Origin of the sequence: Klebsiella sp. K5-306 (assembly GCF_051835185.1) — a bacterium.
GTDB lineage: Bacteria > Pseudomonadota > Gammaproteobacteria > Enterobacterales > Enterobacteriaceae > Klebsiella > Klebsiella oxytoca.
Genome location: NZ_JAIFJY010000003.1, coordinates 341771 through 399106, shown reverse-complemented (window position 1 = coordinate 399106; position 57336 = coordinate 341771). Strand labels below are relative to the sequence as shown.

Sequence of the window (57336 nt, the reverse complement as noted above, 5' to 3'; positions counted from 1 at the left end):
GCGCCAGACGCGGCTGCAGGGTCAGGGAATAATGCGTTTCGTCCCGGGAGGCGGAAAGGCGCTCAAACGCCGTCACCAAGCCCTGAATCGTGCGTACCGGCTGCCGGATTTTTACCCCGAAGCCCTGATCAACCGGGGCCTGCAGAGTGAAGGCGGCATCCTGCATCAGCATCTGCTGCGGCGTGAGGGTTTTGTCGGCGCTGGTGAATTCAATCTGGTAGCTGAACGGTTCGCTCAGGGCCTCATCGCCTTCAAAGGCCAGCACGTCCAGGAGGGCGCGGCAGCCGCGCACCGTTAACAGAGGATGGTTGTGGCTGAACTGCTGTGCCGGGATATCACTCATTCGCTCACCTCTTTCTCAAACGTCATCGCAGGCCGCTCCACTTTATTGCAGGCCGGAACCGGGCCCGTCTGCGCCGGCTGACAGTGCCCGGGCAGGATTTGCCCGTACGCCCGGGTCTGGCGCACTCCTTCTGCAGCACGGGTACAGACAGGATTAAGTTGGCGTTGCGGCATGACGGGGTTTTCACAGGAATCTCTCTTTATCGTTTGCGGGCACGCTACCGCCCGTCGCTGCTTACTTACCAAAGCGCATCAGGCCTGACAGGCTGATTGTGTGTTTTTGCCAGGTTCGCGCATTTCGTCAACTAACGCTTCTGACCACCCAGGGGCTTTTAAAATATTCCCAGGTTATTTCCTGAAAAGTAGCGTTATTAAGAAGCCAGCAATTAGAGCGGCGTCGCCAGCATGGCGCGATGTTACGATCTCTTCGACCAGCTATTTCCTGATTAAAGTCTTTAATACAGGCAACATTCAGCATCAACTTTTATTCCGAACCGTCCCTGCCAGCATATTTTGCACGCTGAAGATTATGTCCGGGCTAAATTAAAATAGCCCGACATTGAAATAATTTTTATTGATAATGATTTTTTCTCCTTCAGATAATAAACGGCTGCTGTATTACGACTGACAATCGCTGGTAGTTAGAAGTTTTAGTCGTAGATCGACACTTCACTATACGCCACCGATATACAGTCTTCAGGGTAAATTAATACGTTAACCCGGCTTTTATTCTGAGTCGTAGCGGCCATAGCAATCTCTTCCTTTGAGGGATCTTAGAGAAAAATAATGAATAGCCTGAATAAAACCATAGTAGAACAAAGTATTGTAACAGGTCAACCAGTAAGCCTCCCGCTTTTAACCAAGGTTTCAATTAAGAAATTCAACTCTCTGTAAAAAATACTAATAATTCATTCTGCGTAATGATTTAATTCATAACAGACGTATGAATAAACTTTGCATTCATATATAAATAAAACCATTTAATTGATATAAATCAATGCACGCAAGGGATAATAATTATTCCTGGAACTGAAAACACTCAGCACAATCAGTAGACGTTTAAATATTGTCATGCATACCCGCTGCAAGGGAATAATAATAGAGGGTATTAATATCGTGAAAATAATGGAAAGAGAATTTCATATAAAAGAGCTAAATAATACCTGGCAGTCTCAACGACTGATTACTCGTCCTGGCGAGCCGGACAGAGAAAGCGAGAACAAAAATAGCGCGACTCCATTCTGCCGGCGTGTTTAAAGTATGAGCAGAAATGATATCTCCCATCAATACCGCTCTTCTACACATCGCCGCAGCAGCTATGATTGTAAATTGTGGAGAAACTTCTATTATTTGACTGTACACGTCATTTTTCTGAAGGATTTACATGAGAGTTAATGGACTTACGAAGGGATTTTTCATCCTGATCGTGCTGATCGTCACCCTGGCTTTTTTCGACGTTCTCTCCCCCTATTATTCAGCCATTTTATGGGCGGCCATTCTGGCGGTGATCTTCCACCCGGTGAAAAACAAACTGCGCGATCGGCTCGGCGAGCGCAACGGCCTGGCGGCGCTGCTGACCATCGTCATTATCTGCCTGATTGTCTTTACCCCGCTGGCGATCATTCTTTCGTCGCTGGCCTTCGAGCTCAACGTGGTTTACACCAAACTGCAGCATAATGACACCCAGTTCCCGACCGTGGTAGCCAGCCTGTTTGCTCATCTGCCGGAATGGGCCAGGAGCTTCCTTTCTGAGCATAATCTCGATAGCGCGGAACAGATTCAGCGCCAGCTTTCAGACGTAGCGCTGAAAGGAGGCCAGTACCTGGCCGGTAGCGCATTCTTGATTGGGAAAGGGACCTTCGGCTTTACCGTCAGCTTCGGCATCATGCTTTATCTGCTGTTTTTCCTGCTCAAAGATGGCCCGTATCTGGTCAGACTGATCCTTGAATCCCTGCCGCTATCGAATCATGTGAAGCAGCATCTTTTCGCTAAATTTGCCGCCGTCTCCCGGGCGACGGTAAAAGGCACCGTCGCGGTGGCGCTTGCGCAGGGCGCGCTTGGGGGACTGGCGTTCTGGATCGTGGGGATTGATGGCAGCATCCTGTGGGGCGCCCTGATGGCGTTTCTGTCGCTAATCCCGGCGGTGGGCTCGGCGATTATCTGGGTTCCAGCGGCAATCTATCTCTTCGCGACCGGCCAGCTCTGGCAGGGCGCGTTTATCGTCGGTTTCTTTGTGATCATCGTAGGTCTGGTGGATAACATTCTGCGACCTTTACTGGTTGGTAAAGATACCAAAATGCCGGACTACCTGATCCTGATCACCACGATCGGCGGAATGGAAATTTACGGCATCAATGGTTTTGTTATCGGCCCGCTGATCGCCGCGCTGTTTATCGCCTGCTGGAACCTTCTCTCCGGACGCGATCACGCTGGAAACATTGATGAGCTTGATGAAGATTTCCTCGAAGAAGGTAAAAATCACGAAGAGTAGCAGCGCTGTATTGCAGCGCTTTACAGGTAAAATGCTGCCATCCCGTCAAGTGGCGATCGGCGTTTTATCTGAGCGGTAAATAAGTAAAAACAGCGCGGGACAGCAAAACGCAGGGGGGCACCCCCTGCTCGACTGCGATGAAACCCCGTTCTCAGCGCCCGTCTTAAACCGAGACGTTAAGCTTATGGGAAGTAGTTAACGACTACGCTCCCTCTCATAAACAGAATTTATAACTGCTATTTGTGAAAATTTTGGTAAATTGCACTTATCATTCAGCGGATAAATGCTACTCTTATGCCGTTGAGGATTGATAACAAAGGATTACCCACGTGAAAAAAATCACTACGTTTGCCGCTTCCATGCTGGCTCTTGCCTGCGTTTCCGCCAGCGCCGTTGCAGCTGAACAGCCGCTGGAAAAAATCGCTCCCTACCCTAAAGCGGAGCAAGGGATGAAGCGTCAGGTGATCCAGCTGCCGCAGCAGCAGGATGAGTCGACGTTAAAAGTGGAGCTGATGATTGGCCAAACGCTGGAAGTCGACTGCAATCGTCATCGTCTTGGCGGTCAACTGGAAAGCAAAACCCTTGAAGGCTGGGGCTACGACTACTACGTATTTGATAAAGTGACTTCCCCCGTCTCGACCATGATGGCCTGTCCGGATGGTAAAAAAGAGAAGCAGTTTGTGATGGCAGGTCTGGGCGATGCGGGAATGCTGCGTTACAACAGTAAGCTGCCAATCGTGGTTTATACCCCGGCCAACATCGATGTGAAATATCGTATCTGGAGAGCGGACGAAACCATCGGCACGGCCGTTGTGCGTTAATCCCTGTACGAGTGAATCCGGCGGCCTGAGCCGCCGGAGAAGAAGTTAGAGCGCAATATCAGCGACCGGTTTACCTTCCGGCAGCGGCTTCAGCTCCGCCTGCGGAACCTCATCAGCCACCGTAACCGGCTCGTAGTGCAGTTCCAGCACTTCGCTGGTCCACGCCAGCGCCTTTTCTATTTCCGCAGCGTTGCCGTCCAGACGCGTACCGTAGCTTGGTATAATCGCTTTCAGTTTCGCCTGCCACTCCGCTGAGTTGACCTTCTCTTTGAACACTTTTTCCATGAGCTGCAGCATAATCGGCGCCGCAGTGGACGCTCCCGGCGAGGCGCCCAGCAGCGCGGCTACGGTGCCTTCGTCATCGCTGACGACCTCGGTACCGAGGCGCAGAACGCCGCCCTTCTTCTCATCGCGCTTGATAATCTGCACGCGCTGGCCGGCCTGCCATAAGCGCCAGTCTTCTTTGCGCGCTTCCGGATAGTATTCACACAGCGCCGCGTGACGATCTTTGTCCTTTTGCAGCACCTGGCTAATCAAATACTTCACCAGATCGAAGTTATCCAGCCCCACGTTGAGCATCGGCATGATATTCGAGGTGTTGGTCGAGGCCAGCAGATCCCAAAGCGAACCGTTTTTCAGGAAGCGGGTCGAGAAGGTTGCGAACGGCCCAAACAGCACCACGCGCTTGCCGTCGATAATACGGGTGTCGATGTGCGGAACCGACATCGGCGGCGCGCCAACCTCGGCCTGACCGTAGACTTTGGCCAGATGGTGATTAACCACTTCCGGGTTCTCACACACCAGGAACTGTCCGCCGACCGGGAAGCCCGCGTACTCTTTAGCCTGCGGAATACCGGTTTCCTGCAGCAGGGTTAGCGCGGCGCCGCCGGCCCCGATAAAGATAAATTTAGCCTTGATAACCCGTTTCTGGTGACGGTTGATCGCATCCGCCAGCGTAACGGTCCAGCTTTTGTCGGCGTTGCGCTTAAAACGGCGCACCACGGTCCCCAGCTGGAGAGAGAAATTATCATGGGTTTGCAGCCCGGCGATCAGCTGACGGGTGATTTCGCCGTAATTCACGTCGGTACCCACCTCCGAGCGGGTCGCGGCCACCTTCTGCTGCGGATCGCGTCCTTCCATCACCAGCGGAGCCCACTCTTTTATTTGTTGATGATCTTCAGAGTAGCGGATACCGCGGAACAGCTCGCTTTGTTGTAAAGCCGCATATCGAGCGCGCAGGAAGTTAACATTGTCTTCGCCCCATACGAAGCTCATGTGCGGCACGCTGTTAATAAAGGATTTAGGCTTTTTCAGAATGCCCCGGGTCACCTGATGGGCCCAGAACTGACGAGAAATCTGGAAGGATTCGTTGATGTCGACCGCTTTATCGATGTTGATACCGTTAGCGGTTTGCGGCGTATAGTTCAGTTCCATCAACGCCGCGTGGCCGGTACCCGCGTTGTTCCATCCGTTCGAGCTCTCTTCCGCCACGCTGGACATCTGCTCGACCATGGTAATAGACCAATCCGGCTCCAGTTCCTGCAGCCAGGTTCCCAACGTGGCGCTCATGATGCCGCCGCCAATCAACAATACATCCGTCTCTTGCTCATGGCGGGTGTTGGTCCGAGTGTTATTGGAACCAACCGCCTGTGAGCTGGGTACGGCCATCTTTTTCTTCATCGGATTTGAGCCTTACTTTACTCGCTTTTTTATTTAGCGCAGGTGAAACGATTCTCGGCTTCAAAGGTAACACTGAAGAAAAAAAATTTAAATATTGTTTAAATTTTAAGTTGAGTTTTGAGATCTGTTATAAAAATGTTTAATAAATGTGTATCATAAATCACATTTTGTACTGGTATCAGAGGCGCTTCCGCGCTATTATCCTCGGTTTTGTGACCGACCGCACGTAACCAGCGACCGATCATGGCCCAAATTTTTTAAATTCTGCGAAATTTTTTTATGCCCCCTGTTTCTGATTCCGCTACCTCCAGCAACGCTGGCGCATTAGGCCAGATCCTGCGCTCGCCCGCGCTGCTGACGCGTGAAACGCTGGCGGGCGTACTCACCGCACTGGCGCTAATCCCCGAGGTCATCTCCTTCTCGGTTATCGCTGGCGTTGATCCGAAAGTCAGCCTGATTGCCTCCGTAGTGCTGTGCCTGGCGATGTCGGTTCTCGGCGGCAGACCAGCGATGGTCACCGCCGCCGCCGGTTCGGTAGCGCTGGTGATTGGTCCGATGGTGCATCAATATGGCGTCGGCTACATTCTCCCGGCGGTCATAATGGCCGGCGTTATTCAAATTTTGTTTGGCATTTGCGGCATGGCGCGCCTGATGCGCTTTATTCCGCAGCCGGTGATGACCGGTTTTGTTAACGCGCTGGGTATTCTCATCTTTTTTGCCCAGGTACCGCATTTCTGGAGCAAGCAGCCGCTGATTATCGGCCTGTTCGTGTTAACGCTGCTGATTGTGCTGTGGGCGCCGCGCTATATAAAGGCAATCCCTTCTCCGCTCATCGCTATCGTACTGCTGACGCTGTTTACCGTTTTCAGCGGCCAGCTGCTGCCGACCGTCGGCGATGAAGGCTCAATGAGCGGCGGACTACCGGGGTTAACCAGCCTGATAGTTCCTCTGAATTTAACCACGCTGCACATCATCTGGCCCTGCGCGCTGAGTATCGCTTTTGTCGGCCTGATGGAGTCGCTTCTGACGGCAAAGCTGGTGGATGATTTAACCCAAACGCCTTCCAGCAAAGCGCGCGAGAGCGCGGGTCTGGGCATCGCCAACATTCTCGCCGGGTTCTATGGCGGTATCGCCGGGTGCGCGATGATCGGCCAGACCATCGTTAATGTTGAAATGGGTAAAGCGCGCAGCCGCGTGTCGACCGTTGCCGCAGGCCTGGTGCTGCTCCTGCTGGTGACTGCCTTAAGCGAAGTGATGGCAAAAATCCCGATGGCCGTGCTCGCCGGGGTGATGGTGATTGTCGCGGTGAAGACCTTTAGCTGGCACAGTATTCGTCCGGCTGAGCTGGCGCGCAATCCGTGGCCGGAAACGCTGGTGATGCTGGTGACCGTCGGCGCAACCGTCGGCACCAGCAATCTGGCAATCGGCGTTCTGGCAGGGCTGATCTCAATGGCACTAATCCCCCGCCGTCTGCGGACTCAAGCGCAGGCTACATCAGAAAAAGCGTCGCCAGCCCAAGAAAAATAAAGAATCCGCCGGTGTCGGTAATCGCGGTAATCATTACGCTGGAGCCGACCGCCGGGTCGCGTCCCAGCTTGACCATCACCATTGGGATAATGACGCCCATCATTGCCGCCATCAGTAGATTGAGCATCATCGCCAACGTCATCACGCCGCCCAGTTGCGGATCGTCGTATAGCCACCAGGTGATAGCCCCCATAATCCCGCCCCAGACGATCCCATTGATCAGCGCAACGCCCATCTCGCGCAAGATCAGGAAGGTAAAACTTCCCGGCTGAATATGCTGTAACGCCATTGCCCGCACGATCATGGTGATCGTCTGGTTGCCCGTGTTGCCGCCAATCCCGGCGACAATCGGCATTAGCGACGCCAGCGCCACCAGTTGGGAAATAGTATGTTCGAAGCCATCGATCACGCGGGAAGCGATAAACGCGGTGCAAAGATTCACCGCCAGCCAGGCCCAGCGGGTCTTCACCGCTTTGCTCACCGGCGCAAACACGTCGTCATCGTTGCTCAGGCCGCCCATCCGGCGTAAATCGTTATCCGTCTCCTCATAGACCACGTCAACGATCTCATCAATGGTTAAACGTCCCATCAGCTTGCCGTCGGCATCAATCACCGCGGCGCTAAGTAAGTCATCACGTTCAAAGGTACGCGCCACTTTCTCCGCGTCTTCGTGCGGCTGGAAGGTCACCGGATCGCCTTCCATCACTTCCCCTACCCGCTTCTGCGCATCGTTAAGCAGAATGGTTTGCAGCTCGAGTTCGCCGAGCAGCAGCTTATTGCGGGTGGTCACAAACAGTTTATCGGTATTCTCCGGCATTTTACCTAGTCGCCGCAGATAGCGCTGCACCGCTGCGAGAGTCGCTTCCGGACGGACGGTAATGACCTCAAACTCCATGATCGCGCCGACGGTATTGTCGGCGTAGCGCATCATCTGGCGAATACGCGCGCGCTTATCCGCAGGCAGGGTGGCCAGTAAACGTCCGGTCAGATCGCGGGGCAAGTGCTGCAACAGGTAAACCTGTTCATCAATATCGAGATTTTGCAGCGCGAACAGCAGATCGTGATCGCTCATCTCTTCGATGAGGTCGCCCCAGACGCTTTCCGACGCCTCCAGCAGCACTTTGCCGCGCTTATCATCGGCGACCAGCCGCCAGAGCGCGTTGCGCGCATCATAGGGCAGCGCTTCGAGCGCATCGGCAAGATCCGGCGGCGGCAGGTGTGAAACCAGCATTTCCACTTCCGCCAGATCGTCGGCCAGGGTACTGTCATCGTAGCGTTCAGCGAGGGTTAATTTACCCAGCAGTGAAGATGTGACGGCTTTATCGGTGCTCAGGAGCCAAATGAGGCGGGCGCGCTCTTCATCGCGCAATCTGGCGCTTTTTTTGTGCAAAACGGACATCGGTCAGGCAATCCTTGTAAAAATATCTGTCAGACCAGCAGGCCGGAAGCCTTAAGCATAGCGCGAGGAGGCGGAAATAATAACCGCTATGAATTCGGTCGACGGAAAAAACAGCAGCCTGCAGATACCCCGGAGGTCGACTAACGCCTCCGGGACGGCGTAAACCGATCAGGCGGTACGGGCAACCGCATCGCGGGTCGCTAGTTCGCGCTCATTTCCGGTCAGCTCTGAGAGCTGGCCGCCGCGCATTTCCAGCAGCCTGTCGGCGTGCTGAAAGTAGTGATCGTCATGGCTGATGGCAAAGAGGGTTTTGCCCATCTCCTTCATCAGCGGCAGCAGCACCTGATAGAATTCGCGGCGGAAATGGGGGTCCTGATCTGCCGCCCATTCATCCAGCATGATGATATCTCTGTCTTCTGCTAACGCCAGCAGCAGCGCCACGCGCTTTTTCTGCCCTTTTGACAGCTTCAGGTCGAGAATTTTGCCATCGTCCAGCCGTAGCTTATGATTCATTTGCAGATAGCCCAGCCACTTCTCCACCAGCGCCGGATCCGCCGCCTTCCCTTCCGGTCCCAGCAGCCTGTCGAACAGCCAGACGTCGGTAAAGACCGCCGAGAAAAGCTTGCGGTAATCTTCCGGCTTATCCGCCGCCATCGGCTTCCCGTCAACCAGGATCTGTCCAGAAACCGGCTGATACAAACCGGTCAGCAGCATGGCCAGCGTCGATTTTCCGCTCCCGTTGCCGCCAATCAGGAATACCAGCTCGCCGCGCCTGAGAGTCAGATTAATCGGCCCAACCGCAAAGCTGTTGTCGGGATAATGGAAGGTAATATCGCGCAGCTCGAGCGTCTGCCAGTGGGGGTACACCTGCGCCTGCGGGAATTCAGCGCGGTAGGGCGCGAGCGAAAACTTATTCAGCTTATTGAATGCCACCTGAGCACTGAGCAGAGTCGGCAGCGCGCCAACCGCAGAGAGCAGCGGCGTGCGCAGGAAGAGCAGCGTCAACGAATAGGTGGCCGCCACCGCCGTATCGGCCCAGCCCAGGCTGTTAGCCATCCAGAAGACCAGGCCAATCGCGCCCAGCATCATAATATTCGACCAGTTGACCGCGCTCAGATGGAAGGTATCGGCGCGGACAATATGGTGGCGGTATTCGCGCGCGTCCGGGAGATAGAGCTGATTAAATACATATTCAGCGCGCTCGCGATTAAGGGTGAGCTCTTTGCGTCCTTCGAGAACCGTTTGATAATCGTGATACAGCTTATCTTCGGTTTCGCGCAGCGAGGCCATGTGCTTGTAGACCCGCGACACCAGCACAAATCCGCCCCAGATAGTCAACGCCAGCCACAGCGCGGTAACCAGCATCATTTTTCCTGACAGCCAGGCCAGATAAGCGGCGGAACCAAAGGTCAGAATAATCCCCTGTACCAGCTCCGGCAGACGCACGAAAGCAATGGTAATGTTGCGGATGTCGCTGGTTAACCCGGCCAGCAGCGACGCGCTGCCGATTTTCTCGATCTTCTCAATTTGCGTATCCAGAATGCGCTTAATAAATTCCCCGCGCAGGCGATAAACAAAATGGTGGCCGAGCGTAGTAAGCGCCAGCTGCGAGCCGAGGGTGACCGCCATCAGCAGCAATAATAGTCCCAGAAATTCCGGCAGTACCGTCAAGGAGGTATCGACGATAGTTATCAGGCGCAGGTTAATAAAGGCGATAAGCCCAATACCCAGCGCCGCGCTCAGCAGGCTCAGGGCTATAACGGAGATAAACGGCCAGCGGTACTGACGCCAGACAAGAAGAAGAAGTTCCATAACGCGTAATCCGGGCAAGCAAAAACAGCCAGCAGTTTAAACTGCTCGACGATGACAGCAAGAATAATTCTTATTTTTATTCTTTATTCCCTGCCAGGCGGAAAGTGAGATTGTAGCGACAGGAGCCGGTATCCGGATGAACCCCCTCTTTTAGCGGCTGAATGCCGTGGTAAAACAGCCGTGATTCGCCGCCCCAGACCACCACATCGCCGTGCTCCAGCAGCACCCGCTGTAGCGGATCGCTACGCCGCAGGCCGCCAAACTGGAATATCGCCGGCAACCCCAGCGAGACGGAGACGATCGGCGCCCGCAGGTCGCGCTCGTCTTTATCCTGATGCAGCGACAGCTTTGTGCCGGGCTGATAGCGATTAATAAGACACGCATCCGGGGTAAAGTGCGCATAGCCGCCCGCCGCCGCCGCCTCTGAGGCCAGCTCGCGGAAAAGCGGCGGCATCTGCGGCCAGCGCTTTTCCGTCAGCGGATCGTCGCTGGCATAGAGATAGCCGCGCGCGTTCGTGGTCCAGCCCAGCTCGCCACAGTTAGTCATCGCCACCGACATCGTATAGCCGCCGGGGGTAACCATCTGACGAAAAGGCGAACGATGGGCAATATCGGTGATTGCCTGCAAAAGCGCTGGCGCGCGTTCACGGGCGTAGCGGCGCAAAATTATCGCCCCCGGAGCCAGTTGCTCCTGCCAGGGCGGCGTATCGGCAAAAAGATCGAGCATTATGTCTCCTCGTATTGCGCTTCTCGCGCCAGCAGCAGCGCCTTACGCGCCGTTCCCCAACGATAGCCGGATAGCGCCCCACCCTCGCGAACCACACGATGACACGGGATAACCAGCGCCAGCTTATTGGCGGCACAGGCGCTGGCCACCGCCCTCACCGCGCGGGGACGCCCCATACTTTGCGCCACCTGGCGATAGCTGCGGGTCTCCCCCGCCGGGATCTGGCGCAGCGCCTGCCAGACCTGAAGCTGGAAAGCCGTGCCGCGCAGATCCAGCGGCAAAGAAAACGGCTGGCGATGATCGTTAAGATGAGAAAAGACCTGCGCAACCCGCAGGCGAAAGACTTCATCGCCTGGATGCAGTCGCGCATTGGGGAACAGGCTGGCTAATTGATCATACAGCGAGCTGTCGTTATCTCCCGGTAGCACGGCACAGATTCCCCGTTCGCTCTCAGCCACCAGGCAGCGCCCCAGCGGCCCGTCGCCGCATACCCAGGTAATGTCCATATTCTCACCGCCGCGGCGAAACTGACGGCCGGTCATCCCCAGCGCGGCGTCAGCCTGCTGATAGTAGCTGCTATTATCCGGGAAACCGGCGGATAGCGCCGCGTCGGTAATTTTCGCCCCCTGCCCTAACGCTTCGCGTAAACGGCGAGCGCGCCAGGCCTGTTGCCAGGCTTTGGGGGTCATACCGGTCACGGATTTAAAGAGGCGGTGAAAATGAAAGGGGCTAACCGCAAGCTGGCGTGCCAGTGCTTCCAGCGTGATCGGCGTCTCCTGCTCCAGCAGACGGCAGGCGGCAGCGACTTTCTCTACCTTCTGCTGCTGCGGATCGCTGTTTTCCGGCTGGCAGCGTTTGCACGGGCGAAAGCCTGCCGCCTGCGCGGTATCGACATCAGGATAGAAGCGAACATTTTCCCGCAGCGCGCGACGAGAGCGGCAGGACGGACGGCAGCAAACGCCGGTAGTCAGCACGGCAAAAACGAACTGACCATCGGCGCCGGTATCCCGTTCGCATACTGCCTGCCAGCGGCGCTCATCGGTATCAAACATTATCGGTTTCATCACGGACTCCTGCTGTAAGTGTAACTTCAGTCTGGGCCGAAGTCCGTTAGCAAAAACCCGAAATCTTGCGGTTTAATTTTTCTCGCCAACCAGGAAAGCGCGGAACTGCGGAGACATCCAGGTTTTAAACCCCTCCCCCTCTTTGACAATCATATAGACCGCCAGCCCCTGTTCACGCACCACCTCCTGCGCTTTTTCCGGCCCCAACACCATCAGCCCGGTATCCCAGCCATCGGCTTCCAGGGCCGTCGGAGCGATAACGGTCACCGAAACCAGCTTGTGATCGATTGGTCGCCCGGTTTGCGGATCGATGACGTGCGAGATGCGCTTGCCGTCCAGCTCATAGTAGTTGCGATAGCTGCCCGAGGTACTGATACCGTGGCCGTTAATATCGACGATCGCCTGTACCGCATTTTCGCGATCGGTCGGTTTCTGGATCGCTACCCGCCACGGTTGACCTTCGGCATTCATGCCCCGGCTCACCAGCGCCCCGCCCACCGAGACCAGGTAGCGCGAGATCCCCTCCTGTTCCATCAGGCGCGCCAGATGATCGGCAGCGTAGCCTTCACCGACGGTGGAGAGATCGACGAACAGATCCGCAATGTCTTTTTGCAGATACTGCCCGTCGGCCCGGTTGATCACCGTCAGATGCTGTAAGCCGCTACGCGCTTTGGCATCGGCAATCTGCTGCGGATCCGGCGTTTTTACCGGCTGTTTGTCCGGGCCAAAGCCCCATAAATTGACCAGCGGCCCGACGGTAATATCCATAGCGCCGTGAGTTTTAGCGCCAATTCGCAGGGACATCGTCACGATATCCGCCATCGCCTCGCTGACCGGCCAGGGCGATGTCTCCGGCGAATGGTTAAAGCGCATCAACGCTGAATCGTTCTTCCAGGTGGAAAGCAGACGATCGTCAGCATCCAGCTGAGCCTGAACTTTCTGACGCAGCGCCTCGGCCTTCGCCTGATCAAGGTCTATGACGCTGACCCGCCAGAATGTGCCCATGGTTTTACCGTCCAGTACGGTAGCGGCGGATTTTGGCGTCTGGGGAGAAGTGGCTGAATCACAACCTGAAAGTAATACCAGGGCCCCGAACAGGGCGGCGCGGAAAAATGTCATGTCCATAAAATTGGCTTCCTCTTGCTAAGGCCCAAAGAGTACACCAGCAAGGTTAAACCGGGCATAAAAAAAGGCGCCATCGGCGCCTTTTTTCAAACTTCAGCGTGCTTAGAACTGGTAAACCAGGCCCAGAGCAACGATGTCGTCGGTAGAGATACCGGCAGCACGGGTGAAGTTGTTTTCGTCCAGCAGGTTGATTTTGTAGTCAACGTAGGTGGACATGTTTTTGTTGAAGTAGTAGGTCGCGCCTACATCAACATATTTCAGCAGATCTTCGTCGCCGTAGCCACGTCCCAGGTCTTTACCTTTGGACTGCAGGTAAGCCACGGACGGACGCAGACCGAAGTCGAACTGGTACTGAGCAACCACTTCGAAGTTCTGCGCTTTGTTAGCAAAGCCCAGGGAACCGGCGCGAGTTGCGTTGTAGGTCTGGGTGTACTGAGACGCCAGATAGATGTTGTTGGCGTCATATTTCAGACCGCCGGTGTAGGTTTCAGCGTTGTCGCCGCGGCCCAGTGCTGCTTTGGTGTTCTGATCGCTAGTACGTTTAGAGTGAGAGTACGCAAAACCAGCGCTGATACCGTCATAGATATCATAGGTCAGAGAGGTGCCGTAGCCGTCGCCGTTCTGTTTATTCCAGTCACGACCATTGTTGGTGGAACCTTCACCGCTGGTGCTACCGTTTTTACCCTGGTACTGCAGAGCAAAGTTCAGACCGTCAACCAGACCGAAGAAGTCGGAGTTACGGTAGGTCGCCACGCCGTTAGCGCGAGACTGCAGGAAGTTATCAGAACCGTAGGTGTCGCCGCCGAATTCCGGCAGAACGTCGGTCCAGGAAGTCACGTCGTATACTACGCCGTAGTTACGACCGTAGTCGAAAGAACCCGCGTCGCCGAATTTCAGACCCGCAAATGCCAGACGAGTCCAGGACTGCTTGTCAGAACCTTCTACATTGTTCGCCTGAACGTTGTATTCCCACTGGCCGTAACCGGTCAGCTGGTCGTTGATCTGAGTTTCGCCTTTGATGCCCAGACGCATGTAGGTCTGGTCGCCATCGGAAGATTTGTCGTCAGAGAAATAGTGCAGACCGTCGATTTTACCGTACAGGTCTAATTTGTTGCCATCTTTGTTATAGACTTCAGCCGCATTCGCTGCGCCTGCTACCAGCAGAGCCGGTACCAGGAGGGACAGTACTTTAACTTTCATGTTATTAACCCTCTGTTTGTTATATGCCTTTTATTATTGCCACTGCTTACTGATTACCCTTCTAATCAGTCGGCTATTTCATTGTGCTGCAAAATGCAGAATAATCCAACAAGAATATGATACTAAAACTTCTAAGATGTTTCAAAATACCCACAAGATGTTTCAATTTGTAAATCCAAGGGAACTTTTTTTCTGCCACAAATGCGCAACTAAATAAGCACTAATAATCAAAAAATAAAAATTTTCAATCCCTGTCAATGAGTTACATGGTTACATCTCTATAGCACTGAATGGTAAAACAAAATTCTCGTCTGCGACTAAAATTAATCCCGCTATCATCATTAACTTTATTTATTACCGTCATTCAGTTCTGAATGTCTGTTTACCCCTATTTCAACCGGATGCCTCGCATCCGGTTTTTTTTACCCTTCTTTACACATCTTTAATTATTCCATGCTACTCGTGAAAAAAATAACGGTTATTAATCAAACAACTTACGTCTAAGCTCAACGCTATTTATATAATTTCTTGTTATTTAGTGCTATTTCCCTAAGGTAATCCGTCAATAATTGTACAAAAACAACTGCGGTGTACATCTTTGCTCGCATTACTGGTTTAAGATAAATCTCAAGGCAAAAAAGTCATTGTAGGGTATTCAGATGTATGGATTTTGGACGTTAACCTTTATACTGTTCGTAGCATCTGCGCTGCCCCCGGTTAACTTGGTGCAACAGTCCGTTTACACACACTGATGAGTCGTACTCTCACACGATGACCCCGAAAAAATTTTCCCTGATACCCGGCAACATTACCCGCTTCTTTATTCTCATGGTCATCGTCCTGCTGGCGGCGATGGGGGTCATGATCCAAAGCGCCGTTAACGCTTGGCTAAAAGATAAAAGCTACCAGGTTGTCGATGTCAGCTACGACTTGCATAAACGCATCGATACCTGGCGCTACGCCACCTGGCAAATCTATGACAACATCGCCGCAACCTCTGCCAGCTCAGCCTCCGAAACCGGGTTGCAGGAAACGCGTTTAAAGCAGGATGTTTACTATCTGGAGAAACCGCGGCGCAAAACCGAAGCGCTGATTTTTGGCTCTCATGACGGCTCAACGCTGGAAATGACGCAAAAAATCTCCAACTATCTCGATATCCTGTGGGGCGCCGAGACGATTCCCTGGTCAATGTATTATCTCAACGGCCTGGATAACAGCCTGATACTGGTTTCAACGCTGCCGTTAAAAGATCTCTCTTCCAGTTTCAAAGAATCGACGATCAGCAGCGTCGTTGAATCACGCCGGGCTGAGATGTTGCTGCAGGCCAATACCCTTGATGAACGCGAGACGTTTTCGTCGCTGCGCCACCTCGCCTGGCAAAACGGCTACTACTTCACCTTACGCACCACCTTTAACCAGCCCGGTCATCTGGCGACGGTAGTGGCCTTCGATCTGCCCATTAACGACCTCATTCCGCCGAGTATGTCTCTGGAGAGTTTCCGTCTGGAGCCCGATCCCTCGCAGAACGGAACCAGCAATCCGGATAAAGAAGCTGCCGACATCGTCAGCATTAACTTTAACGGCCCGCAGATTGAAATTATCACGACCATTAATACCACCGGTATGCGCCTGGTCTGGATGGTGCCCTTTAGCGAGCTGATTCTGGAATCGCTGCAAAATATTTTACTGCCGCTGTTGCTGAACATTGGTCTGCTGGCGCTGGCGCTGTTCGGATTTACCACCTTTCGTCACTACAGCGGACGTAAAAGCGTCGCGGGAACGGCTATCTCCTCGGCAGCCAATAGTGAACTACGCGCTCAGCGCGCCATACACGAAGAGATCGTTTCCCTGCTGCCGCTCGGGCTGCTGGTGCACGATCTGGAGGCTAACCGTACGGTGATCAGCAATCCGATCGCCGATCATCTGCTGCCGCATCTGAACCTGCAAAACATCATTAATATGGCCGATCAGCATCAGGGCGTGATCCAGGCGACGGTGAACAATGAACTGTATGAAATCCGTCAGTTCCGCAGTCAGGTTTCGCCACGAACGCAAATTTTTATTATTCGCGATCAGGACCGTGAGGTGATGGTGAATAAGAAACTTAAGCAGGCCCAGCGTCTGTATGAGAAAAATCAGCAGGGCCGCACGGCGTTTATGCAGCATATCGGCGCGGCGCTCAGGCAGCCGGCGCAGACGCTGGCGGAAGAAGCCGCGGCGCTCGGCATGGCAGAAAGCCGCAGGCTGGCCCAGCATGCGGACGAACTGGTGCAGTTGGTAGATGAAATCGAGCTGGCAAACCTGCTGGAGAGCGATAGCTGGAAGAGCGCTCAGGGTCTATTCTCGATTCAGGAACTGATAGATGAAGTGGTGCCTGAAGTGCTACCTATCATCAAACGTAAGGGTCTACAGCTGCTGATTAACAACGCCTTGCCGGCCAATGAGCAACGCTACGGCGATCGCGACGCCCTGCGCCGTACGCTTTTACTGCTTATCCAGTATTCGGTTACCACCACGCCTATTGGCAAAATTACTCTGGAAGTGAGTAAAGATGAATCAGCGGACGATCGTCTGACCTTCCGTATTCTCGATACCGGCAACGGCGTTTCCGCAAACGAAATTGACAATATGCACTTCCCGTTCCTCAACGATACGCAGGCAGACCTCTACGGCAAGGCCAACGCCCTCACCTTCTGGCTCTGCGATCGCCTGACGCGCAAGCTCGGCGGGCAGCTCAATATCAAAGCACGCGAGTCGCTGGGTACCCGCTACTCCCTGCATTTAAAAATGGCCGCCAGCGCAGAGGAGAGTGAGTCAGGGGAACATCTGCTGGATGACGTGGTGATATTGCTTGATGTGACCGCCAATGAAGTCCGCCGTATTGTGACTCGCCAGCTGGAGAGCTGGGGGGCCACCTGCATCACGCCGGATGACAGAATCACAAGTCAACAATATGATCTCTTTTTAACGGATAATCCGTCTAATCTTACTGCTTCGGGCTTGCTTTTAAGCGATGATGAAGCCCGGGTTCATAAGATTGGTCCTGGTCAGCTCCGCGTAAACTTTAATATCAGCGCTGCGCTGCAGGAAGCTATCCTGCAATTGATTGAGCAGCAGCTTGCAGAGGAAGAGGAGCAGCCTTCCTCTGCCGGTAGCGAAAGTAACGCCGAACTGCATGCCAGCGGCTATTACACGCTGTTTGCTGACACGGTACCAGATGATGTTAAGAGGCTGTATAATGAACGGGCAACGGGCGATTTCGCCGCGCTGGCGCAGACCGCTCACCGCCTCAAAGGGGCGTTTGCTATGCTAAATCTGGTACCCGGCAAGCAGTTATGTGAAACGCTTGAGCATCTGATCCGAGAAAAAGATGCGCAAGGCATAGAAAAATATATCAGCGACATTGACGACTACGTCAAGAGCTTGCTGTAGCAAGGTAGCCTAATACATGAACAATATGAACGTAATTATTGCCGATGACCATCCGATCGTACTGTTCGGTATTCGTAAGTCACTTGAACAAATTGAGTGGGTGAACGTTGTCGGCGAGTTTGAAGACTCCACCGCATTAATCAACAATCTGCCAAAACTGGACGCACATGTCCTGATTACCGATTTATCCATGCCCGGTGATAAATACGGCGATGGCATTACGCTTATCAAATACATCAAGCGTCATTTCCCGGACCTGTCAATCATTGTACTGACGATGAATAACAACCCGGCGATCCTTAGCGCGGTTCTGGATCTGGACATAGAAGGGATTGTCCTGAAACAGGGGGCGCCAACCGACCTGCCTAAAGCGCTGGCAGCGCTGCAAAAAGGCAAAAAATTCACTCCCGAGAGCGTTTCGCGCCTGCTGGAAAAAATCAGCGCCGGCGGTTACGGCGACAAACGTTTGTCGCCGAAAGAGAGTGAAGTGCTGCGCCTGTTCGCCGAAGGCTTCCTGGTCACCGAGATAGCCAAAAAGCTCAACCGCAGCATCAAAACCATCAGTAGCCAGAAAAAATCGGCGATGATGAAGCTCGGCGTGGAAAACGACATCGCCCTGCTGAACTACCTCTCTTCCGTTTCCCTGAGTTCCACCGACAAAGACTAAACTCTTTTCTTCCCGGATAGCGCGGCGTTATCCGGGCAGCTTCTCTACTCCCTTCCCTTACGTACCCGCGTAGCGTAGAGCGTTAACGTCTGCTTAATGATATCCAGCGTGACCGGCTTAGAAAGACAGCTGTCCATACCGGATTCCAGGCAGCGCTGCTTCTCTTCCGCCAGCGCGTTGGCGGTGACGCCAATCACCGGCAGCGTGAGCCCCAGCTGGCGAATACGCTGAGTCAGGCGATAGCCGTCCATGTTCGGCATGTTGACATCGCTGAGCACGATATCAATATGCTGTTTGCTCAGGACATTCAGCGCATCGACCCCATCATTTGCCGTCACGCACTGATAGCCCAGCGATCCAAGCTGATCGGCCAACAGGCGGCGGTTGATCGGATGATCGTCAACCACCAGAATCATCATGTCATCATTGCTGGCGTTTTGCGCATCCGCGGCAGCTAGCGCAGGGCCGTTATCCGCACTGGCTACGGCAATATGGAAGATGCGTCCCAGCAGCGGCAGGAGCTCGTGCGGCGTGGCGACGCTATGCAGCCACTCGCCGGGTGCCCGCTCTTGCGGAATACCGATATGCCGACGAGAGAAGATCACCATCGCGCAGCCAGCCCAGGCTTCATGCGTCTCGCTATCGGTTAACAGAATATCTTCCGCTCCCGGCGTTTGCCCGTCAAAACGACGGACAGGAACGCCGTGGAAGGTCAGCAACTGCTCGACGAACACCGCCAGCGAGCTGTTATCAATCGCCAGCCAGCAGCATTTTTCAGCCAGGCCATCAATATTCAGCGGCGGCGTATTTTGCACGCCATAAAGCGGGATACGAATAGTGAATCGACTGCCCATACCCGGTTCGGTTTCGACGGCAATATCGCCATCCATCATGCTGATAAGCTTTTCACAAATCGCCAGGCCGAGCCCGGTTCCCTGGAAGTTGCGCTGCACGCCGGTACCGACCTGGAAGAACGGATCAAACAGGCGTAGCACCTCTTTCGCCGGGATCCCTTCGCCGGTGTCGCGTACGCTGATGCGCAGATAATCATCCGCCCGCTCTACGTGCAGGACAATACAGCCGGTATCGGTAAACTTAATCGCATTACTCAACAGGTTTGAAATAACCTGCTGCAGGCGCATCGGATCGCCGGACATCAGTTGCGGAACGTCTGGCTCAATAAAGCAGTACAGCCCAAGATGTTTACGCACCACCAGCGGCAGATAGTTGGCGGAGATATGGTTCATTACCTCACGCGGCGAAAACTCCCGCGGCTCAATTTTAAGCTGCTCGGACTCAATTTTAGAGAAATCGAGAATATCGCTAATGATTTTCAGCAGCAGGCTGGAAGAGTTGTTCATCGCTGTCACCAGACGATCGACGCCCTTCGGTAGCTCCTTGGTCTGCAAGAGATCGAGGTTGCCGATAATCCCGTACAGCGGCGTACGCAGTTCGTGGCTGACGGTGGCGAGGAACATCGATTTCGACTGGCTGGCCTGCTCGGCGGCCTGGGCCATCTCCTGCAGGGACTCTTCCATTTTGACGCGCGCCGATACGTCCACCAGTACGCAGATCGCCACGTTCTCGTTGCGATAGCGCGAATGGACAAAGCTGATTTGCAGGTTGGTATTATTGCTGGTCAGCACATCGACAAAGTTTACCTGCTGGCCGCAGATAATTTGCGTCAGCCGCTGCCGGTCCTCATGAGTTAACATGTTGAGATAGTTATGCGCCAGCTCGTTACTCAGGATATTGGTGCCGTCGAGGGTACGTAAAATACAGATCCCCACCGGCGCGGAGGCAACGATTTTGCGGTTGAACTGCTCATGCTCTTCCAGGCGCTGGGCATCATTTTCGGCCGGAATAAAAATCCGTCGTTCATACATTCGGGCGAGGGCGAAAAGGAGCGCGCCGGTGAGCAGATTGAGTACCACCGCGTTCAGTATCAGCATCCGAATGCGTTCCAGCACCTGATCTACCGGCACCGAATAGACAATACTTAAGGATGACGGCGGCAGGCTTTTTTTCATCGCCAGCTCGCGAAAACCCGCGGTATAGCCAAACCACAGACGTTCCTGCATCCACTTCGCGTCCGGTTTGATATTGCTATTCGATCCGGCAAGTGAAATCAGCGACTGTCCATTATCGTCAAGGATCGTCACGTTCATCGGCAAACTGCCCGGGGTAAAGAAACTTTCCATACGGATGGTTTGCTCTACGCCAAGCATCGCCTGCAGACGATTCGCCACATAGATGGGCGTGAGCGCATAGAAATAGCCAACGCCCGGGCGCACGCCCTGGCTTATCCAGAACAGATTATTGCCGCGCTCGTTTTGCGGCGCGTCGCGATACTGCTCAATGCGCTGATGCAGTACTTTAAGCGCCTGGTCCCGCTCCAGCGGGATATCACGCAGGCCGAAGTTGGCCATGCACAGATTGTCGCTACCAATCAAAAAAATACGATTGAGGTCGTAGGCCGTGGAGAAATTGTCGCGCCAGTAGCGCATAAACCACGCCAATGACTGCAGCGAATTACGCCAGGTGGAACTCATCAGCGCACAGTCGGAATCCGGATAGAGCGGTTCAAAATCAGGAATTGAAATATTGCCGCGCTGGGCCGGCGTATCGCCGCCTTCGCCGCCATCTATCGGCCGATTACCGGCAACATATTTCAGCTCCTTAATCACGTCGGCCGTACGCTGTATATAGCGCTGCGCCTGATCGGCATTGAGGTTAAATTCCTGGCGAATTTCCGATTCCCGATCGTGCAAAGCGTTGACGATGTAAAACACCGAAACAAAAGCGACCAGCACCCACAGCAGTACCGCCAGCGCTCTGAACAGATAGCGTGAAACTTTTAACGTGTTATGGAAAGAAGCTAGATATTTCAATGTGGCGATGCTCGGCCGTCAGGGGCTCAACAGAATGGCGTTAAGGTAACGATAAAACTACGGTCCCGCAACGGGAAAACAAAAAGGGCCGGGGATGAGCCCGACCCTTTCAGAACAATTACCGCAGAGAATTACTCTTCATCTTCGGCGATGTCATCGTCAGTGTCCGCTTCCGGCGCGATATCTTCATCGCCTTCCGCCGCGCTGCCGTCGATGGCATCCAGCTCTTCGTCATCAACCGGCTCAGCAACGCGCTGCAGACCGACCACGTTTTCATCTTCCGCGGTACGAATCAGGATCACGCCCTGAGTGTTACGGCCGACAATGCTCACCTCGGAAACGCGAGTTCGTACCAGCGTGCCCGCATCGGTGATCATCATAATCTGGTCGCAGTCATCAACCTGCACCGCGCCCACCACGGAACCGTTGCGTTCGGTCACTTTGATTGAGATTACGCCCTGGGTCGCACGCGACTTGGTTGGATACTCTTCAGCCGCGGTACGTTTACCGTAGCCATTCTGCGTAACGGTCAGGATGGCCCCTTCACCGCGCGGAATGATCAACGAAACCACTTTATCTTCGCCGGCCAGCTTGATGCCGCGTACGCCGGTAGCGGTACGGCCCATTGCTCGGACGGCGTCCTCTTTAAAGCGCACCACTTTACCGGCGGCGGAGAACAGCATAACTTCGTCCTGACCGGAGGTCAGATCGACGCCAATCAGCTCGTCGCCTTCGTTGAGGTTAACCGCGATAATACCGGCAGAACGCGGACGGCTGAATTCGGTCAGCGCCGTTTTCTTCACGGTACCGCTGGCGGTAGCCATAAAGACGTTCACGCCCTCTTCGTACTCACGTACCGGCAGAATCGCGGTGATACGTTCGTTGGCTTCGAGCGGCAGCAGGTTGACGATCGGACGCCCGCGCGCACCGCGGCTGGCTTCCGGCAGCTGATAAACCTTCATCCAGTAGAGACGCCCGCGGCTGGAGAAGCAGAGGATCGTGTCGTGGGTGTTGGCCACCAGCAGGCGGTCGATAAAGTCTTCTTCTTTTATACGCGCCGCAGATTTACCTTTACCGCCACGACGCTGTGCTTCGTAATCGGTTAACGGCTGGTACTTCACGTAGCCCTGATGCGAAAGGGTCACGACAACATCTTCCTGGTTGATCAGGTCTTCGATGTTGATATCCGCGCTGTTAGCGGTGATCTCGGTACGACGCGCGTCGCCGAACTGTTCACGGACCAGCTCCAGCTCTTCACGGATAACTTCCATCAGGCGATCGGCGCTGCCCAGAATGTGCAGCAGTTCCGCAATCTGTTCCAGCAGCTCTTTGTATTCATCGAGCAGTTTTTCATGCTCAAGACCGGTCAGTTTCTGCAAACGCAGATCCAGAATCGCCTGCGCCTGCTGTTCGGTCAGGTAGTACTGACCGTCGCGTACGCCGAACTCAGGCTCCAGCCATTCCGGACGAGCGGCGTCATCGCCTGCGCGTTCCAGCATAGCGGAAACGTTGCCCAGATCCCATGAACGCGCGATTAATGCTGCTTTCGCTTCCGCCGGAGTCGGCGCGCGGCGAATCAGTTCGATAATCGGATCGATGTTGGCCAGGGCAATCGCCAGCGCTTCGAGGATATGCGCGCGATCGCGGGCTTTACGCAGTTCAAAAATAGTACGACGGGTCACCACTTCGCGGCGGTGGCGCACGAACGCGGCAATAATTTCTTTCAGGTTCATGATCTTCGGCTGACCATGGTGCAGGGCAACCATGTTGATACCGAAGGAGACCTGGAGCTGAGTCTGCGAATAGAGGTTGTTAAGCACCACCTCACCCACCGCATCGCGCTTCACTTCAATCACGATGCGCATGCCATCTTTATCAGACTCGTCGCGCAGCGCGCTGATGCCTTCAACGCGTTTGTCTTTGACCAGCTCGGCGATTTTCTCAATCAGGCGCGCTTTGTTCACCTGATACGGAATTTCATGCACGATGATGGTTTCGCGGCCGGTCTTCGCGTCAGCTTCCACTTCCGCGCGAGCGCGAATGTACACTTTTCCGCGACCCGTACGATAGGCCTCTTCAATGCCGCGGCGACCGTTGATGATCGCAGCGGTCGGGAAGTCCGGGCCGGGAATATGTTCCATCAGCCCTTCAATGCTGATGTCTTCGTTTTCAACGTAGGCCAGACAGCCGTTGATCACTTCGGTCAGGTTGTGCGGCGGAATATTAGTCGCCATACCTACCGCGATACCGGACGAACCGTTGACTAGCAGGTTCGGGATTTTGGTCGGCATAACGTCAGGGATTTTCTCCGTGCCGTCATAGTTATCGACGAAATCCACCGTCTCTTTTTCGAGGTCGGCCATCAGTTCATGGGCGATCTTCGACATACGGATTTCCGTATAACGCATCGCTGCGGCGGAGTCGCCGTCGACCGAACCAAAGTTACCCTGGCCATCTACCAGCATATAACGCAGGGAGAATGGCTGCGCCATACGTACAATGGTGTCGTATACGGCAGTATCACCATGAGGGTGGTATTTACCGATGACGTCACCCACGACACGGGCAGATTTTTTATAGGCTTTGTTCCAGTCATTGCCCAATACGTTCATGGCGTATAGTACGCGACGGTGTACCGGCTTCAGGCCATCTCGGACATCCGGCAGCGCACGGCCAACAATGACCGACATCGCATAATCCAGATAGGAGCTCTTCAGCTCTTCCTCAATGTTGACCGGTGTAATTTCTCTCGCAAGGTCGCTCATCTAACCGCTATCCCTCTACTGTATCCCGGATTCAAAGGTCGCAAATTATAACACAGCCGCGGTGATACGGGTAAACCTATACCCAATGATTTTCGCGCTGTGACAGGGACAGGGATAGACGGTTTATTCATCGCGGAGGCCTGATATACTTGCCGGTCTGAACTGAACAGGAGTAATAGCGCCCATGAATGCCGAAAAACCGTCGGTGGCCCACAATGTTGATCATAATGAAATCGCTAAATTTGAAGCCGTCGCATCGCGCTGGTGGGATTTAGAGGGCGAATTCAAACCGTTACATCGCATTAATCCTTTGCGTCTTGGCTATATTGCGGAGCGCTCAGGCGGCCTGTTTGGTAAGAAAGTGCTGGATGTCGGCTGCGGCGGCGGCATCCTGGCAGAAAGCATGGCCCGGGAAGGCGCTACGGTCACCGGTCTGGATATGGGGTTTGAACCGCTTCAGGTCGCGAAACTGCATGCCCTGGAGAGCGGTATTCAGGTCGACTATGTCCAGGAAACCGTGGAAGAACACGCGGCGAAGCACGCCGGGGAGTACGATGTCGTCACCTGCATGGAGATGCTGGAGCACGTGCCGGACCCGCAGTCGGTCGTTCACGCCTGCGCGCGGCTGGTCAAGCCTGGCGGCCAGGTATTCTTCTCTACCATTAACCGTAACGGTAAAGCCTGGCTGATGGCGGTTGTCGGCGCCGAGTACGTCATGAAGATGGTGCCGAAGGGAACCCACGATGTGAAGAAATTCATTAAACCAGCGGAGCTGCTCGGCTGGGTGGATGAGACAATTCTGAAAGAGCAGCACATTACCGGTCTTCATTACAATCCGCTGACCAATACCTTCAAGCTGGCGCCGGGGGTGGATGTTAACTATATGTTGCATACAACGGCGAAAAAAGCATAACGTCAGCAGTTTTTCCTATGATGATTGCGCGGCATCAAGCCGCGTGATTATTTCTTCCGATGAAGAAATCAGCACTCGATCAAATTTTCATTTTTTTTTCAGATTTATTGACATCTTCTCCAGGCCTTATGGGGCGTGGATTTCGCGATTATCACCCTTCCGCAACCTCAATTTAACGTCAAAATCAACTCTTGTACTCAAAAGAATCCTTACTAGAATACTCACCATATAGCGTTTCTTTTATCGACCACCCCCTACATATAGTATTTATCCACAGAGTTAGTCACAACGGCGATCTGTGGATAAGTGGGGGATATTTTCTTTCACGGACAGGTATAAACCACATGAATCAGAGTCTGCTGGTGACAAAGCGCGACGGTAGCACCGAGCGCATCAATCTCGACAAAATCCACCGCGTGCTGGATTGGGCGGCAGAAGGGCTGAATAACGTATCCATCTCCCAGGTAGAACTGCGTTCCCACATTCAGTTCTATGACGGCATTAAAACCGCCGATATTCACGAAACCATTATCAAAGCCGCTGCGGATCTGATCTCCCGCGACGCGCCGGACTACCAGTATCTCGCCGCTCGTCTGGCGATTTTCCACCTGCGCAAAAAAGCCTACGGCCAGTTTGAGCCGCCAGCGTTGTTCGACCACGTGTCGAAAATGGTGAAAAACGGCAAATACGATACTCATCTGCTGGAAGACTACACGGAAGAAGAGTTCAAGCAGATGGATTCGTTTATCGAGCACGATCGCGATATGACCTTCTCCTACGCTGCGGTTAAGCAGCTCGAAGGCAAATATCTGGTACAGAACCGCGTCACCGGTGAGATCTACGAAAGCGCCCAGTTCCTGTACATTCTGGTGGCCGCCTGCCTGTTCTCCAACTATCCGCGCGAGACGCGTCTGGACTATATCAAGCGTTTCTATGACGCGGTGTCGACGTTTAAAATCTCGCTGCCGACGCCGATTATGTCCGGCGTGCGTACCCCGACCCGTCAGTTCAGCTCCTGCGTGCTGATCGAGTGCGGTGATAGCCTGGATTCTATTAACGCGACCTCCAGCGCGATTGTTAAATACGTTTCTCAGCGCGCCGGTATCGGCATCAATGCCGGCCGCATCCGCGCGCTGGGTAGCCCGATTCGCGGCGGTGAAGCTTTCCACACCGGCTGTATTCCGTTCTATAAGCACTTCCAGACCGCAGTGAAATCCTGCTCGCAGGGCGGCGTCCGCGGCGGTGCCGCCACCCTCTTCTACCCGATGTGGCATCTGGAAGTCGAAAGCCTGCTGGTGCTGAAAAACAACCGCGGTACCGACGCCAACCGCGTTCGTCATATGGACTACGGCGTACAGATCAACAAGCTGATGTACACTCGCCTGCTGAAAGGCGGAGACATCACCCTGTTCAGCCCATCCGACGTTCCGGGCCTGTACGATGCGTTCTTCGCCGACCAGGACGAGTTCGAGCGCCTGTATACCCAATACGAGCAGGACGACAGCATCCGCAAGCAGCGCATTAAAGCCGTAGAGCTGTTCTCGCTGATGATGCAGGAGCGTGCCTCCACCGGTCGTATCTACATCCAGAACGTGGACCACTGCAACACCCACAGCCCGTTTGACCCGGTTGTCGCGCCGGTGCGCCAGTCCAACCTGTGCCTGGAAATCGCCCTGCCGACCAAGCCGCTGGAAGATGTAAACGACGAGAACGGTGAAATTGCGCTGTGCACCCTGTCCGCTTTCAACCTCGGGGTTATCGATAGCCTGGATGAGCTGGAAGAGCTGGCGGTGCTGGCCGTTCGCGCGCTGGATGCACTGCTGGATTACCAGGACTACCCGATCCCGGCGGCCAAACGCGGCGCGATGGGCCGTCGTACGCTGGGTATTGGCGTGATTAACTTTGCCTACTATCTGGCGAAGCACGGTAAACGCTATTCCGACGGCAGCGCTAACAACCTGACGCATAAAACGTTCGAAGCGATTCAGTACTATCTGCTGAAAGCTTCTAACGAGCTGGCGATCGAACAAGGCGCGTGCCCGTGGTTTAACGAAACCACCTATGCAAAAGGCATTCTGCCGATCGATACCTACAAGAAAGACCTGGATGCTATCGTCAGCGAATCTCTGCACTACGATTGGGAGCGGCTTCGCGAGTCGATCAAAACGCACGGCCTGCGTAACTCCACGCTCTCCGCGCTGATGCCGTCCGAGACCTCTTCGCAGATCTCCAACGCCACCAACGGCATTGAACCGCCGCGCGGTCACGTCAGCATCAAAGCGTCAAAAGACGGTATCCTGCGCCAGGTGGTGCCGGATTACGAAAAACTGCAGAACGGCTACGAGCTGCTGTGGGAAATGCCGAACAACGACGGTTATTTACAGCTGGTCGGTATTATGCAGAAGTTTATCGACCAGTCGATTTCCGCCAATACCAACTACGACCCGACGCGCTTCCCGTCAGGCAAAGTGCCGATGCAGCAGTTGCTGAAAGACTTGCTCAATGCCTATAAGTTCGGCGTCAAAACGCTGTACTATCACAACACTCGCGATGGCGCGGAAGATGCCCAGGATGACCTGGCGCCGTCTATTCAGGACGACGGCTGCGAAAGCGGCGCATGTAAGATCTAAGTTTTTTGCCGGGCGGCGCGATGCTGGCCCGGCCTAAGGTTTTGTAGGCCCGGCAAACTCACTGCCGCCGGGCGATACAATCTCAACAGGACTCACTTCAATGGCATATACCACTTTTTCTCAGACTAAAAACGATCAGCTGCTTGAGCCGATGTTTTTTGGTCAGCCGGTGAACGTCGCCCGCTACGATCAGCAAAAATATGACATCTTCGAAAAGCTGATTGAAAAACAGCTCTCCTTCTTCTGGCGTCCGGAAGAGGTTGACGTTTCCCGCGACCGTATCGACTACCAGGCGCTGCCGGAACACGAAAAACACATTTTTATCAGCAACCTGAAATATCAGACGCTGCTGGACTCGATCCAGGGACGCAGCCCGAACGTTGCCCTGCTGCCGCTGATTTCCATTCCTGAGCTGGAAACCTGGGTTGAAACCTGGGCGTTCTCGGAGACCATCCACTCGCGCTCCTACACCCATATCATCCGCAATATCGTTAACGATCCGGCGATGGTATTTGACGATATCGTCACCAACGAGCAGATCCAAAAACGCGCGGAAGGCATTTCCAGCTATTACGATGAATTGATTGAGCTGACCAGCTACTGGCATCTGCTGGGCGAAGGCACCCACAGCGTGAACGGTAAAACCATTACCGTGAACCTGCGCGAGCTGAAGAAGAAACTGTACCTGTGCCTGATGAGCGTGAACGCGCTGGAAGCCATCCGTTTTTACGTCAGCTTCGCCTGCTCTTTCGCCTTTGCCGAGCGCAAGCTGATGGAAGGTAACGCCAAGATTATCCGTCTGATCGCCCGCGACGAAGCGCTGCACCTGACCGGCACTCAGCACATGCTGAATCTGCTGCGCTCCGGCGTTGACGATCCGGAAATGGCGGAAATCGCCGAAGAGTGCAAGCAGGAGTGCTACGACCTGTTCGTGCTGGCGGCACAGCAGGAGAAAGAGTGGGCGGATTATCTGTTCCGCGACGGTTCGATGATCGGCCTGAACAAAGATATTCTTTGCCAGTACGTTGAGTACATTACTAACATCCGCATGCAGGCGGTAGGTCTCGATCTGCCGTTCCAGACCCGCTCCAACCCGATCCCGTGGATCAACACCTGGCTGGTGTCCGATAACGTGCAGGTCGCGCCGCAGGAAGTGGAAGTCAGCTCTTATCTGGTCGGGCAGATCGATTCCGAAGTCGACGCTGACGATCTGAGCAACTTCCAGCTCTGATGAAACGCATTTTCTTGAAGATTTCTGACACTCGCCTTGAGTGTCAGGATGAACATCCCTCCCTGCTGGCGGCCCTGGAATCGCACAATATCGACGTGGAGTATCAGTGCCGCGAAGGATACTGCGGATCGTGTCGTCTGCGGCTGGTTTCCGGTCAGGTTGACTGGCTCACCGAGCCGCTGGCGTTTGTCCAGCCGGGAGAGATTTTGCCCTGCTGCTGCCGGGCAAAAGGCGATATCGAAATTGAGATGTAAGTTTTGTCGGGCGGCATAACGCTTATGCGCCCGACAAAACTGCCGTTCACAGGCCGGGTAAACCCGGCTTTTTACTGCTTAGCGTGCAGAAACTGCACGGCTTTATCCGGAAAATCGGTGAACAAGCCGTCGACATCCGCCTGATGGTACAGCACGTTATAGAGCTGATTGACGTCAATGGCGTAGTCAGGCAATTGATCCGCGCGAACCGTGTATGGATGTACCTGCATGCCGCTGGCGTGCGCCTCTTTCACCATTGCCGTCAGCTTCACGTCTCCCGGTTTCGAGCCTTCCGCCACCAGCATATGGTAGTCTGGACCAATACCGTCAGCGTACTGGGCGATCTGCGCCATTGCCCCTGGTTTGAACATCCAGTCATAGCTGTAGTTCACCCACTTGCCGTCAGCCTGCCGCTGCTGGGTCTCATTCCAGTCGGTATAGGCGATAAGCTGCACCAGATTGAGATCCATCCCCATTTTCGGCTCCAGTTCATGCTTAATACGCTTGAGCTCGTTGGCGTCAAAGCACTGCAGATACACCTTATCCTGCTTGCCGGTGTAACCATATTCCTTCAGCACTTTCAGCGTGCTGGCGGCAATATCCTTGCCTTCCTGATGGTGGAACCACGGCGCTTTGATTTCCGGGTAGATGCCGATGTTTTTGCCGGTCGAATGGTTTAACCCCTGGACAAACTCAATCTCCTCTTCGAAGGTATGAATGCGGAAATCAGATTTCCCCATCGGGAAGCGACCCGGATAAGTTTGCACGTTCTTGCCATCTTTCGGTTCAAACCCTTCGGTAAACTTCAGCGACTTTATCTCAGCGAGGGTAAAGTCGATAGCGTAGAAGCGGCCATCTTTACGCGCCCGCTGCGGGAAACGCTGGGCCACGTCGGTCACCCGATCCAGATAGTGGTCATGCAGGACCACCAGCCGGTCATCTTTGGTCATCACCAGGTCTTGCTCAAGGTAATCCGCCCCCTGCGCGTAGGCCATCGCTTTCGCCGGCAGGGTATGTTCCGGCAGATAGCCGCTGGCGCCGCGGTGGGCGATAACGATTTTCTCTCCCGCCACGGCGCTGAAGGAGAGCGCCGTGGCGGCCAGCAGCACTCCGCTCATCAGGGTGGTTAATTGACTTTTCATCGCCGCACCTTAACCTTGTTTCATCTGTTGATGGTGGCGTCGTTCACCCAGCATCACGATAATCAGCAGCACAACCGCCAGCACGCTGCCGCCGATCATCACCATAAAGCCGCCGTCCCAGCCGAAGAAATCGACGGTATAGCCAACGATGGCGCTCGCGGCCACGGAACCGCCGAGATAGCCGAACAGGCCGGTGAAGCCCGCAGCGGTGCCGGCGGCTTTTTTCGGCGCCAGCTCCAGCGCATGCAGGCCAATCAGCATCACCGGGCCATAAATCAGGAAGCCGATAATAATCATACAGGCCATATCCACGCCCGGGTTACCCGGCGGGTTCAGCCAGTAGACAACGGTGGCGATGGTGACCAGGGTCATAAAGAAGACGCCGGTCGCGCCGCGGTTGCCTTTAAACACTTTATCCGACATCCAGCCGCACAGTAGAGTGCCCGGAATCCCCGCATATTCATAAAGGAAGTAGGCCCAGGAGGATTTATCCAGCGCGAAGTGCTTAACCTCTTTCAGGTAGGTTGGCGACCAGTCAAGAATGCCGTAGCGCAGCAGGTAAACAAACACGTTTGCAACGGCGATGTACCACAACAGCTTGTTCGGCAGGATATACTGCATAAAGATCTGCTTTGCGGTCAGCTCCTCTTCATGCTTCTCGCTGTAGTCATCAGGATAATCGTTTTTATACTCTTCGATCGGCGGCAAACCGCAGGACTGCGGAGTATCGCGCATCATCGCGAAGGCGAAAATCGCCAGCAGGATCGCGCCGAAAGCCGGCATATACAGCGCCGCATGCCAGTCGTTAAACCACGCCATTCCCAGCAGGAACAGCAGCGGCGGGATCCCGCCGCCGACGTTATGCGCGCAGTTCCATACCGACACGATACCGCCGCGCTCTTTCTGCGACCACCAATGCACCATCGTACGTCCGCACGGCGGCCAGCCCATCCCCTGGAACCAGCCGCACAGGAACAGCAGAACGAACATCACCATAATGCTGGAGGTCGCCCAAGGGACGAAGCCCATCACCAGCATCACCAGCGCGGCAAGAATCAAGCCTGCCGGTAAAAAAATGCGCGGATTCGAGCGGTCGGAAACCGACCCCATGATGAATTTCGAAAATCCGTAGGCGATGGAGATACCGGAAAGGGCAAAACCGAGGTCGCCACGGGAGAACCCCTGCTCGATAAGGTAGGGCATTGCTAAAGCAAAGTTCTTACGAACCAAATAGTAAGCAGCATATCCGAAGAAAATACCGATAAAGATCTGCCAGCGTAATCGAGGATATAAAGGATCGATTTCCGCGGTTGGCAATCGCGCTTTATGCGCTGCGGGTTTAAATATACTTAACATATCAGCCTCCGTGGCCATTGCTGTTCTTCTGACGTCGACGCAAAAAAACGTAATTTATTCACCAACTTCTGATTTGGTCGCGATAGTAGGCAAAGCGTAAATCTAATACTGTGAAATGTCGCACACTTTGTTACAGAAATATGACAGCATTTTCTAATATGCGCACAAAGTCACAACAAACGCTCGAATTGCGCGCAAATATGCTCGAAATCAAACATTAAATGCTGTCGATATGGCTAAATGAAGTAAAACGAAAACAGAGGACGGGGAGATGGCCGATAGTCGTGAATATGACGTCATTATTATTGGCGGCGGCGCCACCGGCGCCGGGATCGCGCGCGACTGCGCGCTGCGCGGGCTAAAGGCAGCGCTGGTGGAGCGCTACGATATCGCCACCGGCGCGACTGGCCGTAACCACGGTCTGCTGCACAGCGGCGCGCGCTATGCGGTCACCGATAGCGAATCAGCGCGCGAGTGCATTAGCGAAAACCGTATATTGCGCCGTATCGCCCGCCACTGCATAGAGCCCACCAGCGGCCTGTTTATTACCTTGCCGGAAGATGACCCGGCGTACCAGTACACCTTTATCAGCGCCTGTCAGCAGGCAGGTATCGAAGCCCAGCCGCTAACGCCCGCCGAAGCGCTGCGTATTGAGCCCGCGGTTAACCCGGCGCTGCTCGGCGCGGTACAGGTTCCCGACGGCACCGTCGATCCTTTCCGCCTCACCGCGGCGAATATGCTCGATGCCCGCGAACATGGCGCGACGATCCTCACCGGCTGCGAAGTCACCGGTCTGCTGCGGCAGGGCGATCGTGTCCATGGCGTCGCGATCTACAATCATCAGCGCCGAGAATCGCGCGCGCTGCGCGCTCAGGTGGTGGTTAACGCCGCCGGGATTTGGGGGCAGCGCATCGCAGAGTACGCCGACCTGCGCATCGCGATGTTTCCGGCAAAAGGATCTTTGCTGATCCTCGACCACCGCATTAACCGTCAGGTTATCAACCGCTGCCGCAAACCAGCTGACGCCGATATCCTGGTGCCCGGCGATACTATTTCGCTGATTGGCACCACCTCAATGCATATTCCCTATGACGAAATTGACGACAACCGGGTAACCACCGAGGAAGTCGAAACGCTGCTGCGGGAGGGAGAAAAGCTGGCGCCGATCATGGGGCGGACGCGGGTCCTTCGCGCCTATTCCGGTATACGCCCGCTGGTCGCCAGCGATGACGATCCCAGTGGCCGTAGCGTCAGCCGCGGTATCGTGCTGCTCGACCACGCCCGCCGCGACGGTATGGAAGGCTTCATCACCATCACCGGCGGTAAGCTGATGACCTATCGTCTGATGGCGGAGTGGGCCACGGATGCGCTATGCCGCAAGCTCGGAAATACCGCCCCCTGCACGACCGCCGATACGCCGCTGCCCGGTTCGCAGGAACCGGCGGAAGCCACGCTAAGTAAAATCATCTCGTTACCTGCGCCGCTGCGCGGGTCGGCCATCTACCGCCACGGCGATCGCACCCCGGCATGGCTTGGCGATAGCCGCCAGCGCCGTAGCCTGGTCTGCGAATGCGAGGCGGTCACTGCCGGAGAAGTAGAGTACGCGGTTGAAAACCTGGCGGTGAAAAACCTGCTTGACCTGCGCCGCCGTACCCGCGTCGGCATGGGAACCTGTCAGGGCGAACTGTGCGCCTGCCGCGCCGCCGGGCTGCTCGCGCGTTTTAACGTCACCACCTCCGCGCGGTCCCTCACCCAGCTGTCCCAATTTTTGAACGAACGCTGGAAAGGCGTTCAGCCGGTGGCCTGGGGGGATGCGCTGCGCGAAAGCGAGTTTACCCGCTGGGTTTATCTCGGTCTGTGCGGATTAGAAAAGGAGCACCAGGATGAAGTTTGATTGCGCGATTATTGGCGGCGGCCTTGCCGGGCTGCTCTGCGGGCTGGCGCTCAACCAGCGCGGCCTGCACAGCGTGATTATCAGCCGGGGCCAAAGCGCCCTGCACTTCTCTTCCGCCTCGCTGGATTTGCTCTCGACGCTGCCGAATGGCGAAACCGTCACCGATGTTGCTTACGGTATCGGCCAGTTGGCCCGCCAGCTTCCCGAACACCCTTATGCCAGGCTCGGCGCCGAAAGGGTGATGAATTACGCCCGCCAGGCTCAGGCGCTGTTTGCCGACTGCGGGATTGCCATGCAGGGCGATGCCAGCCAGCCGCATCTGCGCGTGACGCCGCTGGGAATCTTACGCGCGGCCTGGCTTTCTCCGCAGGAAATCGCCACCGCGCCGCTGCCAGTCAGCGGCGTCTGCGTCGTTGGCATCAGCGGGTTCGGCGACTTCCAGCCGCATCTTGCCGCGGCCTCTCTGCACCAGCACGGCGTGACCGCCGAAGCCCACGAGATAGAATTATCCCTTCTTGATGTTCTGCGCGATAGCCCATCCGAATTTCGCGCCGCCAATATCGCCCGCCGGCTGGACGATGAAGCGCACTGGCCGGCCCTGCTGGCGGCGCTGCGCCCGCTGGCGCAGCAGCATAATTTACTGATTATGCCCGCCTGCTTCGGCCTCGCCGACGATCGCTTGTACCAGTGGCTGCGGCAGCGTCTGCCCTGCCCGCTGCGCCTGCTGCCTACCCTGCCGCCATCGGTGCCGGGCATGCGCCTGCACGCCCAGCTGCAGCGGCAATTTATCCGCAGCGGCGGGACCTGGCTGACCGGGGATGAAGTCATTGATATCAGCCACCAGGACGGTAGGGTTAACGCGATCTGGACGCGCAATCACGGCGATATTCCGCTGCGTCCGCGCTTCGCTGTGCTGGCCAGCGGCAGCTTTTTCAGCAACGGGCTGGTCGCCGAACGTAGCGGCGTGCGCGAGCCGATCCTCGGTCTGGATCTGCAGCAGACGCTGCCGCGCGAAAGCTGGTATCAGCAGGATTTTTTTGCCTCGCAGCCCTGGCAGCGTTTCGGCCTGAAAACCGATGAGGCTCTGCGTCCCCAGCGTCAGGGGCGGACGCTGGAGAATCTGTTCGCCGTCGGTTCGATCCTCGGCGGTTTTGATGCCATCGCGCTGGGATGCGGCGGCGGCGTGTGCGCAGTGACCGCGCTTCACGCCGCAGGGCTAATTGGCGAGCTTGCCGGAGGTGAGTCATGAACGACACGCGCTTTGAACACTGTATTAAATGCACCGTTTGCACCACCGCCTGCCCGGTCAGCCGGGTTAGTCCGCGCTACCCGGGGCCAAAACAGGCCGGGCCGGACGGCGAGCGCCTGCGCCTGAAAGACGGCGCGCTCTACGACGAGGCGTTAAAATACTGCATTAACTGTAAACGCTGTGAAGTCGCCTGCCCTTCAGACGTCAAAATCGGCGATATTATCCAGCGGGCGCGCATGGAATACGGCCGGCAAAAGCCCACGCTGCGCGATACCATCCTCAGCCACACCGATCTGATGGGCACCCTCTCCACGCCGTTTGCTCCGCTGGTAAACGCCGCCACCGGGCTGATGCCGGTACGTCGGGTACTGGATGCCGCGCTCAAAATCGATCACCGCCGCTCGCTGCCCAAATATGGCTTCGGCACCTTTCGCCGCGCGTATCGACAGCTGGCTGGCCAACAGGCGCAGTACGCCGAGCAGGTAGCCTTCTTTCACGGCTGCTATGTGAACTACAACAATCCGCAGTTGGGTAAAGATCTTATCCGGGTGCTCAACGCCATAGGCATCGGCGTGCAGCTATTGCATAAAGAAAAATGCTGCGGCGTGCCGCTCATTGCCAACGGTTTTTTTGCGAAGGCGCGTAAACAGGCACAGAGCAACGTTACCGCGATGCGGGAAAATAACCTGCCAGTGGTGGCGACGTCCTCGACCTGCACTTTTACGCTGCGCGATGAATATCCGCACATCCTTGATATCGATAATCACGATGTGCGCGACCGGGTTGAACTGGCGACCCGCTGGATCTGGCGTCAGCTGGACGCCGGACGGAAGCTGGCGCTGAAATCGCTGCCGCTGAAGGTGATCTATCACACGCCCTGCCATATGGAGAAGATGGGCTGGTCGCTGTATACCCTTGAGCTATTGCGGCTGATCCCCGGCTTGCAGCTGGAGGTGCTCGACTCGCAATGCTGCGGTATTGCCGGCACCTTCGGCTTCAAGTCGGAGAATTACGACTCATCGCAGGCGATTGGCGCGCCGCTGTTCCGACAAATTGAGGAGAGCGGCGCGGACCTGGTAGTGACCGACTGTGAAACCTGTAAATGGCAGATAGAGATGTCCACCAGTAAACGCTGCGAGCATCCCATCACTCTGCTGGCGCAGGCGCTGGCCTGACGCCAGCGCCAACACCGGGGGGCTAGTAGCTCCCCTTGCCCTCCGCCTGTTCGGCTACCGGCCTGAACATCGCCAGTCGTTTATCCAGCGCGCTGGTATAGAGGTTGGTATCGACGCCAACGGCAACGAAATTCGCCCCCCACGCCAGCGCTTTGTGCGCCATCTCCGGATCGACGGCCAGGAATCCGGCCGCCTTTCCCGCCGCGCGAATGCGGCGGATGCTCTGTTCAATAACCCGCTGCACTTCAGGATGACCGGCGTTATCCGGGTAGCCCAGCGAGGCCGACAGGTCCGCCGGGCCGATAAAGACGCCGTCAATCCCCTCGACTTCAAGGATCGCATCCAGATTATCGAGGGCGGTTTTGCTCTCAACCTGAATCAGCAGGCACAGCTCATCGTTGGCCTGCGCCATATAGTTCTCTACCCTTCCCCAGCGCGCGGCGCGAGCTACCCCGGCGCCGACGCCGCGGGTCCCCAGCGGCGGATAGCGCGTCGCCGAGACAATGTCCCGCGCCTGTTCTGCGGTATCGACCATGGGGATCAGCAGCGTTCTGGCGCCAATATCCAGCACCTGTTTAATCAGGCTACGATTGCCCTCTACCGGACGAATCACCGGCTGGCTGGCGTAGGGCGCAATGGCCTGTAGCTGATGATAAAGATCCTGAATAGTATTCGGCGCATGTTCACCGTCAATCAGCAGCCAGTCGTAACCCGAGGTGGCGGCAATCTCAGCCATATAAGAGGAGGTCGAGCTCAGCCACAGGCCAATTTGTGCTTCCCCTTGCAATAACCCCGCTTTAAATGGGTTCGATAAAATTGCGTTCATAGTTCTCCCTTAAATTAATGCTGTACGCTGCCGGCCTGCGGTACCGTGCGGCTCACGCGCAGTGAAAAGATAATAACAACCCCGATAACCGCCACGCAGGCGAGGGTCAATAATCCGGCAGAATTATTGCCGAACATCGTTTCAGCCTGGACGCGTATAATCGGCGCTAAAAATCCGCCGATCGCGCCAAACAGGTTGACGAAACCAATGCCTGCGGCCAGCGCCGTGCCGGATAACAGCTGCGTCGGCATAGTCCAGAAGACCGGCTGTACGGCAATGACGCCGACGGCGGCAACGCACAGCGCGATGATGGCCAGTACCGGCGACACCAGCCCGGAGACCGCAATGCCAATTGCCGCCGCCAGCAGGGTCAATGCCGCAATATTACGCCGCTCGCCGGTGCGGTCGGAGTAGCGAGGAATCAGCCAGGTACCGAACAGCGCTGCCACCCACGGGATCGCGGTCACCACCGATGCTACAAACCCCACTTTAGTGCCGAGCAGCGCCGCAACCTGGGTCGGCAGGAAGAAGATCAGGCCGTAAACCGCCACCTGAATGGTGAGATAGATAATCGCCAGCTGCCAGACGCGGCCGTTGCGCAGCGCATCGGACAAACGCGAAGTAATCTTTTTCTGCTCTTCGCTGGCCAGCTCGCTGATGAGCGCCTGCTTTTCGGCAGCGGTCAGGAAGCGGGCGTTTTGCGGCGTGTCGTCAAGCCAGAAGAAAGTGAAGAAACCCGCGCCGACCGCCAGTAAGCCTTCAATAATAAACATCCAGAACCAACCGGGATGCCCCATAAAACCGTGCATTTCCAGCAGCGCGCCGGAGAGCGGCGACCCGAGGGTCAGCGCCAACGGCGCACCCATATAAAATAACCCCATAATGCTGGCGCGGTTCTGCTGCGGAAACCACTGTGAGGTCAGGTAGATCATGCCCGGAAAGAAACCTGCTTCGGCGGCGCCAAGCAGGGTGCGTACCAGCAGAAATTTCGCTTCCGTATCCGCCCACGCCATCGCCGCTGAAAGAATGCCCCACAGCAAGGTGGTGCAGCCAATCCATTTTCTCGCGCCGAATTTGCGCATCAGCAGGTTGGCCGGTACCCCAAGAAAGGCGTACACCACAAAGAAAATCCCCGCCCCCAGCGCGTAAGCTTCATTGCTGAGGCCGGTATCCAGTTGATAGGTCTCTTTCGCAAAGCCGATATTCGAACGGTCAAGAAACGCCAGCACGTACAGCGCCAGCATAAAGGGGATCAAACGGGCGCGGTTTTTCTTCACCACGCTCTCAAGCAAGGTGTTGCTCATCGTAATATCCTCAACAATAGGCCGCACATCAGCGCTGTGCGGCACGACGGGATCAGTGGCTATAAGGACGTTTCAGGTTGCAGTCGCGGTTCAGCTCGACGCCGAAACCCGGTTTATCCAGAACGGTTTTATGAATGCGCCCGTTCACCGGTACCGGCTCATCAACCAGAATCGGGTCAAACTGCGGACGCATCGTTGAGCAGTCCGGGCTGGTCATCAGGAATTCGCTGAACGGCGTGTTGGTAAAGGTAATGACCGCATGATGCGAATAGACCGACGAGCCGTGCGGCACCACCAGCTGGCCGCGCGATTTGGCGATCGCCGCAATCTCCACCAGCGTGGTCAGACCGCCGCACCAGCCTACGTCAGGCTGCATAATATCGATGCCGGTTTCCGACAGCGTGCGGAAGGATTGCAGCGTGCCGTGGTGCTCGCCGCTGGTGACCATCATTCCGGCCGGGGCATTGCGTTTCAGCTCGCGATAGCCTTCATACTGCTGCGGCGGCAGGCACTCTTCGATCCACTTAAGGTTATAGGGCGCGCAGGCGTGGGCCAGTTTAGTGGCGTAGTTAACGTCCTGGCTCATCCAGCAGTCCAGCATTAGCCAGAAGTCCGGGCCGCATTTTTCGCGCATATCGGCCACCATGGCGGCATCTTTGCGGATCCCCGCATCGCCATCGTGCGGGCCCCAGTGGGTCGGCATCTTGCCGCCAATAAAGCCCATCTCTTTCGCCAGGTCCGGACGGGCCCCGGTAGCGTAGAACTGAATTTCATCGCGTACCGCGCCGCCCAACAGTTTGTATACCGGTAATCCCACCACTTTGCCGAACAGATCCCACAGCGCCAGGTCGATACAGGAGATGGTATTCATCACCAGGCCGCCGGAGCCGGAGTAGTACATGGTGGCGTTGAGCATCTGGTCATGGATCAGTTTGATATCGCTGACGCACTTCCCTTCGATAAAGCGGTTCAGGTGCTTTTCCACAATAAAACAGCCCATCTCGCCGGCGGTTGATACCGCAAAGCCGGTCTGGCCGTTTTCGGCTTCGACTTCAACAATCAGCGTGCCGAGAACGTTGATGCCAAACGACTGGCGGGACTGTTCATACTGTTTATATTTGCTCATCGGCGTGGCGATATGATCGTCAATCCAGTGGTTTGCGCCCTGGTCATGATAGTCGCCGCCGCCAGCGCCTTTCTCTGCGGTAGCGCCGCCGATAAACCAGGCGCGGACGTGTTTAATTTTCGGTAGGGTCATGATCTTCTCCTTATTATGAGGCTTGTTGTTCGAAGGGGCTTTTCCACCCCAGCAGACGAGAAATGTCTTTGGCGCAGGCAATCGCCCTGCCAGCGAGATAATCGCGATTGTCTTCATTGATTTGCAGACGAGTACCCACCACGGAGATGGCGGCGGTCAGCTCGTTATTGGCATTAAAAACCGGCGCCGCCACGCAGCGAACGTCGGGATAATCTTCGCCGTTATCGAAGCTCCAGCCGCGGGCGCGAATACGCCCCAGTTCATCGCGAAGCAGCTGGGCGCTGGTGATGGTGGTTGGCGTTGCCCTCTCCCACTGCAGCTCGCTGATAATTGACTCCTGAACCCGCTCGGGCTGCCAGGCAAGCAGGCATTTACCGATACCGGAGCGGTACAGCGACAGGCTTTTACCTTCGTGGGAACGCACGCTGATGGTGGCCGGGGATTCAATCTTCAGAATGTAGTAGGCGTTACCGCCATCGATAATGCCCAGATGGCAGAGCAGTCCGCACTGATCCATTAGCTGCGTCAGGCGCGGACGCGCCAGTTCGCGCAGATCCATTTTGCTCAGCGCGTGACCGGCCAGCTCAACCAGTTTGGTCCACAGACAGTAGTTGTCCTGATTATCCATGCTGAGGAAGCGCTGTTTTCTAAGCTCTCCCAGCAGCAGGTAAGCGGTGCTTTTCGGAATACCCAGTTCGTCAATAATGGTCGCCGCGCTGCACGGACCAATGCGGGCGATCAAATTGAGAATATCGATGGCGCGGGTTAGCGCCGGGACTTTGCTTGATTCCAACATACTGGACTCCAATCCTGAATACTGGAATCAGTGTTGCGGTTGTCGGGTCTATAAATTGTGAGCGACTTCAAATGACGACGCTATTCCAGCAGGGTGGACGTTCAAGGGGACAGAAATGCGAGATAGTGCACAGAATTTTTAAAAGCAAGTACAGCAGGTTGGACTGATTGCGCGTCGGGTAGGGCTCCCGACGCGGTGTTTTATCTAAACGGCGAGATAGTCAACGACGTTAATCCAGCCGTGTTCACCGGCCACGGGCTGGCCATTCAGCCAGCGGCGCAGCATGTTGAGAGCCATCATCGCGCAGACCTCCTGACGCACCTGCACGCTGTGGCGGTTGGTCGCGAACTTCACCCGCAGCGCGTGGGTGCCGTCCGGCGTGGAAAGCGCAAAGTTCAGGTGATCGCTCTCCTGACCACTCACCGCCAGCGCCAGACCGGCAAAGTGTTTTTCGCGCCGTTCCGCCGCCCAGCGCGCAGACTGCGCCAGGGTCTCCTCCTGCGCCGGAATGACTTCGCTGGCCAACAGCGGGGCATTGACCCGTGAAAGCTGTAGCGCCAGCAGACCGCCGGTGAACTGCTCGCTTAGCGTCAGGCTTAGCTGGCGCTCCTGCAGACGACGGGCGATCTGCGCCGGCAGGCCTTCGGTGCCTTCGAAAACGATGCTCTCTCCGGCCACTTTTTGCACTTCCGGCCACAGCGCCAGCATCGCCTCGCGCTGTTCGGCAGGCCCGGTCAGCTTCAGTTCGATAATCGGCATTGAGGAGCGATAGCCCATCACCACGCCCGGCGGCAGTTGTAAATGCTCGAGGCTCTGCGCCAGCTCGCTTTCGGAACGACCGAAGGTGGTCAGACGCAGACACAGCGGCGCGGCGGGCAGCGGAAAACGTTCGCGCAGGCGCGGTAAGATTTCCTGCTCGACCATTATCTTAAATTCAGACGGCACGCCGGGAGTGAAAAACATCAGGCAGCGGTTTAGCTGCACGGCAAAACCGCAGGCGGTTCCGACCGGATTGTTGATCATCTCGGCGCTTTGCGGAATTTCCGCCTGTTTACGGTTGCTGGCGGCCATAGGCCTTCCACGCTCGGCAAAGAAGCGGGTCATGGTTTCCAGCCACGCTTCATGCAGAATCAGCCCTTCACCTTTGGCGGTCGCTGCGGCAAGCGCACTTAGATCATCGCTGGTCGGGCCCAGACCGCCGTTGACGATCAGCACGTCGGCATGCTCGCTGCGCTCACGTAAAATCGCCACCAGGGAGTCAAGATCGTCACCCACGGTATGGCGACGCTTTAAAGGTAATCCTTGATTAAAAAAGAAATCCGCCAGCCACGCGGCATTGGTATCGATGATTTGCCCATGCAACACTTCATCGCCGGTGGACAGCATTTCCACGTTTAACATTGTCAACTCCAGCCTGATAAGTAGAAATACTATATCGCAAAGCGGCTGGCGAAAAAGCCTGAAAATCAGGCGCGGCGGAATACCGCGCCGAAGGGGTTAGAAGCTGGCGTTAACGCCGACGTACGGGCCGTCCGCGACCGCGTTATCCCGGTTGCCGTCTTTACCCGCCAGGTTAAGGTAGCGATAACCGGCTTCAATGCTCAGAGGACGCATAATGGTAAAGCGCGCGCCGGCATTAGCTTCCTGATAACTGTCGATACCGCTGGAGAGCGAATCAGGAGAATAATAATATTCGCCGAACAGGCGGAAGCTGTCGCCGATCTTCCACTGCAGGCCGCCGCCAACCGCCGCTGCGTAGCCCTCATCGCCGTTATTCGGATTGGTATAAACCCCTTTACCGCCAACGGTGGCAAGGAATGGACCTAAAGGGATGTTCAGCCCCAGTCCCAGGCCTGCCGCATCGCCGTCGTCATCGTTATGCAGCCAGTTGCCGGTTACCGCCAGGCCGGTAGATTCCGTGCCAAATCCGACGCCAAGGTTCGTGTAGTGCTCGCCGGCCTGTCCGCTGAAACTGATCGCATGCGCCGCCGTTGAGACGAACATCATGCCAGCGAGGGCCGCAAATATACTTTTTTTCATTTTTACTCTATCCAACAAACAAGAATTAAAAAGTCCCAAAAAACCGCGAAATTGTACTGCCGAACGTTAAGGAATCAATGCGCTAAGACGAGCTTTACCATTGTGATTGTAACCAGTTGCTACCGGAGCCAGGCCAACGGACGCGGGTATCAAATCGATAGCCAGAGCCAGATTGTCCGTGTTGGATATTTATTCTACAAATAGCGCTCAGCTTATTCTGCCCTTGCGGGAAATGAATAAGTTACATAAAACTTTGTCAGGAGATAAAGATGAGCAAAAAAGGATTAACCACCGGCTCCGGCGCGCCGGTTGTCGATAATAACAATGTCATCACCGCAGGTCCTCGCGGCCCGATGCTGCTGCAGGATGTCTGGTTTCTGGAAAAACTGGCCCACTTCGACCGGGAGGTTATCCCGGAACGCCGAATGCACGCAAAAGGCTCCGGCGCTTACGGTAAATTAACGGTCACTCACGATATCAGCCGCTACACGCGCGCAAAAATGTTCGCCGAGGTCGGTAAAACCACCGATCTGTTCCTGCGCTTTTCCACCGTTGCCGGAGAACGCGGCGCCGCAGACGCCGAGCGCGACATCCGCGGCTTCGCTATCAAGTTTTATACCGAAGAGGGCAACTGGGATCTGGTAGGCAATAATACCCCTGTTTTTTATCTTCGCGACCCGCTGAAATTCCCGGACCTGAACCACGTAGTGAAGCGCGATCCGCGCACCAACCTGCGCAACCCTACCTGGAAGTGGGATTTTTTCTCCCTGCTGCCCGAAATGCTGCATCAGTTGACTATCGACTTCAGCGACCGCGGCATCCCGCGCTCTTATCGCCATATGCACGGCTTCGGCAGCCACGCGTTCAGCTTTATAAATGCCGACAATCAACGTTTTTGGGTGAAATTCCACTTTAAATCCCAGCAGGGGATCGCCAACCTGATGGATGATGAAGCAAAACGTCTGGTGGCCGAGGACCGCGAGAGTTCGCAGCGCGATCTCTATGAGTCGATTGAAAGAGGCGATTTTCCGCGCTGGACCTTTTACGTGCAGATCATGCCGGAAGCAGAAGCCAGCCGGGTCCCTTACCATCCTTTCGATCTGACCAAAGTATGGCCGCATAGTGATTATCCGCTGATAGAAGTGGGGGTACTTGAGCTCAACTGCAACCCGGACAACTATTTCGCCGAGGTTGAGCAGGTTGCGATGAATCCGGCTAACGTGGTGCCTGGCGTCAGCTTCTCTCCGGATCGCATGCTGCAGGGTCGTTTATTCTCCTACGGCGACACCCAGCGCTACCGCCTGGGCGTTAATCATCATCAGATTCCGGTCAATGCGCCGCGCTGCCCGTTCCATAACTACCATCGCGATGGCGCGATGCGCGTCGACGGCAATAGCGGCAACGGCGTCACCTATGAGCCAAACAGCTTCGGCCTCTATCAGGAGCAGCCGGACTTTAGCGAACCGCCTTTAAATCTTGAAGGCGCGGCGGCTCACTGGAATCATCGGGAAGATAACGACTATTTTAGCCAACCGCGCGCGCTGTTCGGGCTATTAAGCGAAGACGAGCATCAGCGTATGTTCCATCGAATCGCCAGCGATATGCGGGATATCCCTGAATTTATCCAGCAGCGACAAATTGGCCTGTTTAGTCAAGTCCATCCCGACTACGGCGCGGGCGTGGCCGCGGCGCTGAAAGTCTTACAGAAAACCCTGTAAACACAAACGGCAGCCCAAGTGCGGCTGCCGTTTGACGAAAACGTTTTAGGGGTTAGTGCTGAAGCTTAGCGAACTGCCGCAGCGACAGTCCGGTTAGCTTTGCGACCAGGTCAGGCTCAAGCCCCTCTTCCAGCATCGCCCGGGCGATGCGTTTTGTCGCCGCTAGTTGCCCTTCATTTCTGCCTTCATTACGACCTTCCTGTCGGCCCTTGCGCAAACCTTTTTCTATCCCCGCCTTCATTCCCTGAAGCATCCCCTCTTTGCGACCTCGCTCTTCGAGAAAATGAGCAATATTCATCAGCGTCTCCTTATGCGGCTTGAATGACGTCTTTTGCGCTAGATTGCGTAAAAAAGCCACCGGATCGGCGGCGTTGCCCGCCTGAAGCATATAATTCAGCAACGTTTTAAACTGCCGACGGGTAGTGTATCCCGGGGGGATATTCTGACCAGTTGCTCTGAGATGTCCATCCTATGCCGCTGCCGAATATGCTTTTGCAACAGTTCCAGCATAGCGACCCGCCGGTGCTGTATCAGCTGGTCATCTGGGATCTCAGTCACGTCTATTAGCGGAAAGTTCTGGCTATAGAGCCGCTCGGCCACCTCTGGTAGAGAAAAACCGTCCAGCCAGCGCGTTGAGTGCGGGTAGGGACTGATTCTACCGTGATAAAACAGCAGAGGAATAACCAGCGGCAGCTGATGATGGCCCCAACCCATTAACCTGCGCTCACCCTACCACCGCTCGCGCTCAACGCGTATTTTCGCTTGCGGTTTGCCGAGGCAGCTCGCAAACTGGACCATCCCGTGATATATCCCTGCCATCATTAAGGAGAAGTTATGCGTCAAAGGACTATTGTCTGCCCGCTCATTCAACATGAGGGTCACTATCTGTTGTGCAAAATGGCCGACGATCGCGGGGTATTTCCCGGGCAGTGGGCGCTCTCCGGCGGCGGCGTCGAGCCCGGCGAACGCATCGAAGCGGCGCTGCGGCGGGAAATTCGCGAAGAGCTGGGCGAAAAACTGCAGCTAACCCACATCACACCGTGGACCTTTAGCGATGACGTACGGGTTAAAACCTACGCCGATGGCCGTCAGGAAGAAATATATATGATTTATCTTATCTTCGACTGCGTCAGTGCCAATCGCGAAGTAACCATCAACGAGGAGTTTCAGGACTACGCCTGGGTAAAAGCGGAAGATCTTCCCCACTATGATTTGAACGAGGCGACCCGGAAGACGCTCACCCTGAAAGGCCTACTCTGAACCCACAGTCAAAAAGCGCAGCCTGACCTTCAGCCCGCCCAGCGTTTCGCTACGCAGCAGCTGCGGATGGCTGCGATGCAGGCGTGCAATATCGCTGACCAGCGCCAGTCCGAGCCCGGCGCCGGGATTATCACCAACGTTTTCCAGACGGTGGAACGGCATGAGCGCCTGCTGGATCTGCGCATCATCGATTCCCGGCCCGCTGTCTTCAACATCCAGCAGCACCGCCTCCCCTTCACGATGCAGGCTGACCGTGACGATACCGCCCTGCGGCGTATAGCGGATCGCGTTATCCAACAGATTTGCGCACAGCTCGCTCAACAGCACGCCATCGCCGGCGATAGTCACCGTTGAGGGTTCCCCCTCATAGCCGAGATCGATAGCTTTGCTCCGCGCCTGCTGAAGACGGGAAAAGCAGCTGTTGTGGACAATCTCATACAGATCCACCGGCGGAAACGCGTGTTCTCCCTGCTCTTTACGTTTGATGGTAGCCAGCTGTAGCAGGCGTTCGGTAAGCAGAATCGTACTGTCCAGCGTGCCGCTCATCGCCTCCAGACTCTCTCGCCACAGCCGGGGATCGCCGCTCGCCAGCGCCACCGAAGCCTGGGTTTTCAGCACCGCCAGCGGCGTTTTTAACTGATGAGAAGCATCGGCGCTAAACCGCTCCTGTCGGGAGATCATCGCCCGCAGCCGGTCGATATAGCGGTTAAAAGCAACAATCAATAAACGGGTTTCCGACCACGGCAGCAGTTCCGGCAGCGGCGTCAACAGGCCGGGTTCGCGCCGCACCATGAGCGCCGAAAGCCGACGCATCGGCCGCAGCACCCGACGCAGCAGCCAGCCGGTGAGCACCAGCGTCAACAGCACCAATAGCCCCTGCGAGATCCACGATGAAAACAGCAGCTGTCCCGCCAGCCAGCGCCGCGACTGCAGCGTTTCGGCGATATAGATTTCCGCCATTCCCACAACGCCACCTTCGTTAACCGGCTGCAGCAGCCGCGCCACGCGGATGGCCTGACCGCGATACTCGGTATGATAAAACCACGCCAGCGCCGGATAGAGCTCGGTACGAGAGGTTGAGGGCGGCATCGATGGCAGATCGTCAAAACCGGAAATCACCCGCTTACCGGGATCGAGTACCTTATAGTACAGGCGATCGTTCATATTCAGCTCGAAGCTATCGAGCACCACCCAGGGGACATTCACCTCCAGTCTGCCGCCGCGTACCACCAGGCGTTCCGCCACCGTGCGGGCGGAGGAGAGCAGCGTACGATCGTAAGCCTGGGTCGCCGCCTGCAGAGCGCTGACGTAGCTATTGAATGCCGACAGCCCCCACAGTAACACCAGCGGCAGGCCAAGAAACAGCAGCAGCTGAGCGAATAACGACTGCGGCTTACCCCACCTCATCGGCGAGCTCCAGCACGTAACCCAGGCCGCGCAGGGTCACAATTCGCACGTTGCTCTCCTGAAGTTTCTTCCGCAGACGATGGATATATAGCTCGATGCTTTCCGGGCTGACGTCATCGTTAAGGCTGAAGACCTGTTCAAACAGCTGCTGGCGCGACACCGGACGCGTGCGGCGAAACATCAGCACCGTCAGCAGCGCCTGCTCGCGCGGGGTCAACGATAGCGTCTGTCCGCGCAGTAAAAAATAGCCTTCATCGCGATATTCCAGAGAGCCGATCTGCTGAATCTCATGCACCTGGCCTTCGCTACGCCGCAGCAGTGCGCGCAGCCTGGCGTCCAGCTCTTCAAGTTCAAACGGTTTTGGTAAATAGTCATCGGCGCCGACGTTGAGCCCTTTTACCCGATCCGCCACCGCGCTGCGTGCGGTCAGCAGTAAAACGGGAAGGGTTTGTCCGCGCTTTCGCAGACGCTGCACGACTTCCAGGCCATCGAAGCCCGGCATGCCGATATCCAGTACCGCCAGCGCGTATTTTTCGCTTTGCAACAGATGATCGGCCGCCCGGCCATCAAATACGCAGTCCACGGCAAACCCGCCCTGTACCAGCGCTTTCTCCAGCCAGTGAGCCAGCTCACGGTTATCTTCTGCCAGTAAGAGACGCATATCACATCCTGTAAAGTTGCTGCCGCATTGAAAGGGAAATGAAAGGTAATTGTTTTAACAATCACGCAACCGAATAGCCACAAGCCGGTTCACATAATCAAAAAAACGTCCCCTGTATCTGACTGAGGAAGCCTATGAATATCCCGTTCCTTCGCCCTCTTAGCGCTATCGCATTATGCCTTTTTACCGCCTCTGCCTGGGCCGCCGAAGCGCCTTCCCGTACCGAATGTATCGCGCCCGCCAAGCCCGGCGGCGGCTTCGATCTCACCTGTAAGCTGATTCAGGTGAGCCTGATGGAAACCGGCGCCATCCAAAAACCGATGCGCGTCACCTATATGCCCGGCGGCGTAGGCGCAGTGGCCTATAACGCTATCGTCGCCCAGCGCCCCGGAGAACCCGGCACCGTTGTCGCCTTCTCCGGCGGCTCGCTGCTCAACCTGGCGCAGGGCAAGTTTGGCCGCTACGGCGTGGATGATGTCCGCTGGCTGGCCAGCGTCGGCACCGATTACGGCATGATTGCCGTCCGCGCCGACTCGCCGTGGAAAGATCTGCCGTCGTTTATGGCGGCAATGGAAAAAAATCCCGCCAGTATCGTCATCGGCGCCGGCGCCTCAATCGGCAGCCAGGACTGGATGAAAGCGGCGCTGCTGGCGCAGAAAGCAAACGTCGATCCGCACAAAATGCGCTACGTAGCGTTTGAGGGCGGCGGCGAACCGGTCACCGCGCTGCTGGGTAATCACGTGCAGGCAGTATCCGGCGATCTCAGCGAAATGGTGCCTTATCTCCAGGGCAATAAAATCCGCGTGCTGGCGGTCTTCGCTAACGAAAGGCTGCCCGGCGCGCTCGCCGATGTCCCTACCGCCAAAGAGCAGGGCTATGACCTGGTGTGGCCGATTATTCGCGGTTTCTTCGTCGGCCCGAAAGTCAGCGATGCCGATTATCAGTGGTGGGTGGCGGAGTTCACTCGACTGCAGCAGACCGACGCGTTTAAAAAACAGCGCGAGCTGCGCGGCCTGTTTGAATTCAATTTGAACGGGAAAGAGCTGGACGCCTACGTCAAAAAGCAGGTGGAAGAGTATCGCCTGCAGGCGAAATCTTTTGGCCTTGCCAAATAACCCACGGAGGCTGCGATGAGCGATCGTATTTTTGCCGGAATATGGCTGCTGCTCTGCGTAGGGGGGATGTTTATCGCCTGGCAAATCCACAGCGAATACGCCTATGAACCCGTCGGCCCACGCCCCTTTCCGGTCGGCATTATCGGCCTGATGCTGCTGTGCTCCGTTTTGCTGCTACTGCGGCGGCCCGACGCAATCTCCTGGCCCGGGCGTCTGGTTTTACAACGGCTGTTGACGATGGTCGTGGCATTGGCGGTTTATGCGTGGGGTTTTGAATGGCTGGGGTTTCCTCTGGCCACCGCGCTGCTGACCGCTGTTTTTGGCCTGCTGTTTGGCGCCACCCTGCCCGCTGCTGGGGTAGCAGGCGTCGCGATGGGCATCGCGCTGTGGTACGTCTTTGACGCCCTGCTTGATGTCACCCTGCCGCTCGGCGTCTGGTTAAGTTAACGGAGAAGGTTATGGATATCTGGATTTATCTGTCGCAGGGCTTCGCTGTCGCCATGACGCCGGGCAACCTGACGATCGCGCTGATCGGCTGCTTCGTCGGCACCATCGTCGGACTCCTGCCGGGTCTCGGCCCGATTAACGGCGTGGCGATCCTGTTGCCGCTGGCCTTTGCCCTGCACCTGCCCGCAGAATCGGCGTTAATTCTGCTGGCTACGGTCTATATTGGATGTGAATACGGCGGGCGTATTTCGTCGATCCTGCTCAACGTGCCCGGCGATGCCGCCGCCATTATGACCGCCATCGACGGTTATCCGATGGCGCAGCAGGGACGCGGCGGCGTGGCGCTGTCGATCTCTGCCGTGAGCTCCTTTGTGGGTTCAACGATCGCTATCGGCGGGATCATCCTGTTCGCGCCGATGCTGGCGCAGTGGTCGCTGGCGTTCGGTCCGGCGGAATATTTCGCCCTGATGATTTTTGCCATCGCCTGCCTCGGCAGCATGATGGCGCAAAATCCGCTGAAATCGTTTCTCGCCGCGTTAATCGGGTTGGGGCTGGCGACGGTGGGCGTTGATGCCAATACCGGGGTGTACCGTTTCACTTTCGATAGCGTTCATCTTTCCGACGGCGTGCAGTTTATCGTGGTGGTGATTGGGCTCTTTTCGGTTTCGGAGATTTTGCTGATGCTGGAGAGCACCAGCAGCGGACAGAGGCTGGTACGGAAAACCGGGCGCATGCTGTTTAACGCCAAAGAGGCGGGCCAGTGCGTGGGCGCGACGCTGCGTTCATCGGTGGTGGGCTTTTTTGTCGGTATTCTGCCGGGCGCGGGGGCGACCATTGCCAGCGCCATCACCTATATGACCGAGAAAAAGCTCAGCGGTAACAGCGATACCTTCGGTAAGGGCGATATTCGCGGCGTGGCGGCGCCGGAGGCGGCAAATAACGCCTCCGCCTGCGGATCGTTCATTCCGATGCTTACCCTCGGTGTCCCCGGCTCCGGAACTACCGCGGTGATGATGGGCGCCCTGACCCTCTACAATATCACTCCGGGTCCGGCGATGTTTACCGAGCAGCCGGATATCGTCTGGGGATTAATTGCCGCGCTGCTGATCGCCAACGTGATGCTGCTGATTATGAACATTCCGCTGATCGGTCTGTTCACCCGCATGCTGACGATCCCGCTGTGGTTTCTGGCCCCGGCCATCGCCGCTGTGTCCGCAGTCGGCGTCTACGCGGTACACAGCACCACCTTCGACCTGCTGTTGATGGTTGGGCTGGGCGTGCTGGGCTACATTATGCGTAAGATGCACTTCCCGATGTCGCCGTTGATCTTAGGGTTTGTGCTGGGCGAGATGCTGGAGCAGAACCTGCGCCGCGCGCTGTCCATCAGTAACGGCAACGTGGGGATTTTGTGGCAAAGCGGCGTAACTAAAACGCTCCTGGTGTTAGCCATCGCGGTGCTTGTTGTCCCTCCGCTGCTGCGTTACTGGCGCAAACGTCAGCTTAACACGCAGGGCGACCTGCCCTCTTCCTGATGCGCAACGAAACTGGCGGTCGCTCAGCGCCGCCAGTCTCGGTATACGTTGAATTTTCACCGCACCTGCCTGATAGTTAGGGTTTTAACTTTCTGGTGATCCGTTATGACCGTCGCAGCATCCCGCTCGGGGTTAACATTCGCAGCGCTGGCGCTGGCCCTGATTCTTATTTATACCGGTATCAGCGCAGGGGAAAAGCTTACCTGGCTGATGGAAGTGACGCCGGTGATTATCATCGTTCCGCTTTTGCTGGCCACGCGCGCTCGCTATCCGCTGACGACGCTGCTTTATGTGCTGATTTTCTTCCATGCCATCATTTTGATGGTCGGCGGTATGTACACCTACGCGAAAGTGCCCATCGGCTTTGATGTCCAGGCGTGGCTGGGTTTGAGTCGTAATCCCTACGACAAGCTGGGGCACTTTTTCCAGGGGCTGGTGCCGGCCCTGGCGGCGCGGGAGATTCTGCTGCGCGGCGGCTACGTTCACGGGCGTAAAATGCTCGCTTTCGTGGTCTGCTGCATTGCGCTGGCGATTAGCGCCGTCTATGAGCTGATCGAATGGTGGGCGGCGCTGGCGCTGGGACAGGGGGCGGATGATTTTCTCGGCACCCAGGGCGATCCCTGGGATACTCAGTCCGATATGTTCTGCGCCCTGCTCGGCGCGCTGACCACCGTTTTTGCGCTGGGCCGCTGGCATACGAAGCAGCTACTGCACGTCCAGCGCATCTGAGGCGGAGCTCTGCTGCTGGTTGACCCAGTCACGTAACGCCCGGCGGGAAATTTTAATTCCGCCGGTTTTCAGCGATTCAGGCAGCCGTAACCAGCGCACAGGCTGCTGAAAGCGCGCCAGCTTATCGGCGCACCAGTCAGCCAGCACGGATGGGTCGCCATGATCGCGACACTCTACTACCGCCACCGGCCGCTGGCCAAACTCCGCATCATCCTGCGGCACGATAAAAACTTGCTCAATCAACGGGTGTGCGCCGATAACCCGCTCGACTTCCTCCGGCTGAATGCCTTCTCCGCCGCTAAAAAAAAGATTATCCATTCTCCCGAGGATGGTCAGCCTGCCGTTGTCAAGCCGACCCCGATCGCGGGTGGCGAACCAGCCATCGGTGTTGGTGAGCGGTATCGTTTGGCCGCCTCGCCAGTAGCCTGCGGCCATGCTGTCCGATCGAAGCCACACTTCGCCATCCACGATGCGCAATTCGCGCCCCGGCAGCGGCAGCCCGACATCCGCCAGGCCATCCGCTTCCTTGGCGCATACCGTGGAGGCAAACTCGGTCAGTCCGTAGCCACACCAGCAGCGGATACCGCGCCTGCGCGCCTGTTCGGTTAGCGCCACCGGGATGGCCGCGCCGCCGAGCAAAACCGCTTTTAACGACACCTCGTCATCGCCGCTCAGCAGCCGCCAGAGCTGGGTTGGCACCAGGGAGGCGTGAGTACAGCCGCGTAGCGCCAGCGCCAGCGGCTGTTTGTCGCGCACCGTCAGGCCTGCGCCGGCAACCAGCCAGCGCCAGAGAATCCCCTGGCCGGAGACGTGAAACAGCGGCAGCGACAGCAGCCAGTCGTCCTGCGGCGCAAAGGGTATCAACGCCAGTACCCCTTCAGCGCTGGCAATATGGGCGCGAAAAGCGTGTACCGCCGCTTTCGGTAGCCCCGTCGACCCCGAGGTCAGCGTCATGGAAGCCATACGATCCTCTCGCCAGTCAGCCGCGCGCTCGCCATTGACGGGGGACAGAGTCAGTGGATTAAGCGTTACCGGAAGATCGCCGCCGTTCAGCACCAGCGCGTGGCGCAGGTCCAGGGTCGGCAGCAGTTCAGCCAGCAGTGGCCCGGGCAGTTGCGGATTCAGCGGCAACACGCGCGCACCGCACTGCAGGAGCGACAGCCATGCCAGCAAAACATCGGGCTGGTTGTCAGCCCGCAGCAGTACGCCATCACCATCGCGAACGCCCTGGGCGTGCAGTCCTGCCGCCAGCGCATCGATTTGCGCGCACAGTTCCCGCCAGCTTAGCTGCCGCTCGTTCAGGCGCAGCGCATGCGCCTCCCCTCGCTGCTGGCGCCAGTGGCGCCAGGGCCAGTCGCTAAAGGTCACAGCAGCGGCTCCAGTTCATCGACGGTCAGACACGGCAGCTCGCTTTCCGGCCAGCAGCGAACCAGCTGGCCGCGCATGAGGCTCAGGGTATCCAGACCGGGAATGGTATTCGGCGTCAGCCAGGCGGCAATTCGCGCCAGCTGCGTCAGGCCAAGGCTGGACTCAATGGCTGAACTGATAACCGCCGTCAGCCCCAGCGCATGAGCCTGCGCGACCTGCTGCTGGACCTTTTGCAGACTGCCGGTCAACGTCGGTTTAATCACCACCGCGCGCAGACCCGGCTCGGCAGCAAACGTAAAGTCCGCTTCGCGCAGGCTCTCATCCCAGGCGATAGCGATGCCCGTTTGTTGGGCAAACGCGCGCGAATCATCGCGGTTTTTGCAGGGTTCTTCGAGAAAGGCGATACGGTTGCGATAGTGCGGGCTCACGTATTTAGCGAACTGCTGCGCCTTCAACGGCGTCCAGGCGCGGTTAGCGTCGAGACGCAGCGTCAGATCGGGAATCGCTTCCAGCAGCAGATTGACCACCATGCCGTCGCGCACCGCCTCATACAGGCCGACCTTGACCTTGGCGACCTTCTCGCCGGGCATCTGCGAAAGCCTGGCGAACAGTTCATCCGGATCGCCGGAACAGAGCGGCGCGGCGCGATAATCCGCCGCCAGCGGCAGCTCACCGCCCAGCTCCGCCAGTGCGCAGCTTATCCCGAAGGCGGCTGAAGGCGGCGTCGGCAACGCGCCATCCTGGCCTTCGCGCCAGGCGTTCGCCCATGCCAGCAGCGCTGCCTGCGCCTCATCCAGCGTTTCCAGACTGAATCCAGGCAGGGGAGAAATCTCCCCCCAGCCTTCGCGCTCGCCATCGCGCAGCTGCAGAAGCAAGCCATCGCGGGTTTTTAACCGCCGTTCACGCAGCACCACTCCCGCGTCCATCGGTAGCTGCCAGCGGTAGACCTGCGCCTGCCGCATTACGGATTCCGTTTAAATTTGCTGAAGTCCGGCTGGCGCTTCTGGTTGAAAGCGTTGCGTCCCTCCTGACCCTCTTCGGTCATGTAAAACAGCATGGTGGCATTGCCCGCCAGCTCCTGCAGTCCCGCCTGACCATCGCAGTCGGCGTTCAGCGCGGCCTTCAGGCAGCGCAGCGCCATCGGACTGTTCTGCAGCATTTCACGGCACCAGCGCACGGTCTCTTTTTCCAGATCCGCCAGCGGCACGACGGTATTGACCAGCCCCATATCCAGCGCCTGCTGCGCGTCGTACTGGCGGCACAGGAACCAGATCTCACGGGCTTTTTTCTGCCCGACAATGCGCGCCATATAGGAGGCGCCCCAGCCGCCGTCAAAAGAACCAACTTTCGGGCCGGTCTGACCGAAGATTGCGTTTTCCGCGGCGATGGTCAGATCGCACATCATATGCAGAACGTGGCCGCCGCCGATGGAGTACCCCGCCACCATCGCCACTACCGGTTTCGGACAGGTACGGATCTGGCGCTGAAAATCGAGTACGTTGAGATGATGAACGCCGGAGTCATCCTGATAGCCGCCGTAGTCGCCGCGGACTTTCTGATCGCCGCCGGCGCAAAAAGCTTTATCGCCTTCACCGGTCAGGACGATCACGCCGATATTGTCGTCATAGCGGGCATCCGAGAGCGCCTGAAGCATCTCTTTGACGGTCAGCGGACGAAACGCGTTACGTACCTGCGGGCGGTTGATGGTTATTTTGGCAATCCCGTCCGCCGATTTGTGGTAGCGAATATCGCTGTAGCCTTCGGAGCAGTCCTGCCATTCAATCGGAGCGTAAAGCATTGCTTCATCAAGAGAGATCATAAAGTGTCCTTCGGTTAACTCGCTAAAAACTGCGCCAGACAAGCCACGACTGCATCGGGGTTTTCCCGATGCGCGTTGTGTCCGGCATGATTAATCACGTGCGTGATGGCGGATAGCTCATCGGCGATGGCGCGAAACTTGCCGTCGCGTTCGCCGCAAAGGTAATGGAATGGGAAATCGCGCGCCCGTAATGCCTCGCGCAGATCGGGCTGTTCAGCCAGTGAGCAGGCCTGCAGCATCGCGGCTAACGCCCTGCCGTTGTTGCAGCTGCGTAGCGCAACCAGCGCCGCACGCTGCGCTGCGTCCAGGGAGGCGAAGACCGGCTGCTGATACCAGTCGGCAAAGACCTGCGTAAGCGGCTCTCGGCGAAAGCGTTCAGCCCAGGCGGCATCGCTGCGCCGGCGCTGCGCACGCTGATTATCGTCCGCCAGACCCGGATGCCCTCCCTCGACGACCAGCCCGCAGAGCCCCTCATGCGACTGGCTGGCATAATACATCGCCACCCGTCCGCCGAGGGAGTACCCCACCAGCCAGTACTTATGTATGTTGTAACTAATTAACGTATTCTTAATCAGCTCGCTGACATCCGTAAAACGGTTAACTGCCCTATCCGCCGAGCCGCCGTGGCCCGGCAGGTCAATATAGAGACGCGGATACGCGCCGAACGCCTGCCCCACCGTGCGCCATTCGAGGCTATCGCCGGCAAAACCGTGCAAGAAGACCAGCCAGGGATAGCCCGGCAGCCCGCGTTCCGCATGCGCATGCAGAATCATAGCTGACTCACCTGCGCAAGGAGCTGCTGGAGGGTTTGCGTACCGTCGGTTTCATTAACCACCAGCTCGATCAGCGTTGCGCCGGGCGCTCGCCAGGCAACGTCCAGCGCGCGCTCCAGCTCACTCCAGTCCGCGGGGCAATGATAAGTCAGATCAAACATCGCCGCCGCGTGAGCAAAATGGATATTCTGCGGCATCAGATAGAACTGGCTGCGCTGCTCCTGCGGCGTTGGCAGCAGGGAGAAAATCTGCCCGCCGTTATTATTGACGACAATCAGCACCAGCGGCGCGGAGGCCTGACGCAGCAGCGCCAGCGAATTGAGGTCGTAAAGCGCCGAGAGATCGCCGACGATGGCCAGGGTCGGACGCGCGCTGGCACGCTGCACGCCGGCCGTCGTCGCCAGCAGACCATCTATTCCGCTGGCCCCGCGATTGCTGTAGACCGGGTAGCCTGCGGGAAGCTGCGACAGGGCGTCAATTAAGCGCACCACCAGACTGTTGCCGACAAACAGCTGGCCCTGATCCGGCAGGTAGCGACGGATTCGCTGCGCCAGCTGGGCCTCGCCGAAATCCTCGCTGCTGGCGACAGCCGCCTGCCATGCCTGGCGTGAAAGCGCAGGAATGACGGTAGCCCACGGCTGCCGCTTTTCCGCCGGATGCTGTTCAAGCCAGCGGTCGATGGCGCACACCAGTCGGCGACCACGATGTTGGGCGGGATCCAGACGACCCGGCAGGTTGTCGATCAGCCAGTACTCTTCAGGTTCGCAGGTGGCCTGCCACTGCAAAACGCGTTTGCTGGTCAGGCTGCTACCCAGCTGAACGATAATTTGCGCCTGCGCCAGTTCGCTAACCGCTTGACCGTTACCGAGCCACAGATCGGCGCAGGGGAGCGGCTGCCCGGTTTGCGAAAGGACATCGCCAATCAGCGGCCAGCCGAGCGTTTTCGCCCATTCGGCAACCTTCAGGCCCTCTTCCGCGCTCATTCGTCCGGCAACCACGACGCCGCGTTTTTGCCGCCAGAAAAACCAGTCGCGCTGCTTTTCGCTTTCCAGATGCAGATTGTGACTCAGCCAGGGCTTGTCGCTCTGCCACCAGTCGCCGAGCTGCTGCTGCCACGCGACCCCGGTGTCGTCCATATCGCCGTACAGCGGTTCGGCAAAAGGACAGTTGATATGAATGCCGCCGCAGTGCAGCGCGCCGAGCGCCTGGTCGAGGGTCGAGACCAGCCAGCGGGCGGAGATATCCTGCGATGGGCGCGGCAGGGCAAGGGTCTGCGACGGATGCGAAGCAAACATGCCCGGTTGACGAATGGCCTGGTTCGCACCGCAGTCGATGAGCTCCGGCGGCCGGTCGGCGGTCAGTAAAATGAGTTTTTCGCCGGTCAGACCCGCTTCTATCAGCGCAGGATAGAGGTTGGCCGTGGCGGTGCCGGAAGTGACAATCACCGCCACCGGCTGGCCGCTGGCTTTTGCCAGCCCTAACGCCAGATGGCCAAGGCCGCGTTCATCAAAGTGGGTATGGTAAATAAACGCGCGGTTTTCCGCCGCCGCCAGGGTCAAAGGGGTCGAGCGCGATCCGGGCGCAATGCAGATATGCTGCACGCCGTGGCGCGTTAAAGCTTCGAGGATCACCGCCGCCCAGCGTCGGTTAAATGCGCTTACTGACATGAATTTGTCCGATATCAAATATTGACGCTAAGTATAGATAAAGCCCGTTATTGCCGTTTTGATATGCATCGTTTTATCTCTGCTTCTGTGAGCAGTAACGAACGCAATCCTGCAGCTTTATTTTCAATTTCCTGCCACTCTTGCTCCGGGTCAGAGCCGCTGACGATGCCCGCTCCGGCGTAGAGCCTGAGCGTATGCTGCTGTACCTTCGCCGAGCGTAGCGAAACGCAAAATTCGCTTTGCGCCAGCGACAGATAACCGGCGGAGCCCGCATACCAGTCGCGGGTAAAAAGCTCGTTCCGGGTGATAAAATCCAGCGCCACCTGACGCGGCAGCCCGGCGACCGCCGCCGTGGGCTGGAGCTGGCGCAGACAGCGGGCATCATCGGGGACGTCCAGCTCGGCCCATATACAGCGCCGCAGATGCTGCACTTTACGCAAACGGACGATCTGCGGCGGCAGCACCTCCAGCGCGCGCGTCTCCGCCTGCATACGCTGACAGATATCCTCAACCACCAGCATATTTTCCCGCTGGTTCTTGTCATCGCCCATCAGCCAGTCGCCCAGGCGCTGCGCCTGGCGATCGTCCTCATGGCTGGCCGCTGTTCCCGCCAGCGCCTCGGTACGCATCAGCGCGCCGCGCCGTCGCCATAGCCGTTCCGGCGTTGAGCCGAAGAAGGCTTCTTGCGGATTAAAAGCCATCAGATAATGAAAACAGTGCAGATTGCTGCGGCGGCTGGCGGCCATTATCGCCCCGACGTTCAGCGGGGCGGCAAACTGTAAATCGGTGGCGCGCGCCAGCACGACTTTATCCATCTCCCCTGCCGCTA

At 56.6% G+C, this 57336-nt stretch carries 45 protein-coding genes and 1 pseudogene (1 of these 46 running past the window's edge); 18 read left to right on the top strand and 28 right to left on the bottom strand.

Annotated features, from left to right (window positions below; translation table 11 throughout):
• Both K2184_RS07645 and K2184_RS07640 read right to left on the bottom strand, forming a co-directional pair.
• On the bottom strand, nucleotides 1–343 hold a 343-nt coding region (locus K2184_RS07645; protein WP_439237746.1), incomplete at its 3' end, for a contractile injection system protein, VgrG/Pvc8 family.
• On the bottom strand, nucleotides 340–516 hold the full coding sequence (locus K2184_RS07640; protein ID WP_187417762.1) for a hypothetical protein: 177 nt from the start codon (nucleotides 514–516) through the stop codon (nucleotides 340–342). The genes K2184_RS07640 and K2184_RS07645, both read right to left, overlap by 4 nt.
• Before the next feature lie 1210 nt (nucleotides 517–1726).
• On the opposite strand from K2184_RS07640, the gene K2184_RS07635 reads away from it, so the two are divergent.
• Together K2184_RS07635 and eco are read left to right on the top strand one after the other, a co-directional pair.
• On the top strand, nucleotides 1727–2833 hold the full coding sequence (locus K2184_RS07635) for an AI-2E family transporter (protein WP_004103976.1): 1107 nt from the start codon (nucleotides 1727–1729) through the stop codon (nucleotides 2831–2833).
• Nucleotides 2834–3162: 329 nt separating this feature from the next.
• Entirely contained in the window at nucleotides 3163–3654 is a 492-nt protein-coding gene (eco, locus tag K2184_RS07630) for a serine protease inhibitor ecotin (RefSeq protein WP_049128120.1), read from the top strand.
• A 45-nt stretch (nucleotides 3655–3699) separates the two neighbouring features.
• Here eco and mqo read toward each other — a convergent pair whose 3' ends face one another.
• Complete coding sequence (gene mqo, locus K2184_RS07625) at nucleotides 3700–5334, bottom strand: malate dehydrogenase (quinone) (RefSeq protein WP_064370820.1); 1635 nt, start codon at nucleotides 5332–5334, stop codon at nucleotides 3700–3702.
• 279 nt (nucleotides 5335–5613) lie between these two features.
• Between mqo and K2184_RS07620 the strand changes: the two genes are divergently transcribed.
• Entirely contained in the window at nucleotides 5614–6861 is a 1248-nt protein-coding gene (locus tag K2184_RS07620) for a SulP family inorganic anion transporter (protein ID WP_004103980.1), read from the top strand.
• On the opposite strand, the gene mgtE is transcribed toward K2184_RS07620, so the two are convergent.
• From mgtE to K2184_RS07590, 6 genes are all read right to left on the bottom strand, one after another.
• Nucleotides 6824–8260, bottom strand: coding sequence for a magnesium transporter (mgtE, locus tag K2184_RS07615; protein ID WP_004103983.1), 1437 nt, complete (start codon nucleotides 8258–8260; stop codon nucleotides 6824–6826). The two genes, K2184_RS07620 and mgtE, sit on opposite strands and share 38 nt — an antisense overlap.
• Before the next feature lie 168 nt (nucleotides 8261–8428).
• Nucleotides 8429–10072 (bottom strand): multidrug ABC transporter permease/ATP-binding protein, encoded by a 1644-nt coding sequence (locus tag K2184_RS07610; protein ID WP_049129130.1) that lies wholly within the window; start codon nucleotides 10070–10072, stop codon nucleotides 8429–8431.
• Nucleotides 10073–10148: 76 nt separating this feature from the next.
• Entirely contained in the window at nucleotides 10149–10799 is a 651-nt protein-coding gene (gene alkB, locus K2184_RS07605; RefSeq protein WP_004103987.1) for a DNA oxidative demethylase AlkB, read from the bottom strand.
• Entirely contained in the window at nucleotides 10799–11863 is a 1065-nt protein-coding gene (gene ada / locus K2184_RS07600) for a bifunctional DNA-binding transcriptional regulator/O6-methylguanine-DNA methyltransferase Ada (RefSeq protein WP_004103989.1), read from the bottom strand. The genes alkB and ada overlap by 1 nt, the downstream gene beginning before the upstream one ends.
• 72 nt (nucleotides 11864–11935) lie before the next feature.
• A complete protein-coding gene (apbE, locus tag K2184_RS07595; protein WP_004103991.1) occupies nucleotides 11936–12988 on the bottom strand; it encodes an FAD:protein FMN transferase ApbE in 1053 nt (350 codons plus the stop codon).
• A gap of 102 nt (nucleotides 12989–13090) precedes the next feature.
• Entirely contained in the window at nucleotides 13091–14188 is a 1098-nt protein-coding gene (locus K2184_RS07590) for a porin OmpC (protein WP_004103993.1), read from the bottom strand.
• A gap of 771 nt (nucleotides 14189–14959) precedes the next feature.
• Between K2184_RS07590 and rcsD the strand changes: the two genes are divergently transcribed.
• Both rcsD and rcsB read left to right on the top strand, forming a co-directional pair.
• Entirely contained in the window at nucleotides 14960–17620 is a 2661-nt protein-coding gene (rcsD, locus tag K2184_RS07585) for a phosphotransferase RcsD (RefSeq protein WP_163525197.1), read from the top strand.
• 16 nt (nucleotides 17621–17636) lie between these two features.
• Entirely contained in the window at nucleotides 17637–18287 is a 651-nt protein-coding gene (gene rcsB, locus K2184_RS07580; RefSeq protein ID WP_004103995.1) for a response regulator transcription factor RcsB, read from the top strand.
• Between the two features lie 44 nt (nucleotides 18288–18331).
• Here the strand turns inward: rcsB and rcsC are convergent, their stop codons facing one another.
• On the bottom strand, nucleotides 18332–21178 hold the full coding sequence (rcsC, locus tag K2184_RS07575; RefSeq protein WP_004114172.1) for a two-component system sensor histidine kinase RcsC: 2847 nt from the start codon (nucleotides 21176–21178) through the stop codon (nucleotides 18332–18334).
• 131 nt (nucleotides 21179–21309) lie between these two features.
• Nucleotides 21310–23943 carry a DNA topoisomerase (ATP-hydrolyzing) subunit A gene (gene gyrA, locus K2184_RS07570; protein ID WP_004103997.1) on the bottom strand — a complete coding sequence of 878 codons (2634 nt, stop codon included), beginning with the start codon at nucleotides 23941–23943 and terminating at the stop codon, nucleotides 21310–21312.
• 184 nt (nucleotides 23944–24127) lie between these two features.
• Between gyrA and ubiG the strand changes: the two genes are divergently transcribed.
• The 4 genes from ubiG (at nucleotide 24128) to yfaE (ending at nucleotide 28971) form a co-directional block, all read left to right on the top strand.
• Complete coding sequence (gene ubiG, locus K2184_RS07565; RefSeq protein WP_004114176.1) at nucleotides 24128–24856, top strand: bifunctional 2-polyprenyl-6-hydroxyphenol methylase/3-demethylubiquinol 3-O-methyltransferase UbiG; 729 nt, start codon at nucleotides 24128–24130, stop codon at nucleotides 24854–24856.
• A 344-nt stretch (nucleotides 24857–25200) separates the two neighbouring features.
• Complete coding sequence (nrdA, locus tag K2184_RS07560; RefSeq protein ID WP_004104000.1) at nucleotides 25201–27486, top strand: class 1a ribonucleoside-diphosphate reductase subunit alpha; 2286 nt, start codon at nucleotides 25201–25203, stop codon at nucleotides 27484–27486.
• Between the two features lie 100 nt (nucleotides 27487–27586).
• On the top strand, nucleotides 27587–28717 hold the full coding sequence (gene nrdB, locus K2184_RS07555; protein ID WP_004104001.1) for a class Ia ribonucleoside-diphosphate reductase subunit beta: 1131 nt from the start codon (nucleotides 27587–27589) through the stop codon (nucleotides 28715–28717).
• The gene (gene yfaE, locus K2184_RS07550; protein WP_004104002.1) at nucleotides 28717–28971 is read left to right on the top strand and encodes a class I ribonucleotide reductase maintenance protein YfaE; all 255 of its coding nucleotides are present in this window, start codon (nucleotides 28717–28719) and stop codon (nucleotides 28969–28971) included. The genes nrdB and yfaE overlap by 1 nt, the downstream gene beginning before the upstream one ends.
• Nucleotides 28972–29042: 71 nt before the next feature.
• Here the strand turns inward: yfaE and glpQ are convergent, their stop codons facing one another.
• On the bottom strand, nucleotides 29043–30113 hold the full coding sequence (gene glpQ / locus K2184_RS07545) for a glycerophosphodiester phosphodiesterase (RefSeq protein ID WP_004114182.1): 1071 nt from the start codon (nucleotides 30111–30113) through the stop codon (nucleotides 29043–29045).
• 9 nt (nucleotides 30114–30122) lie between these two features.
• Nucleotides 30123–31469, bottom strand: coding sequence for a glycerol-3-phosphate transporter (gene glpT / locus K2184_RS07540; protein WP_163525195.1), 1347 nt, complete (start codon nucleotides 31467–31469; stop codon nucleotides 30123–30125).
• 271 nt (nucleotides 31470–31740) lie between these two features.
• Between glpT and glpA the strand changes: the two genes are divergently transcribed.
• The 3 genes from glpA to glpC are packed head-to-tail and all read left to right on the top strand — an operon-like array spanning nucleotide 31741 to nucleotide 35787.
• Nucleotides 31741–33363 carry an anaerobic glycerol-3-phosphate dehydrogenase subunit A gene (gene glpA / locus K2184_RS07535; protein WP_064344137.1) on the top strand — a complete coding sequence of 541 codons (1623 nt, stop codon included), beginning with the start codon at nucleotides 31741–31743 and terminating at the stop codon, nucleotides 33361–33363.
• A complete protein-coding gene (glpB, locus tag K2184_RS07530) occupies nucleotides 33353–34612 on the top strand; it encodes a glycerol-3-phosphate dehydrogenase subunit GlpB (RefSeq protein ID WP_163525193.1) in 1260 nt (419 codons plus the stop codon). Before glpA ends, glpB begins: the two co-directional genes overlap by 11 nt.
• A complete protein-coding gene (glpC, locus tag K2184_RS07525) occupies nucleotides 34609–35787 on the top strand; it encodes an anaerobic glycerol-3-phosphate dehydrogenase subunit GlpC (RefSeq protein ID WP_163525191.1) in 1179 nt (392 codons plus the stop codon). Before glpB ends, glpC begins: the two co-directional genes overlap by 4 nt.
• A gap of 22 nt (nucleotides 35788–35809) precedes the next feature.
• Here the strand turns inward: glpC and yfaU are convergent, their stop codons facing one another.
• The 6 genes from yfaU to K2184_RS07495 all read right to left on the bottom strand — a co-directional run bounded on the left by yfaU (nucleotide 35810) and on the right by K2184_RS07495 (nucleotide 42011).
• Nucleotides 35810–36613 carry a 2-keto-3-deoxy-L-rhamnonate aldolase gene (gene yfaU / locus K2184_RS07520; RefSeq protein ID WP_004104012.1) on the bottom strand — a complete coding sequence of 268 codons (804 nt, stop codon included), beginning with the start codon at nucleotides 36611–36613 and terminating at the stop codon, nucleotides 35810–35812.
• Between the two features lie 14 nt (nucleotides 36614–36627).
• The gene (locus K2184_RS07515; protein ID WP_004104014.1) at nucleotides 36628–37917 is read right to left on the bottom strand and encodes an MFS transporter; all 1290 of its coding nucleotides are present in this window, start codon (nucleotides 37915–37917) and stop codon (nucleotides 36628–36630) included.
• A gap of 52 nt (nucleotides 37918–37969) precedes the next feature.
• Nucleotides 37970–39175 carry an L-rhamnonate dehydratase gene (gene rhmD / locus K2184_RS07510; RefSeq protein ID WP_004104015.1) on the bottom strand — a complete coding sequence of 402 codons (1206 nt, stop codon included), beginning with the start codon at nucleotides 39173–39175 and terminating at the stop codon, nucleotides 37970–37972.
• A gap of 13 nt (nucleotides 39176–39188) precedes the next feature.
• Nucleotides 39189–39971: an IclR family transcriptional regulator gene (locus K2184_RS07505; RefSeq protein WP_004104016.1), complete on the bottom strand. Its 783-nt coding sequence runs from the start codon at nucleotides 39969–39971 to the stop codon at nucleotides 39189–39191.
• Nucleotides 39972–40175: 204 nt separating this feature from the next.
• The gene (locus K2184_RS07500; RefSeq protein WP_004104017.1) at nucleotides 40176–41372 is read right to left on the bottom strand and encodes a nicotinamide mononucleotide deamidase-related protein YfaY; all 1197 of its coding nucleotides are present in this window, start codon (nucleotides 41370–41372) and stop codon (nucleotides 40176–40178) included.
• 96 nt (nucleotides 41373–41468) lie between these two features.
• Nucleotides 41469–42011, bottom strand: a complete 543-nt coding sequence (locus tag K2184_RS07495) for a YfaZ family outer membrane protein (protein WP_004114193.1) — start codon at nucleotides 42009–42011, stop codon at nucleotides 41469–41471.
• Nucleotides 42012–42280: 269 nt separating this feature from the next.
• Here K2184_RS07495 and K2184_RS07490 point away from each other — a divergent pair, with 269 nt between their 5' ends.
• The gene (locus K2184_RS07490) at nucleotides 42281–43729 is read left to right on the top strand and encodes a catalase (RefSeq protein ID WP_163525189.1); all 1449 of its coding nucleotides are present in this window, start codon (nucleotides 42281–42283) and stop codon (nucleotides 43727–43729) included.
• A 52-nt stretch (nucleotides 43730–43781) separates the two neighbouring features.
• Here K2184_RS07490 and K2184_RS07485 read toward each other — a convergent pair.
• Nucleotides 43782–44452: pseudogene (locus K2184_RS07485) on the bottom strand (Rpn family recombination-promoting nuclease/putative transposase); the annotation flags it as partial.
• Between the two features lie 111 nt (nucleotides 44453–44563).
• On the opposite strand from K2184_RS07485, the gene nudI reads away from it, so the two are divergent.
• The gene (gene nudI, locus K2184_RS07480; protein ID WP_004104021.1) at nucleotides 44564–44989 is read left to right on the top strand and encodes a nucleoside triphosphatase NudI; all 426 of its coding nucleotides are present in this window, start codon (nucleotides 44564–44566) and stop codon (nucleotides 44987–44989) included.
• On the opposite strand, the gene K2184_RS07475 is transcribed toward nudI, so the two are convergent.
• Together K2184_RS07475 and tctD are read right to left on the bottom strand one after the other, a co-directional pair.
• Nucleotides 44981–46396 carry a sensor histidine kinase gene (locus K2184_RS07475; protein ID WP_004104022.1) on the bottom strand — a complete coding sequence of 472 codons (1416 nt, stop codon included), beginning with the start codon at nucleotides 46394–46396 and terminating at the stop codon, nucleotides 44981–44983. The two genes, nudI and K2184_RS07475, sit on opposite strands and share 9 nt — an antisense overlap.
• Nucleotides 46383–47057 carry a transcriptional regulator TctD gene (gene tctD, locus K2184_RS07470; protein ID WP_016809054.1) on the bottom strand — a complete coding sequence of 225 codons (675 nt, stop codon included), beginning with the start codon at nucleotides 47055–47057 and terminating at the stop codon, nucleotides 46383–46385. The genes K2184_RS07475 and tctD overlap by 14 nt, the downstream gene beginning before the upstream one ends.
• Before the next feature lie 134 nt (nucleotides 47058–47191).
• On the opposite strand from tctD, the gene K2184_RS07465 reads away from it, so the two are divergent.
• The 4 genes from K2184_RS07465 (at nucleotide 47192) to K2184_RS07450 (ending at nucleotide 50880) form a co-directional block, all read left to right on the top strand.
• A complete protein-coding gene (locus tag K2184_RS07465; RefSeq protein WP_017145592.1) occupies nucleotides 47192–48172 on the top strand; it encodes a Bug family tripartite tricarboxylate transporter substrate binding protein in 981 nt (326 codons plus the stop codon).
• A gap of 15 nt (nucleotides 48173–48187) precedes the next feature.
• Complete coding sequence (locus K2184_RS07460) at nucleotides 48188–48619, top strand: tripartite tricarboxylate transporter TctB family protein (RefSeq protein ID WP_016808363.1); 432 nt, start codon at nucleotides 48188–48190, stop codon at nucleotides 48617–48619.
• A gap of 11 nt (nucleotides 48620–48630) precedes the next feature.
• The gene (locus K2184_RS07455) at nucleotides 48631–50151 is read left to right on the top strand and encodes a tripartite tricarboxylate transporter permease (protein ID WP_049591750.1); all 1521 of its coding nucleotides are present in this window, start codon (nucleotides 48631–48633) and stop codon (nucleotides 50149–50151) included.
• 105 nt (nucleotides 50152–50256) lie between these two features.
• Nucleotides 50257–50880 (top strand): DUF2238 domain-containing protein, encoded by a 624-nt coding sequence (locus K2184_RS07450; protein ID WP_004114209.1) that lies wholly within the window; start codon nucleotides 50257–50259, stop codon nucleotides 50878–50880.
• Here the strand turns inward: K2184_RS07450 and menE are convergent.
• The 6 genes in view from menE to menF are tightly spaced (at most 47 nt apart) and all read right to left on the bottom strand, a layout consistent with a single transcriptional unit that may run on beyond the window.
• Nucleotides 50857–52248 carry an o-succinylbenzoate--CoA ligase gene (gene menE / locus K2184_RS07445; RefSeq protein ID WP_163525187.1) on the bottom strand — a complete coding sequence of 464 codons (1392 nt, stop codon included), beginning with the start codon at nucleotides 52246–52248 and terminating at the stop codon, nucleotides 50857–50859. The two genes, K2184_RS07450 and menE, sit on opposite strands and share 24 nt — an antisense overlap.
• Entirely contained in the window at nucleotides 52245–53210 is a 966-nt protein-coding gene (menC, locus tag K2184_RS07440) for an o-succinylbenzoate synthase (protein WP_024274512.1), read from the bottom strand. The genes menE and menC overlap by 4 nt, the downstream gene beginning before the upstream one ends.
• Nucleotides 53210–54067 (bottom strand): 1,4-dihydroxy-2-naphthoyl-CoA synthase, encoded by an 858-nt coding sequence (gene menB, locus K2184_RS07435; RefSeq protein WP_163525185.1) that lies wholly within the window; start codon nucleotides 54065–54067, stop codon nucleotides 53210–53212. Before menB ends, menC begins: the two co-directional genes overlap by 1 nt.
• A gap of 14 nt (nucleotides 54068–54081) precedes the next feature.
• On the bottom strand, nucleotides 54082–54840 hold the full coding sequence (gene menH, locus K2184_RS07430; protein ID WP_163525183.1) for a 2-succinyl-6-hydroxy-2,4-cyclohexadiene-1-carboxylate synthase: 759 nt from the start codon (nucleotides 54838–54840) through the stop codon (nucleotides 54082–54084).
• A complete protein-coding gene (gene menD / locus K2184_RS07425; RefSeq protein WP_004104038.1) occupies nucleotides 54837–56507 on the bottom strand; it encodes a 2-succinyl-5-enolpyruvyl-6-hydroxy-3-cyclohexene-1-carboxylic-acid synthase in 1671 nt (556 codons plus the stop codon). Before menD ends, menH begins: the two co-directional genes overlap by 4 nt.
• Nucleotides 56508–56554: 47 nt before the next feature.
• A protein-coding gene (gene menF, locus K2184_RS07420; protein WP_224261107.1) for an isochorismate synthase MenF crosses the window boundary here: on the bottom strand, nucleotides 56555–57336 show its 3' portion. 544 nt of this gene lie beyond the right edge of the window; the window shows 782 of its 1326 coding nt (coding positions 545–1326); the start codon falls outside the window, past its right edge — the gene reads right to left on this strand; its stop codon occupies nucleotides 56555–56557.

Bases quoted from the DNA above. Each gene is read 5' to 3' on its own strand.
- K2184_RS07640 (WP_187417762.1), bottom strand. From the start codon at position 516: ATGCCGCAACGCCAACTTAATCCTGTCTGTACCCGTGCTGCAGAAGGA.
- K2184_RS07635 (WP_004103976.1), top strand. From the start codon at position 1,727: ATGAGAGTTAATGGACTTACGAAGGGATTTTTCATCCTGATCGTGCTG.
- mqo (WP_064370820.1), bottom strand. From the start codon at position 5,334: ATGAAGAAAAAGATGGCCGTACCCAGCTCACAGGCGGTTGGTTCCAAT.
- K2184_RS07620 (WP_004103980.1), top strand. From the start codon at position 5,614: ATGCCCCCTGTTTCTGATTCCGCTACCTCCAGCAACGCTGGCGCATTA.
- mgtE (WP_004103983.1), bottom strand. From the start codon at position 8,260: ATGTCCGTTTTGCACAAAAAAAGCGCCAGATTGCGCGATGAAGAGCGC.
- K2184_RS07610 (WP_049129130.1), bottom strand. From the start codon at position 10,072: ATGGAACTTCTTCTTCTTGTCTGGCGTCAGTACCGCTGGCCGTTTATC.
- alkB (WP_004103987.1), bottom strand. From the start codon at position 10,799: ATGCTCGATCTTTTTGCCGATACGCCGCCCTGGCAGGAGCAACTGGCT.
- ada (WP_004103989.1), bottom strand. From the start codon at position 11,863: ATGAAACCGATAATGTTTGATACCGATGAGCGCCGCTGGCAGGCAGTA.
- apbE (WP_004103991.1), bottom strand. From the start codon at position 12,988: ATGGACATGACATTTTTCCGCGCCGCCCTGTTCGGGGCCCTGGTATTA.
- K2184_RS07590 (WP_004103993.1), bottom strand. From the start codon at position 14,188: ATGAAAGTTAAAGTACTGTCCCTCCTGGTACCGGCTCTGCTGGTAGCA.
- rcsD (WP_163525197.1), top strand. From the start codon at position 14,960: ATGACCCCGAAAAAATTTTCCCTGATACCCGGCAACATTACCCGCTTC.
- rcsB (WP_004103995.1), top strand. From the start codon at position 17,637: ATGAACAATATGAACGTAATTATTGCCGATGACCATCCGATCGTACTG.
- gyrA (WP_004103997.1), bottom strand. From the start codon at position 23,943: ATGAGCGACCTTGCGAGAGAAATTACACCGGTCAACATTGAGGAAGAG.
- ubiG (WP_004114176.1), top strand. From the start codon at position 24,128: ATGAATGCCGAAAAACCGTCGGTGGCCCACAATGTTGATCATAATGAA.
- nrdA (WP_004104000.1), top strand. From the start codon at position 25,201: ATGAATCAGAGTCTGCTGGTGACAAAGCGCGACGGTAGCACCGAGCGC.
- nrdB (WP_004104001.1), top strand. From the start codon at position 27,587: ATGGCATATACCACTTTTTCTCAGACTAAAAACGATCAGCTGCTTGAG.
- yfaE (WP_004104002.1), top strand. From the start codon at position 28,717: ATGAAACGCATTTTCTTGAAGATTTCTGACACTCGCCTTGAGTGTCAG.
- glpQ (WP_004114182.1), bottom strand. From the start codon at position 30,113: ATGAAAAGTCAATTAACCACCCTGATGAGCGGAGTGCTGCTGGCCGCC.
- glpT (WP_163525195.1), bottom strand. From the start codon at position 31,469: ATGTTAAGTATATTTAAACCCGCAGCGCATAAAGCGCGATTGCCAACC.
- glpA (WP_064344137.1), top strand. From the start codon at position 31,741: ATGGCCGATAGTCGTGAATATGACGTCATTATTATTGGCGGCGGCGCC.
- glpB (WP_163525193.1), top strand. From the start codon at position 33,353: ATGAAGTTTGATTGCGCGATTATTGGCGGCGGCCTTGCCGGGCTGCTC.
- glpC (WP_163525191.1), top strand. From the start codon at position 34,609: ATGAACGACACGCGCTTTGAACACTGTATTAAATGCACCGTTTGCACC.
- yfaU (WP_004104012.1), bottom strand. From the start codon at position 36,613: ATGAACGCAATTTTATCGAACCCATTTAAAGCGGGGTTATTGCAAGGG.
- K2184_RS07515 (WP_004104014.1), bottom strand. From the start codon at position 37,917: ATGAGCAACACCTTGCTTGAGAGCGTGGTGAAGAAAAACCGCGCCCGT.
- rhmD (WP_004104015.1), bottom strand. From the start codon at position 39,175: ATGACCCTACCGAAAATTAAACACGTCCGCGCCTGGTTTATCGGCGGC.
- K2184_RS07505 (WP_004104016.1), bottom strand. From the start codon at position 39,971: ATGTTGGAATCAAGCAAAGTCCCGGCGCTAACCCGCGCCATCGATATT.
- K2184_RS07500 (WP_004104017.1), bottom strand. From the start codon at position 41,372: ATGTTAAACGTGGAAATGCTGTCCACCGGCGATGAAGTGTTGCATGGG.
- K2184_RS07495 (WP_004114193.1), bottom strand. From the start codon at position 42,011: ATGAAAAAAAGTATATTTGCGGCCCTCGCTGGCATGATGTTCGTCTCA.
- K2184_RS07490 (WP_163525189.1), top strand. From the start codon at position 42,281: ATGAGCAAAAAAGGATTAACCACCGGCTCCGGCGCGCCGGTTGTCGAT.
- nudI (WP_004104021.1), top strand. From the start codon at position 44,564: ATGCGTCAAAGGACTATTGTCTGCCCGCTCATTCAACATGAGGGTCAC.
- K2184_RS07475 (WP_004104022.1), bottom strand. From the start codon at position 46,396: ATGAGGTGGGGTAAGCCGCAGTCGTTATTCGCTCAGCTGCTGCTGTTT.
- tctD (WP_016809054.1), bottom strand. From the start codon at position 47,057: ATGCGTCTCTTACTGGCAGAAGATAACCGTGAGCTGGCTCACTGGCTG.
- K2184_RS07465 (WP_017145592.1), top strand. From the start codon at position 47,192: ATGAATATCCCGTTCCTTCGCCCTCTTAGCGCTATCGCATTATGCCTT.
- K2184_RS07460 (WP_016808363.1), top strand. From the start codon at position 48,188: ATGAGCGATCGTATTTTTGCCGGAATATGGCTGCTGCTCTGCGTAGGG.
- K2184_RS07455 (WP_049591750.1), top strand. From the start codon at position 48,631: ATGGATATCTGGATTTATCTGTCGCAGGGCTTCGCTGTCGCCATGACG.
- K2184_RS07450 (WP_004114209.1), top strand. From the start codon at position 50,257: ATGACCGTCGCAGCATCCCGCTCGGGGTTAACATTCGCAGCGCTGGCG.
- menC (WP_024274512.1), bottom strand. From the start codon at position 53,210: ATGCGGCAGGCGCAGGTCTACCGCTGGCAGCTACCGATGGACGCGGGA.
- menB (WP_163525185.1), bottom strand. From the start codon at position 54,067: ATGATCTCTCTTGATGAAGCAATGCTTTACGCTCCGATTGAATGGCAG.
- menH (WP_163525183.1), bottom strand. From the start codon at position 54,840: ATGATTCTGCATGCGCATGCGGAACGCGGGCTGCCGGGCTATCCCTGG.
- menD (WP_004104038.1), bottom strand. From the start codon at position 56,507: ATGTCAGTAAGCGCATTTAACCGACGCTGGGCGGCGGTGATCCTCGAA.